The 55,259-nt window shown below is 66.1% G+C and carries 55 protein-coding genes and 1 pseudogene (1 of these 56 running past the window's edge); 32 read left to right on the top strand and 24 right to left on the bottom strand.

Features of this window, described 5'->3' with window-relative positions; translation table 11 throughout:
* The 10 genes and pseudogenes from VLK31_RS05455 to bfr form a co-directional block, all read right to left on the bottom strand.
* Window positions 1-234 (bottom strand): annotated as a pseudogene (locus VLK31_RS05455) (energy transducer TonB); the annotation flags it as partial.
* Between the two features lie 122 nt (window positions 235-356).
* Window positions 357-629, bottom strand: a complete 273-nt coding sequence (locus VLK31_RS05460) for a bacterioferritin-associated ferredoxin (protein ID WP_126025895.1) — start codon at window positions 627-629, stop codon at window positions 357-359.
* Window positions 630-754: 125 nt separating this feature from the next.
* Window positions 755-1,435, bottom strand: coding sequence for a Fe2+-dependent dioxygenase (locus tag VLK31_RS05465; RefSeq protein ID WP_409167375.1), 681 nt, complete (start codon window positions 1,433-1,435; stop codon window positions 755-757).
* Window positions 1,436-1,535: 100 nt separating this feature from the next.
* On the bottom strand, window positions 1,536-3,923 hold the full coding sequence (locus VLK31_RS05470) for a catecholate siderophore receptor Fiu (RefSeq protein WP_409167376.1): 2,388 nt from the start codon (window positions 3,921-3,923) through the stop codon (window positions 1,536-1,538).
* Window positions 3,924-4,151: 228 nt separating this feature from the next.
* Entirely contained in the window at window positions 4,152-5,513 is a 1,362-nt protein-coding gene (locus VLK31_RS05475) for a sulfite reductase subunit alpha (RefSeq protein ID WP_409167377.1), read from the bottom strand.
* Window positions 5,510-6,514, bottom strand: a complete 1,005-nt coding sequence (locus VLK31_RS05480) for an FAD:protein FMN transferase (protein WP_409167378.1) — start codon at window positions 6,512-6,514, stop codon at window positions 5,510-5,512. The genes VLK31_RS05475 and VLK31_RS05480 overlap by 4 nt, the downstream gene beginning before the upstream one ends.
* Window positions 6,515-6,528: 14 nt before the next feature.
* Entirely contained in the window at window positions 6,529-7,338 is an 810-nt protein-coding gene (locus tag VLK31_RS05485; RefSeq protein WP_409167379.1) for a DUF4198 domain-containing protein, read from the bottom strand.
* A 55-nt stretch (window positions 7,339-7,393) separates the two neighbouring features.
* Window positions 7,394-7,939, bottom strand: coding sequence for a DUF2271 domain-containing protein (locus VLK31_RS05490; RefSeq protein ID WP_409167380.1), 546 nt, complete (start codon window positions 7,937-7,939; stop codon window positions 7,394-7,396).
* 19 nt (window positions 7,940-7,958) lie between these two features.
* Window positions 7,959-8,606 carry a PepSY-associated TM helix domain-containing protein gene (locus VLK31_RS05495; protein WP_409167381.1) on the bottom strand — a complete coding sequence of 216 codons (648 nt, stop codon included), beginning with the start codon at window positions 8,604-8,606 and terminating at the stop codon, window positions 7,959-7,961.
* A 119-nt stretch (window positions 8,607-8,725) separates the two neighbouring features.
* Window positions 8,726-9,202: a bacterioferritin gene (gene bfr, locus VLK31_RS05500; protein ID WP_409167382.1), complete on the bottom strand. Its 477-nt coding sequence runs from the start codon at window positions 9,200-9,202 to the stop codon at window positions 8,726-8,728.
* Between the two features lie 273 nt (window positions 9,203-9,475).
* Between bfr and ahpC the strand changes: the two genes are divergently transcribed.
* The 7 genes from ahpC to VLK31_RS05535 all read left to right on the top strand — a co-directional run bounded on the left by ahpC (window position 9,476) and on the right by VLK31_RS05535 (window position 17,964).
* Complete coding sequence (gene ahpC, locus VLK31_RS05505) at window positions 9,476-10,039, top strand: alkyl hydroperoxide reductase subunit C (RefSeq protein WP_056520682.1); 564 nt, start codon at window positions 9,476-9,478, stop codon at window positions 10,037-10,039.
* A gap of 90 nt (window positions 10,040-10,129) precedes the next feature.
* Window positions 10,130-11,698, top strand: a complete 1,569-nt coding sequence (gene ahpF, locus VLK31_RS05510; RefSeq protein WP_409167383.1) for an alkyl hydroperoxide reductase subunit F — start codon at window positions 10,130-10,132, stop codon at window positions 11,696-11,698.
* A 159-nt stretch (window positions 11,699-11,857) separates the two neighbouring features.
* Window positions 11,858-14,083, top strand: a complete 2,226-nt coding sequence (locus VLK31_RS05515) for a TonB-dependent hemoglobin/transferrin/lactoferrin family receptor (RefSeq protein WP_409167384.1) — start codon at window positions 11,858-11,860, stop codon at window positions 14,081-14,083.
* Between the two features lie 35 nt (window positions 14,084-14,118).
* The gene (locus tag VLK31_RS05520; protein WP_409167385.1) at window positions 14,119-15,228 is read left to right on the top strand and encodes a hemin-degrading factor; all 1,110 of its coding nucleotides are present in this window, start codon (window positions 14,119-14,121) and stop codon (window positions 15,226-15,228) included.
* Window positions 15,225-16,130, top strand: a complete 906-nt coding sequence (locus VLK31_RS05525) for a hemin ABC transporter substrate-binding protein (RefSeq protein ID WP_409167386.1) — start codon at window positions 15,225-15,227, stop codon at window positions 16,128-16,130. Before VLK31_RS05520 ends, VLK31_RS05525 begins: the two co-directional genes overlap by 4 nt.
* The gene (locus VLK31_RS05530; protein WP_409167387.1) at window positions 16,127-17,161 is read left to right on the top strand and encodes a FecCD family ABC transporter permease; all 1,035 of its coding nucleotides are present in this window, start codon (window positions 16,127-16,129) and stop codon (window positions 17,159-17,161) included. The genes VLK31_RS05525 and VLK31_RS05530 overlap by 4 nt, the downstream gene beginning before the upstream one ends.
* The gene (locus VLK31_RS05535) at window positions 17,158-17,964 is read left to right on the top strand and encodes a heme ABC transporter ATP-binding protein (RefSeq protein ID WP_409167388.1); all 807 of its coding nucleotides are present in this window, start codon (window positions 17,158-17,160) and stop codon (window positions 17,962-17,964) included. Before VLK31_RS05530 ends, VLK31_RS05535 begins: the two co-directional genes overlap by 4 nt.
* A gap of 57 nt (window positions 17,965-18,021) precedes the next feature.
* Here VLK31_RS05535 and VLK31_RS05540 read toward each other — a convergent pair whose 3' ends face one another.
* Window positions 18,022-18,843 (bottom strand): pyruvate, water dikinase regulatory protein, encoded by an 822-nt coding sequence (locus tag VLK31_RS05540; RefSeq protein WP_409167389.1) that lies wholly within the window; start codon window positions 18,841-18,843, stop codon window positions 18,022-18,024.
* A 186-nt stretch (window positions 18,844-19,029) separates the two neighbouring features.
* Here VLK31_RS05540 and ppsA point away from each other — a divergent pair, with 186 nt between their 5' ends.
* The 7 genes from ppsA to dnaB all read left to right on the top strand — a co-directional run bounded on the left by ppsA (window position 19,030) and on the right by dnaB (window position 25,213).
* Window positions 19,030-21,423, top strand: coding sequence for a phosphoenolpyruvate synthase (gene ppsA / locus VLK31_RS05545; RefSeq protein ID WP_409167390.1), 2,394 nt, complete (start codon window positions 19,030-19,032; stop codon window positions 21,421-21,423).
* A 160-nt stretch (window positions 21,424-21,583) separates the two neighbouring features.
* Window positions 21,584-22,060, top strand: a complete 477-nt coding sequence (locus VLK31_RS05550; protein WP_409167391.1) for a hypothetical protein — start codon at window positions 21,584-21,586, stop codon at window positions 22,058-22,060.
* Between the two features lie 116 nt (window positions 22,061-22,176).
* The gene (rpsF, locus tag VLK31_RS05555) at window positions 22,177-22,551 is read left to right on the top strand and encodes a 30S ribosomal protein S6 (protein ID WP_124458694.1); all 375 of its coding nucleotides are present in this window, start codon (window positions 22,177-22,179) and stop codon (window positions 22,549-22,551) included.
* A 4-nt stretch (window positions 22,552-22,555) separates the two neighbouring features.
* On the top strand, window positions 22,556-22,870 hold the full coding sequence (gene priB / locus VLK31_RS05560; RefSeq protein ID WP_409167392.1) for a primosomal replication protein N: 315 nt from the start codon (window positions 22,556-22,558) through the stop codon (window positions 22,868-22,870).
* Window positions 22,871-22,888: 18 nt separating this feature from the next.
* Window positions 22,889-23,170, top strand: a complete 282-nt coding sequence (gene rpsR / locus VLK31_RS05565) for a 30S ribosomal protein S18 (protein WP_007830781.1) — start codon at window positions 22,889-22,891, stop codon at window positions 23,168-23,170.
* Window positions 23,171-23,182: 12 nt separating this feature from the next.
* Entirely contained in the window at window positions 23,183-23,635 is a 453-nt protein-coding gene (rplI, locus tag VLK31_RS05570) for a 50S ribosomal protein L9 (RefSeq protein WP_409167393.1), read from the top strand.
* A 171-nt stretch (window positions 23,636-23,806) separates the two neighbouring features.
* Window positions 23,807-25,213, top strand: a complete 1,407-nt coding sequence (gene dnaB, locus VLK31_RS05575; RefSeq protein ID WP_409167394.1) for a replicative DNA helicase — start codon at window positions 23,807-23,809, stop codon at window positions 25,211-25,213.
* A gap of 15 nt (window positions 25,214-25,228) precedes the next feature.
* Here dnaB and VLK31_RS05580 read toward each other — a convergent pair whose 3' ends face one another.
* From VLK31_RS05580 to VLK31_RS05610, 7 genes are all read right to left on the bottom strand, one after another.
* Window positions 25,229-25,984, bottom strand: coding sequence for a helix-turn-helix transcriptional regulator (locus VLK31_RS05580; protein WP_409167395.1), 756 nt, complete (start codon window positions 25,982-25,984; stop codon window positions 25,229-25,231).
* A 73-nt stretch (window positions 25,985-26,057) separates the two neighbouring features.
* Window positions 26,058-26,507: a GyrI-like domain-containing protein gene (locus tag VLK31_RS05585; protein ID WP_409167396.1), complete on the bottom strand. Its 450-nt coding sequence runs from the start codon at window positions 26,505-26,507 to the stop codon at window positions 26,058-26,060.
* 14 nt (window positions 26,508-26,521) lie between these two features.
* Window positions 26,522-26,971, bottom strand: a complete 450-nt coding sequence (locus VLK31_RS05590; protein ID WP_409167397.1) for an EVE domain-containing protein — start codon at window positions 26,969-26,971, stop codon at window positions 26,522-26,524.
* Between the two features lie 6 nt (window positions 26,972-26,977).
* A complete protein-coding gene (locus VLK31_RS05595) occupies window positions 26,978-27,364 on the bottom strand; it encodes a VOC family protein (RefSeq protein ID WP_409167398.1) in 387 nt (128 codons plus the stop codon).
* 152 nt (window positions 27,365-27,516) lie between these two features.
* Window positions 27,517-29,364, bottom strand: coding sequence for a PhoH family protein (locus tag VLK31_RS05600; protein ID WP_409167399.1), 1,848 nt, complete (start codon window positions 29,362-29,364; stop codon window positions 27,517-27,519).
* A gap of 210 nt (window positions 29,365-29,574) precedes the next feature.
* Window positions 29,575-30,051, bottom strand: a complete 477-nt coding sequence (locus tag VLK31_RS05605) for a peroxiredoxin (RefSeq protein ID WP_007830801.1) — start codon at window positions 30,049-30,051, stop codon at window positions 29,575-29,577.
* Between the two features lie 153 nt (window positions 30,052-30,204).
* Window positions 30,205-30,588 carry an Mth938-like domain-containing protein gene (locus VLK31_RS05610; protein ID WP_409167400.1) on the bottom strand — a complete coding sequence of 128 codons (384 nt, stop codon included), beginning with the start codon at window positions 30,586-30,588 and terminating at the stop codon, window positions 30,205-30,207.
* A 158-nt stretch (window positions 30,589-30,746) separates the two neighbouring features.
* On the opposite strand from VLK31_RS05610, the gene VLK31_RS05615 reads away from it, so the two are divergent.
* The 7 genes from VLK31_RS05615 to moaD all read left to right on the top strand — a co-directional run bounded on the left by VLK31_RS05615 (window position 30,747) and on the right by moaD (window position 38,004).
* Entirely contained in the window at window positions 30,747-31,979 is a 1,233-nt protein-coding gene (locus VLK31_RS05615) for a pyridoxal phosphate-dependent aminotransferase (protein ID WP_409167401.1), read from the top strand.
* Window positions 31,976-33,007 carry a DUF1176 domain-containing protein gene (locus VLK31_RS05620; RefSeq protein WP_409167402.1) on the top strand — a complete coding sequence of 344 codons (1,032 nt, stop codon included), beginning with the start codon at window positions 31,976-31,978 and terminating at the stop codon, window positions 33,005-33,007. Before VLK31_RS05615 ends, VLK31_RS05620 begins: the two co-directional genes overlap by 4 nt.
* Window positions 33,008-33,118: 111 nt before the next feature.
* Window positions 33,119-34,468 carry a homoserine dehydrogenase gene (locus VLK31_RS05625; protein WP_409167403.1) on the top strand — a complete coding sequence of 450 codons (1,350 nt, stop codon included), beginning with the start codon at window positions 33,119-33,121 and terminating at the stop codon, window positions 34,466-34,468.
* Window positions 34,465-35,880, top strand: a complete 1,416-nt coding sequence (gene thrC, locus VLK31_RS05630; protein WP_409167404.1) for a threonine synthase — start codon at window positions 34,465-34,467, stop codon at window positions 35,878-35,880. The genes VLK31_RS05625 and thrC overlap by 4 nt, the downstream gene beginning before the upstream one ends.
* A gap of 18 nt (window positions 35,881-35,898) precedes the next feature.
* Entirely contained in the window at window positions 35,899-36,444 is a 546-nt protein-coding gene (gene mobB / locus VLK31_RS05635; protein WP_409167405.1) for a molybdopterin-guanine dinucleotide biosynthesis protein B, read from the top strand.
* Window positions 36,437-37,747, top strand: a complete 1,311-nt coding sequence (glp, locus tag VLK31_RS05640; RefSeq protein WP_409167406.1) for a gephyrin-like molybdotransferase Glp — start codon at window positions 36,437-36,439, stop codon at window positions 37,745-37,747. The genes mobB and glp overlap by 8 nt, the downstream gene beginning before the upstream one ends.
* Window positions 37,748-37,752: 5 nt before the next feature.
* Window positions 37,753-38,004, top strand: a complete 252-nt coding sequence (moaD, locus tag VLK31_RS05645; protein WP_409167407.1) for a molybdopterin converting factor subunit 1 — start codon at window positions 37,753-37,755, stop codon at window positions 38,002-38,004.
* On the opposite strand, the gene VLK31_RS05650 is transcribed toward moaD, so the two are convergent.
* Complete coding sequence (locus tag VLK31_RS05650) at window positions 37,991-38,887, bottom strand: 4-hydroxy-tetrahydrodipicolinate synthase family protein (RefSeq protein WP_409167408.1); 897 nt, start codon at window positions 38,885-38,887, stop codon at window positions 37,991-37,993. The genes moaD and VLK31_RS05650 overlap by 14 nt on opposite strands.
* Before the next feature lie 384 nt (window positions 38,888-39,271).
* Here VLK31_RS05650 and VLK31_RS05655 point away from each other — a divergent pair, with 384 nt between their 5' ends.
* The 4 genes from VLK31_RS05655 to VLK31_RS05670 all read left to right on the top strand — a co-directional run bounded on the left by VLK31_RS05655 (window position 39,272) and on the right by VLK31_RS05670 (window position 43,338).
* Entirely contained in the window at window positions 39,272-40,711 is a 1,440-nt protein-coding gene (locus VLK31_RS05655) for an APC family permease (RefSeq protein WP_409167409.1), read from the top strand.
* 52 nt (window positions 40,712-40,763) lie between these two features.
* Entirely contained in the window at window positions 40,764-41,909 is a 1,146-nt protein-coding gene (locus VLK31_RS05660) for a P1 family peptidase (protein ID WP_409167410.1), read from the top strand.
* Between the two features lie 114 nt (window positions 41,910-42,023).
* Window positions 42,024-42,710 (top strand): response regulator transcription factor, encoded by a 687-nt coding sequence (locus tag VLK31_RS05665; RefSeq protein ID WP_409167411.1) that lies wholly within the window; start codon window positions 42,024-42,026, stop codon window positions 42,708-42,710.
* 157 nt (window positions 42,711-42,867) lie between these two features.
* A complete protein-coding gene (locus VLK31_RS05670; protein WP_409167412.1) occupies window positions 42,868-43,338 on the top strand; it encodes a molybdenum cofactor biosynthesis protein MoaE in 471 nt (156 codons plus the stop codon).
* Between the two features lie 38 nt (window positions 43,339-43,376).
* Here the strand turns inward: VLK31_RS05670 and VLK31_RS05675 are convergent, their stop codons facing one another.
* Window positions 43,377-44,372, bottom strand: coding sequence for a Bug family tripartite tricarboxylate transporter substrate binding protein (locus VLK31_RS05675; RefSeq protein WP_409167413.1), 996 nt, complete (start codon window positions 44,370-44,372; stop codon window positions 43,377-43,379).
* Between the two features lie 140 nt (window positions 44,373-44,512).
* Between VLK31_RS05675 and clpB the strand changes: the two genes are divergently transcribed.
* From clpB to VLK31_RS05710, 7 genes are all read left to right on the top strand, one after another.
* Window positions 44,513-47,134 carry an ATP-dependent chaperone ClpB gene (gene clpB / locus VLK31_RS05680; RefSeq protein WP_409167414.1) on the top strand — a complete coding sequence of 874 codons (2,622 nt, stop codon included), beginning with the start codon at window positions 44,513-44,515 and terminating at the stop codon, window positions 47,132-47,134.
* Window positions 47,135-47,143: 9 nt separating this feature from the next.
* Entirely contained in the window at window positions 47,144-47,482 is a 339-nt protein-coding gene (locus VLK31_RS05685; protein WP_409167415.1) for a hypothetical protein, read from the top strand.
* Between the two features lie 168 nt (window positions 47,483-47,650).
* Window positions 47,651-48,418, top strand: coding sequence for a TetR/AcrR family transcriptional regulator (locus VLK31_RS05690; protein ID WP_409167416.1), 768 nt, complete (start codon window positions 47,651-47,653; stop codon window positions 48,416-48,418).
* Complete coding sequence (locus VLK31_RS05695) at window positions 48,415-49,197, top strand: enoyl-CoA hydratase/isomerase family protein (protein WP_409167417.1); 783 nt, start codon at window positions 48,415-48,417, stop codon at window positions 49,195-49,197. Before VLK31_RS05690 ends, VLK31_RS05695 begins: the two co-directional genes overlap by 4 nt.
* A gap of 33 nt (window positions 49,198-49,230) precedes the next feature.
* The gene (locus VLK31_RS05700) at window positions 49,231-50,415 is read left to right on the top strand and encodes an acetyl-CoA C-acyltransferase family protein (protein WP_409167418.1); all 1,185 of its coding nucleotides are present in this window, start codon (window positions 49,231-49,233) and stop codon (window positions 50,413-50,415) included.
* A gap of 45 nt (window positions 50,416-50,460) precedes the next feature.
* Entirely contained in the window at window positions 50,461-50,868 is a 408-nt protein-coding gene (gene arfB / locus VLK31_RS05705; protein ID WP_409167419.1) for an alternative ribosome rescue aminoacyl-tRNA hydrolase ArfB, read from the top strand.
* 106 nt (window positions 50,869-50,974) lie between these two features.
* Window positions 50,975-51,559 (top strand): DUF3299 domain-containing protein, encoded by a 585-nt coding sequence (locus tag VLK31_RS05710; protein WP_409167420.1) that lies wholly within the window; start codon window positions 50,975-50,977, stop codon window positions 51,557-51,559.
* Between the two features lie 31 nt (window positions 51,560-51,590).
* Here VLK31_RS05710 and VLK31_RS05715 read toward each other — a convergent pair whose 3' ends face one another.
* The 4 genes from VLK31_RS05715 to VLK31_RS05730 form a co-directional block, all read right to left on the bottom strand.
* Window positions 51,591-52,475: a LysR substrate-binding domain-containing protein gene (locus VLK31_RS05715; RefSeq protein WP_409167421.1), complete on the bottom strand. Its 885-nt coding sequence runs from the start codon at window positions 52,473-52,475 to the stop codon at window positions 51,591-51,593.
* Window positions 52,476-52,500: 25 nt separating this feature from the next.
* Complete coding sequence (locus VLK31_RS05720; RefSeq protein ID WP_409167422.1) at window positions 52,501-54,222, bottom strand: SulP family inorganic anion transporter; 1,722 nt, start codon at window positions 54,220-54,222, stop codon at window positions 52,501-52,503.
* Between the two features lie 106 nt (window positions 54,223-54,328).
* A complete protein-coding gene (locus VLK31_RS05725; protein ID WP_409167423.1) occupies window positions 54,329-54,778 on the bottom strand; it encodes a DUF2501 domain-containing protein in 450 nt (149 codons plus the stop codon).
* A 96-nt stretch (window positions 54,779-54,874) separates the two neighbouring features.
* Window positions 54,875-55,259, bottom strand: partial view of a M20/M25/M40 family metallo-hydrolase gene (locus VLK31_RS05730; RefSeq protein ID WP_409167424.1) — the 3' end only. The gene runs 968 nt beyond the window's last position; only the last 385 of its 1,353 coding nucleotides appear in the window; its start codon lies off the right edge, out of view; the stop codon is at window positions 54,875-54,877.

Here is a 55,259-nt window from a genome sequence, read left to right on the forward strand (position 1 = left end):
GGGGGGGTGGGGGGGGGGTGGGGGCGGCGGGGGTGGGTCTGCCTTGGGTTTGGGCGGCTCGACGAACTGACTCAGTATTTCGACCGGAATCACCACTTCGGCGGCGCGGCGAAGCAAACCGCTTTGCAGCGCCCAAAGCGCGGCCCCGTGAAACAGGATGACGCTGCCCGCAATGACGACATTGCGCGACAGGCCGAGAAAGGAGGGGGGAGGGGCAAAGCGGTCAGACACGATCAACCATTCGAATGCGGGCACCGTGAAAGGTGCCCCGATTGCAGCAAAACCGCTACGAGGACGTGTTGTACGTCGCTTGCGTTACTTGCGAAAGATCCACCAGACTGAACCTGCAACCAGGATCAGGCTGCCGCCGAGTGCCGAGAAGAGTTCCATGCCTTGCTTTCCTTGATGGAGTTGGCAAGCTGGATCGCCCTCGGACCGGATTCGCAATTCAAGGCGGCGACCGGATGAGAAGCGCTGCATTGCGCGACGATATCGCGCGCACAACCTTCACACTGGCCACACTGCGTGGCCACGCCCAGTTCGAACTGGACTTCGTCGAAAGTCATGCCCGCACGCACGTGACGTGCGATTTCGCGGTCAGAGACTCGGCGGCAGACGCAAACGATCATGGCGGTGAAAGCGGCAGTTGGCTGGCTGTTGGAAGTGATTGATTATAAATAAGAATCCATCGCATTTGCAATAACCATCTGGTTACAGATTCGTGCGATGCCGAACACGATGACGACTTCCCCCGTCAGACTTCGGACCAGAGCCTCAGAAGATTGTGGTAATGCCCGGTCAAGGCCACGGTTTCTTCGCATTCGCCCAGCCGAGCGCGCAGCTTTTGGATGTTCTGGTCGAGTTCGAACAGCATCCCGCGCTGCTGGTCGTTGCGCACCATGCTTTGCAGCCAGAAGAACGAGCAGACTCGCGCGCCGCGCGTCACGGGATGCACGCGGTGCAGGCTGCTCGCGGGGTAAAGAATCAGGTCGCCGGCCGGCAGCTTGACTTCGTGGGAGCCGTAGGTGTCGATCACCTCCAGCTCGCCGCCTTCGTAATCGTCAGGGTCGCACAGGAAGAGGGTGCACGACAGGTCGGTGCGCAACGGCTGCGCGCTGCCGGGCAGGGCGCGCACGGCGCCGTCGACATGCACGCCATAGTGTTCGCCGCCTTCATAGCGGTTGAAGAGCGGCGGCACGAAGCGCAGCGGCAAGGCCGCTGAGAAGAACAGCGCATGCCGGGCCAGCGCCGCGAGCACTGCGGCGCCAAGTTCGAGGCCCACCGCCGATTGCTCGGGCAACTGTCGGTTGCGCTTGACCTGCGCGCCCTGGTCGCCAACCGTTTCCCGGCCGTCGATCCAGCTCGTTGCTTCCAGCGCCGCGCGCATCTCGCGCACCTGGTCGGGGCTCAGCACATCGGGCACGTGCAGCATCATTTGTCAGGACTCCACAAAGAGAAAAGCCCCGGCGTCGACCGGGGCCCGAGTGTCGCACCGTGCACCCCCGAACTGGGGTGCGGCGCGGTGCCAGCAATGCTCAGAACGCGAAGTTGGCGGTGACCTTGTACGAGCGCGGCACGCCCGGCGTGTAGCGGTAGCCGCTCTTGTTGATGGACGCCACGTAGTCCTTGTCGAACAGGTTGTACACGTTGAACTGGATGTCGATGTTCTTGTTGATGCGGTACGACGCCATGGCGTCGACCACCCAGTACGAATCGACATACGCCGGCGTGCCCACGGCACCGTCGCTGCCGCGCGACAGCTTGCCGTTGTAGCGCGCGCCGCCACCCAGCGTCACGCCGAACGGCAGCTGGTAGGTGGTCCAGAGCGTGAACGCTTTCTTTGGTGTGTAGGCCAGGGCCGTGGAGCCGTCGGCCAATACCGAGGGGCCGCTCAGCACGCGGGTGTTCATGGTGGTGAAGCCCGAAGTCACGCCCCAGTTGTCGGTGATGGCGCCCGACACGCCCAGCTCGACGCCCTGCACGCGCTTCTTGCCGGTCTGGTAGTACAGCTGCGAAACCGAGTCCTGCACCACTTCGTTGCTCACGTCGGTGCGGTACAACGCGGCCGTCAGTGCCACGCGCTTGTTCAGCACGTCCCACTTGGTGCCCACTTCGTAGGTCTTGGCCTTTTGCGGCAGGAAGTCGGTGCGCCCGGCGCTGTTGCCGGTGCCGCCTGCGGCCAGTGCGAAGTTGGCGCCGCCCGGGGGCTGCGCGGCGGTGCCGTAGGCCGCGTACACGCTGCTGTTTTCCGTCGGCTTGTAGACCAGGCCGATCTTGCCGGACAGCAGGTTGTCGGAGAGCTTCAGGTTGGTCGGGGTGATCGTCGTGGTCTGCGGGCCGTTGCCGGCGCGTGCCAGCGTCAGCGCGGTGGCGTCGTACGTGGTGGAGTAGTGGTCGTAGCGCAGGCCGGCGGTCAGCTGCCATTGCTCGTTGAACTTGAGCGTGTCGAACGCGTACAGGCCGATGGTGTCGGTGCTGCCGTCCGAGCCCGTGCCGTTGGCGATGCGGTTGTAGCCGCTCACGTACGGGTTCGGGTTGTACAGGTTGGCCGCGGGCCACGAACCGGCCGCGGCCAGCGTGGTGCCCACGCTGGCGAAGCCCGGCGCGTAGAAGTTGTTGGCGCGCTGCGTCTCGCGAATGAACTCCACGCCGCCGTTGAACGAGTGGGCGATGCTGCCGGTGTTGAACTTGGCCGACACGCTCGTCTGGTTGGTGAAGATCGTGTTTTCCTGGTCCTTGTTGGTGGGCAGGTTGCGCGTCACAGTCCAGCTGGCCGGCAGCGCCGGAATCACGGTGTTCAGGAAGCCCGCGTTGGCGGCTGGCAGCTGCCCCACGCCGCTGGTCGAGGCCGTCAGCCCGCCGCCCATGAACGACGTCAGCATGTAGTCCTGCGAGGTCTTGCCGTAGCGCGTGGTGTTGCGCACCGTGATGTCGGGCGTGAGGTCGTGCTCGATGCGCGCGGTGAACATGTCTGCCGTCACGTTGTCGAAGTCCGAGCTGGTGCCGTAGAAATTGCTCGAATCCACGCGCTGCGCGGCGTTCAGGTAGGTGCGGCGGGCCAGGCCGCTGCGGATCGCGGTGGCGTCGGGCGTGGTGTAGCCCGGCAGGCCGATGGTGGGCACGCCGCCGTCGGGCACGTTGTTCTGCTTGACGTGCAGGTAGTCCAGAAAGATGCGCGTCGGGCTGTTCAGGCCGAGCGCGAGCGAGGGTGCGATCGCTTCGCGCTTGTTCTTGATGAAGTCGCGGCCGGCCACGCCGGCATCTTCCACCACCGCATTGAGGCGGAACGCCGCGCCAATGCCGTTGGCGCTGCTGAGCGACTTGTTCCAGTCGACGCTGCCGCGCTTGAAGTCGGCACTGCCGAAGCCGATGGAGCCGGTGAAGCTGTCTTCCAGCTTGGGCTTCTTGGTCACCAGGTTGATGTAGCCGGTGGGCGAGGTGCGGCCCACGTCGGTGCCCGACGGGCCCTTCACCACCTCGACCTGCTCGATGTTGAACACGTCGCGCGACACCGAACCCAGGTCGCGGATGCCGTCGACAAAGATCGCGCTGGAGCTGTCGAAGCCGCGCATGAACACGGCGTCGCCCGTGTTGGTGTTGCCGTTTTCCCCAAGGAAGAACGTGCCCACGCCGGGCGTGTTGCGCAGCGCCTCGGTCAGCGTGGTCGCGCCCTGGTCGCGAATGATCTGTTCCTTGATGACCTGGATGGTCTGCGGCGTGTTGACCAGCGGCGCGGTGAACTTGGGGTTGGCCGAGGTGTCGGTCTTGTAGTCGGTGACGGCGGCGGAGCCCTGCACCCGGACTTCCGGCAGCGCGTTGGAAGACTGCGCGAAGGCACCCGGTGCCGCAATGGCGATCAGCGTGGCGGCGGCGGCGCCCGACAGTTTTGGAACGGCGTGCTTGCGGCTCTTGATGTAGGCCATGGAGTTTTCTCTGAAAAGGACGGCGAGGAGGACTCGACTGGCGATGTCTCGGCGCGGCGTGCTCTGCGGAGAAGCGGGCGGACTGGCTGGGTGAGTCGATCTACAGAATTTTGCAAATCGACGCGAATGATATTGGTTATCAATACCAAAATGTAGGACAGAGCTGAACTAACCTAAAAGTTATGCGTCGTTTGTTGCTGACGAGCAACTGAACGAATGCTGAAAACCTCAGTACACGTCCCGGCGATAGCGCCCGCTGGCCAGCATCTGGCTCATGAGCGCCTCGCCTGCAATCTGGCGCAACGCAGCGTCGACGCCCGATGCCATGCCCTGCAAACTGCCGCACACGTACACCGCTGCGCCGCCATGCAGCCACTGCAGCAGGGTGTCGCCCGACTGCAACAACCGGTGTTGCACGTACAGGCGTTGCTCCTGATCGCGCGAGAACACCATGTCGAGCCTTTGCAACACGCCACGGGCCTGCCAGGCCTCAATTTCCTCGCGGTACAGAAAGTCGTGGGCCGCTTGGCGCTCGCCGAACACCAGCCAGTTGTCGTGCCGGCCCGCGACAGCCCGGGCTCGCAGGTGCGCGCGCAGCCCGGCCAGGCCGGTGCCGTTGCCGATCAGGATCAACGGCCGCGTCTCGTTGCCGTGCAGGCGAAAGCCGCGATGGGGCCGCACACGCAAGCCCACCGTGTCGCCGATGGCGATCGTGGACGTCAGCAGGCCCGACGCCGCGCCCAGCGTGCCGTCGGGATGCTGCTCTTGCCGCACCAGCAATTGCAGCTCGCCATCGGCGTGCAGCGACGCAATCGAGTAGTCGCGTGGCCGCGCAGGGTCGCTGGCCACGCTGACCTGCACCAGATCGCCGGCCTCCCAGTGCGGCATGGCACCGCCCTGCGGCACCAGCCCCAGGTGGAACGCAGGCGCGCCGGTGCTGCCGGGGTTGAGCAACTCGCGCGTGGCCAGTCGCCACTGCGCGAAGGCGGCGGGCGTGTCTTCGGTGCCGTCTGGCGGCGTGTCGCCCCAGTGCGCTTGCCATGCGGCCAACGCGTCGGGGTCGCTGTTGTCGACCTCGATGCGATCGAACTCGCGGGTTGCACCGGCCGCAAGCAACCATTCGTCGAGCGCGCGGCCGAAGCCGCAGAAGTGCGCGTACTTGCGGTCGCCCAGCGCCAGCACGGCATAGCGAAGCAAGGGCAGGGCAGCGGGGGCGTGCATCACGCGCTCGGTGAACACGCTGGCACCGTCCGGTGCGTCGCCTTCGCCGTAGGTGCTTGCGATGAAGAGCGCGCGCGTTGCCGAGGCCAGCGTTGCGGCACCGAGCGCGTTCAGCGCCATGACGCGCGCGGGCGTTCCCGCCGCGCTCAGTTGCAGGGCGGTCTGCCAGGCGATGGTTTCGGCCTGGCCCGTCTGGCTGGCGAACAGCACCAGCACAGGGGCTGAGGTGCTGCTGGCCGAGAGTGCGGCGGCGTCGCGCTGGCTCGCCGTTCGCCGCTTTCGCTCACGCAGGTAGACGGACGCGCAAAGCGCCCCGTAGGCCACCACGGTCGAGCTGGCGCCCAGCGCGCGCCACGCGATGTCGTTCATGCCCCTGCTGGTGCGGGCCAGGCGCGCGTGGTCTGCACCGCCGGCGACGTGGCGTCATGGCTCACGAACAGCGCGGCTATGTCGTGGCGCTGCGCAAAGTCGAAGCCCTCTTCGGCGCCCAGCACCGTCAGCACGGTGGCCAGCGCGTCGGCCTGCATGCATTCGGCGTGCATCACGCTCACGCTGGCCAGCGCGTGCGCGGTGGGTTCGCCGGTGCGCGGATCGATGGTGTGCGACCAGTCGCGCCCGTCGTGCGAGCGCCGGTGCCACCGGTCTCCCGAGGTGGCGATCGCCATGTCGGCCAGGGCCACGCGGCGCACCGACGCCGGATCGCCGTCGACGAGCACCTGCCAGGGCTGGCCCCCGGGGCGCCGTCCGGCGCCTCGCAGCTCGCCGCCAATTTCGAAGAGCAGGTCGCACAGTCCGAGCGCGCGAAGCGCCGCCACGCCATGGTCGACCGCAAAGCCCTTGGCGATGCCTGACAGATCGAGCGCGAAGCCGCCCGGCTGCAGGAGCGAGCCTTCGGCTGCATCGAACGCCAGGCGTTGCCAGCCCACATGCGCGCGCGCTTCGGCCAGGGCTTGTGCATTGGGCAGCCCGTCGGCTTGCGCTTCAGGGCCAAAGCCCCAGCATGCGACCAGCGGGCCGACGGTCGGGTCGATGGCGCCGCCGCTCGCTGCCACCCAGTGGGCCGCGCAACGCATCACGTCGGCAAACTCCGCAGGCAGCACGTGGCGCGAACCGCTCGGCGCGCGGTTGAAGCGGCCGATGTCCGACTCCGGCTCCCAATGGCTCATTTGCGCGACCACGCGCGCCAGTGCCAATTCGACGCTGCCGCGCACCGCCGCCAGCGGCAGCATGCGCGGGTTGTCGAAGCGCAGCGACCAGGTCGTGCCCATGGTCTGGCCGCCCAGTTGCTGCAAGGTGGCGGGGTCGGCGGGGCGCGGTACGGCCGCGTTGGCGTAGCCGCCCGCGCGCCAGGTGCTGAACGAAAGGCCCAAGGTGCTTGGCTGCCTCAGGGCATCACTTCGAGGGTGGCCGCGTAGCTCAGGCGGCGTTCCTTGGCTTGCGGCACCGTGGTCTTGGTGTCCTTGGTGTTGGCGTCGAGCCAGTACATGCCGGCTGCGGGCCAGGTCACGCTGAACTGGCCCTTGTCGTCGGTCTTCACCTTGAACTCTTCGAGCTTGTCGCGGTACTGCGTGTTGCCGGCCGTCACGCTCACTTCGAGGTCCTTGGCGGGCTGGCCGTCCAGGTGCAGCGTGAAGGTGGCCTTCTCACCCTTGGCCAGGTCGGTCGGGCTGCCGGCGGCGATCAGTTCAAGGCCCTGGCCGATCGGCTTGAGCGCGGAGGGCTTGCCGACCGTCACGAAGGTTTCGATGCGGCCCGACGACTGCGTGATGGTCACGTCCTGCGCATCGGCCGGCACTTCCTTGGCGATGGTTTCCGGCGTGCCGCGCGCGCGCTTGTTCTGGCCGGTGGCCTTGTCTTTCCAGCTCGCGAAGGCACCCGTGTTGATCACGGCAATGCGGTAGGTGCCCGGCTGTGCAACGCTCACGTCGAACACGCTGCGCAGCTTGAGCTTGGTCTCGTTCTCGGCCTTGACGGTGCTGCCGTCGGGCGCGGTGATCTGCAGGCCGTCCAGGCGCAGTGGCGCATGGTTGGCAACGAACAGGTCGTTCGACACCGCGGCGTCGACGCTCACGGTGTCGGCCTTGGAGAACACGGTGGACGACGGCAGCAGCCAGGCGTTGTGCGCCTGGGCCAGCGAGGCTATGGCCGTGAGGGCCACGGCAAGGGTGGCGGTGCGCAGAGAGAAGTGGGTCATGAAAGGTCTTTCAGGGGCGTGTGCGTTGGCGAGCGGTGGATCGGGGCGGGCGCGATCAGGGCTTGAGTTCGAGCTTGATCTCGCCGAGCTCTTCCTTGCCGGTGGCGGTCGACTGCGCGGCGGCTGTGGCGGCGGCGGTGGGCGGCCACTGGAACGGAATGCTCACGACCTCGCGGCCGCCGACTTCGCGCGCGGCTTCCACCACCAGCTTGTAGGCGCCCGGTGCGAGCTTGGGCATGGCCGCGGTGCCTTCGGTGAAATTCAACTGGTGCTTGCCGGCGGGCTTGGTGGCCCCCGTCACGCCGTCGACCGGCACCGCGAGTTCGCGGCCGCCCCGGCGCCACCACTGGCGCAGGTCCTTCAGCCATTTGGTGCCTTCGCCCTCGGGGTTGTTGGTCTTGGTGCGCACGTCGTACCAGACGGCCAGCGTGCCGGCGACCGTGTTGTCGGCGCGCTCGATCCACGTGGCCACATAGGGACGGTGGTACTCCGATGCGTTCAGCCGCGGGATCTCGATGTTGACGGCCAGGCCGGCCGCGAAGGCCGGCGCTGCAAACAGCGCCGACATGGCCAGCGGCGCGAGGGAATAGCGAACGTGCACGGAAAACCTCTTTCCAGAATCAATGAATGAACAACAGCGCGAGCAGCACCGGAATGACCAGCCCCATGCCGACCATCGGCCAGGTGAAGGGGCGGTTGCCCGCGTGCATCTTGAGAATGAACAGCCCGGTGATCGAGAAGACCAGCGCGGCGCCCGCAAAGATGTCGATGAACCAGCTCCACGCGGTGCCGGTGTTGCGGCCCTTGTGCAGGTCGTTGAGGTAGGAGAGCCAGCCGCGGTCGGTGCGCTCGTATTCGATCTCGCCGTCCGACAGGCTCAGCCGCAGCCATGCGTCGCCGCCGGGCCGGGGGAGCGAAAGGTAGATTTCGTCGTCGGACCATTCGGCCTGGCGCCCGGCGGTGCCGATGTCCCAGTGCTTTTGCACCCAGCTCTGCAGTTCGGCGGGCAGAGGCGCCTTGCCTTTCAGGGCCTTGGCGGCGGGCAGTTGCTGTTCGAGCTGTGCGCGCAAGGCTTCGTCGATTGCACCGCTGAGCTTGGTGATGGCCGGCTTGGCCTCGATCTGTGCGGCGTGGTTGAGCGTGAAGCCGGTCACGCTGAACAGGATCATGCCGATCAGGCAGATCGCCGAGCTGACCCAATGCCATTCGTGCAGGGTCTTGAGCCAGTAGGCTCTGCGGCGGTTGTCGGGGCGGGCGGCGGCAGTCATCAGAGGCGCGGATTTTATCCGGGCAAATGAGAATGACTGTTATTCGTGGAGAGTTAAGTTACGTAAAGCAATAAAAAACGGGACCGAAGTCCCGTTGGATGGCAAGCGCGTGGCCTTGCTTATTCGAGTTCGCCCATTTGCGATTGCAGATAGTTCTGCAGGCCGACGCGGCCGATCAGGTCGATCTGGGTTTCCAGGAAGTCGATGTGCTCTTCCGTGTCGTCCAGAATCTTTTGCAGCAGGTCGCGCGACACATAGTCACGCACCGATTCGCAATGCGCGATGCCGGCCTTTATGGTCGCTTGCGCGCCGGTTTCGGCGCCAAGGTCGCAGCTCAGCAGCTCAGGCACGTCTTCACCGATGTTCAGCTTGCCCAGGTCCTGCAGGTTCGGCAGGCCGTCGAGCATGAAGATGCGGTCCATCAGCCAGTCGGCGTGCTTCATTTCGCCGATCGATTCCTGGTATTCCTTCTTTGCCAGCTTGTCCAGGCCCCAATGCTTGAGCATGCGGTAGTGGAGGAAGTACTGGTTGATGGCAGTCAGCTCGTTCTTGAGCTGCGCCTGCAGATGTTCGATGACCTTGGGGTCGCCCTTCATGATCGTTTTCCTTATTCTGAAAGAGGGGATTGTCCGGGGCCTCGCAGGGCCCGCGCAAGCATTCCCCTGCGCAGTCGGTCTGCATGCGTACGAGGCTGATAGGCGTTCGTATTCGGGCGGCAAGCAAAGGCGCAAGGAATGCGAAAACGGCTTTGTCTTTGATAGGGCGCACCCATGCTATCGATAGTGCATTGCTATGAATTTGACTTAATTGGTAGTTATACTCATGGCTCGCAGTTATTTTTGTCCACCCGCAGCATCCAAGGAATCACCATGTCCCTGATCAACACCCAAGTCCAGCCCTTCAAGACCCAGGCCTACCTCAACGGCAAGTTCATCGATGTGTCCGACGAGACGCTCAAGGGCAAGTGGTCCGTGCTGATCTTCATGCCCGCAGCCTTCACCTTCAACTGCCCGACCGAAGTCGAAGACGCGGCCGACAACTATCCCGAGTTCCAGAAGCTGGGCGCCGAGGTCTACATCGTGACCACCGACACGCACTTCTCGCACAAGGTGTGGCACGACACCTCGCCGGCCGTCGGCAAGGCCAAGTTCCCGCTGGTGGGCGACCCGACCCACACGCTGACCAACGCTTTCGGCGTGCACATCCCCGAAGAAGGCCTGGCACTGCGCGGTACCTTCGTGATCAACCCGGACGGCATCATCAAGACCGCCGAAGTGCACTCCAACGAAATTGCCCGCGACGTCAAGGAAACCCTGCGCAAGCTCAAGGCAGCCGTCTACACCGCTGCCCACCCGAACGAAGTCTGCCCGGCCAAGTGGAATGACGGCGACAAGACCATCGCTCCGTCGTTCGACCTCGTCGGCAAGATCTAAGCGTCCCGCGCGAAAGCCCGGGCGCTCACAAGGCCCCCGGGCTTTTTTGGCCCCAGTTGATAGTTTCCAGTTATCGAAAGAGAGTTCCTCATGCTCGACGCAAGCACCAAAGCCCAATTGAAGAGTTACCTCGATCGCGCCACGCAGCCGATCGAGATCGTCGTCTCCCTCGACGACAGCAAGGCCTCGGGCGAAGTGCTGTCGCTGCTGAAGGACGTGGCCGAATCGTCCCCGCTGGTCAAGCTGACCGAAAGCCGCGACGACAACCACCGCAAGCCCTCGTTCTCGGTCAACCGCCCGAGCGAAAACCACGGCCCGCGTTTTGCCGGCCTGCCCATGGGCCATGAATTCACGTCGCTGATCCTTGCGCTGCTGCAGGTCGGCGGCTACCCGCCAAAGGTCGAGCAGGCCGTGCTCGACCAGATCAAGGCGCTCGACGGCGACTTCGAATTCGAGATCTACGTCTCGCTCACCTGCCACAACTGCCCTGACGTGGTTCAGGCACTGAACCTGATGGCGGTGCAGAACCCGCGCATTCGCACCACCATGATCGAAGGCGGCACCTTCCAGGAGGAGGTGAAGGAGCGCCAGATCATGGCCGTGCCCACCGTCTTCCTGAACGGCACCGAGTTCGGCCAGGGCCGCATGAGCCTGGAAGAAATCCTGGCCAAGCTCGACACCAGCGGCGTCGAACGCGAAGCCGAGAAGATTGCCGCCAAAGAAGCATTCGACGTGCTCATCGTCGGTGGCGGCCCCGCCGGCGCGGCTGCGGCCGTGTACGCCGCGCGCAAGGGCATTCGCACCGGTGTGGCGTCGGAGCGTTTTGGCGGCCAGGTGCTGGACACCCTTGGCATCGAGAACTTCATCTCGATCAAGGAGACCGAAGGGCCGAAGTTCGCCCATGCGCTCGAAGAGCATGTGCGCGACTACGACGTCGACATCATGAATCTGCAGCGCGCCAAGGCCCTCATTCCGAACGGTGGTCCGGGCAAGGACCTGATCGAGGTGCAGCTCGAAAGCGGCGCTTCGCTCAAGAGCAAGACCGTCATCATTTCGACCGGTGCGCGCTGGCGCAACATCAACGTGCCCGGTGAGCACGAGTTCAAGAACAAGGGTGTGGCCTATTGCCCGCACTGCGACGGCCCGTTGTTCAAGGGCAAGCGCGTGGCAGTGGTGGGTGGCGGCAACTCGGGCGTGGAAGCGGCCATCGACCTGGCCGGCATCGTGGGCCATGTCACGCTGATCGAGTTCGACACGCAACTCCGTGCCGACGCGGTGTTGCAGCGCAAGCTCAAGAGCCTGAAGAACGTCGACATCTTCACCAACGCGCAGACCACCGAGATCACCGGCGACCAGAAGGTCAACGGCCTGGTCTACAAGGACCGCGCCACGGGCGAACTGAAGACGGTGGCGCTGGAGGGCGTGTTCATTCAGATCGGCCTGGTGCCCAACACCGACTGGCTCAAGGGCACGGTGGAGCTTTCCAAGCACGGCGAGATCATCGTGGATGCGCGCGGCCAGACCTCGGTGCCCGGCGTGTTTGCGGCGGGCGACGCCACCACGGTGCCGTTCAAGCAGATCATCATTGCGGCGGGCGACGGCGCTAAGGCTGCGCTGGGCGCGTTCGATCACCTGATCCGCACATCGGCCCCAGCATAAGTAAGCCTTAAGTTGTTTAGATGAGAATTATTCTCATACAATAAAAGGCTTGGGCCGAACCCGTTTTCGGCCCCTCATTGCCAGCCAGGTCGGCCCGCGCAGCAGCCTGCGCTCGAAGGTCCAGCAAGCAGTTTTTCAACTGTTTTCTGGACCTTTTTCGTGGCCGCCCAAAACAACCTTCGTCCTGCTTTCCGCCCAAAGTTCCGCCTGGCCCTGCTGCCGTGCCTGATCGCCTCCGGCCTCGGCCTCGCGGCCCCCGCGTGGGCCCAGCGCGTCGCCGCGCTCAATGAAGTGGTGGTGAGCGGATCGCGCTCGGAGCAGGCCAGGGACGACCTGCCCGTGAGCACCGAAGTCATTGGCCGCGACGACATCGAATCCAGGCAGATCACCGACATCCGCGACGCGGTGCGCGACCTGCCCAACGTGTCGGTCAAGCGCGCACCCGCGCGCTTCGGCCTGGCGCAGGGCAGCACCGGGCGCGACGCCAATGCGGGCTTCAACATCCGCGGCCTCGACGGCAACCGCGTGCTCATGCTGACCGACGGCATCCGCACGCCGCGCAGCTATGTGTTCAGCGCCAATGCGTTCGGGCGCGACTACTTCGACTTGAGCCTGGTCGAGCGCATCGAGATCATCAAGGGCCCGGCCTCCGCGCTCTACGGCTCCGACGGCCTCGCGGGCCTGGTGAACTTCATCACGCGCGATCCGTCGTCGTACCTGCGCGACGGCAAGACCTTTGGCGGCAGCGCCACCATCGGCTACAGCGGCGACGACAACGGCACGCACGGCGGCGTCACGCTCGCGGGCAAGGCGAACGACACGCTGCAGTGGCTCATCTCGGCCAACATGGGCCGCTCCAGCGCGCTGGAAAACATGGGCACGAACAACGCGGCCAACGTCGATCGCACCACACCCAACCCCGAGCGCGACCGCAACAAGGCGCTGCTGGCCAAGGTCATCCTCACGCCCAACGCCGACCAGCGCCACGGCTTCACCTTCGAGCACGTCGACAAGACCGCCCGCTACGACCTGCTGTCGGGCCTTGCCAAGCCGCCTTACGCCTCCACCTCGGTCGTCGGCCTGAACGCGAAGACCGACCTGCAGCGCGACCGCTTCACCTACGACGGCCGCCTGCGGCTTGATTCCGCCATGGCCGACAGCCTGCTGGCCGTGGTGAGCTACCAGAAGGCGAAGTCGCGCGAGTTCATCTACGAAGACCGCTACACCGCCGCCGACCGCACGCGCGACGTCACCTACGACGAGAGCACCTGGCAGCTCGGCCTGCAGGCCGACAAGATGGTGCGCATGGGCGACTGGGCGCAAAAGATCACCTACGGCGTCGACTACACGCGCACCAACGTCGAGAACCTGCAGACCGGCCTGGTGCCGCCCGCCGGCGAGAGCTATCCGCTCAAGCGCTTTCCCGACACGCGCGAAACCTCGTCCGCGTTCTACGTTCAGGACGAGTTCATTCACGACCGCTGGAGCATCACGCCGGGCATTCGCTTCGACCGCTTCTCGCTCGACGCCAAGCAGGCCGGCTTTGGCGCGCAGGCCGTCTCGTTGTCGGGCTCGGCCGTGTCGCCCAAGCTGGGCGTGCTGTTTCGCGCCACGCCGCAATGGAGCATCGACGGCAACTACGCCTCGGGCTTCAAGGCGCCCAACGCGTTCCAGGTGAACAACTTTTTCGAGAACGTGATCTCGGGCTACAAGACCATTCCCAACCCGAACCTCAAACCCGAGAAGAGCCAGAACATCGAAATAGGCACGCGCGGGCGCACCGGTGTGCTGCGCTACGACGTGGCCGTGTTCACGGGCGACTACAAGGACCTGATCGAGAACGACCGGCAGGTGGGCGGCGTGTTCGGCTCGCGCACCAATCCGGCGACTTTTCAGTCGGTGAACATCGGGCGCGCGCGCATCAGCGGCTTCGAGTTCAAGGGCGAACTCGACTTCACTCGAGACGGCAACGGCTTCTCGGTGCCCTTTGCCTACGGCCAGACGCGCGGGCGCGACCGCACCAACAACCGGCCGCTGAATTCGATCGACCCGAGCAAGGCCAGCGTGGGCATCAAGTACCAGGCGCCGGCATGGAGCGTGCGCCTGGACGCGGTGAACCACGCGCGCAAGAAGTGGTCCGACATCGACGCGACCGAGGTCACGACGGGCACGCAGTTCCAGACGCCCGCGGCAACCACCTTCGACATCAGCGCCCAGTGGCGCATCACGAAAGACCTGCGCCTGAACGCGTCGCTCACCAACCTCACCAACAAGCGCTACTGGATGTGGAGCGACGTGCGCGGCCTGACCGCGACCTCCCCGATTCGCGACGCTTATACCCAGCCGGGCCGCAGCTTCAACGTGTCGCTCGTGGCGGACTTCTGATGGACCGCTTGCCGCTCTCACCCCAAGGAAACCCGATGAATGCCGAAGACATCCGAGACCGATTCACCGCGCTGCGTGCCAAGGGCATGCGCCACAAGGACGCTGCCGCGGCCATGGGCCTGCCGGAAGGCGCGGCCGTGGCTGCGCACACCGGCACGCACGAGCGGGGCTTGCGCGCCACGCGGCTGCGCGGGCCCTGGGTCGAGGTGCTGCAGGCGCTGGAACTGTGCGGCCCCGTGCTCGCGCTCACGCGCAACGAGACCACGGTGCACGAGAAGACCGGCGTCTACGAGAAGGTCTCTGGCAGCGGCGCGATGGGCATTGCGCTGGGCGAGGCCATCGACCTGCGCCTGTTCTTCAGCCGCTGGCATGCAGGCTTCGCAGTGAGCGAGGCGGCGGCCAACGCGGGCGTGCTGCCGTCGCTGAGCCTGCAGTTCTTCGATGCGCATGGCGTGGCGGTGCACAAGGTCTTCGTGCGCGATGCGACCGATCGCGATGCGTTCCAGTCGGTCATTGACGCCTTCACCGCGACGGACGAGGCCGATGAGCCCGTGACCTTCGTCGCGGCGCAGGACAAGCCCGCGCCGCGCGAAGACAGCGCCATCGACACCGCGGGCCTCGCCCAGGCATGGCGCGGCATGAAAGACACGCACGACTTCTTCGGCCTGCTGAACAAGTTCGGCGTGGAGCGCCAGCAGAGCTTTCGCCTGACCGAGGGCGAGTTCACGCAGCGCGCACAGCCGGGCGCCATTGGCGCGCTGCTGCAGGAGGCCTCGTTCGACGGCACGCCGATCATGGTGTTCGTCGCCAGCCCGGGCTGCATCCAGATTCACTCCGGCCCGGTGATGCGCATCGAGCCGATGGAAATGAAGGGCCAGGGCGACAACGCCACACCGATGCGCTGGCTCAACGTGCTCGACCCCGGCTTCAACCTGCACCTGCGCGAAGACCGCATCGCCAGCGTGTGGATCGTCGAGAAACCGACCAGCGACGGCGTGGTCACTTCGGTCGAGGCCTTCGACCAGGCCGGCGAGCTGATGGCGATGTTCTTCGGCGCGCGCAAGCCCGGCATGCCCGAGCTGGCGCCATGGCGCGACATCGTGCGAGGGCTGCCGCGTCTCCAAACCACTGCGCCAACACCATGACCGCTTCGTACGACATGCTCGGCTGCCTGCCGAGCTTTCCCCGCCGCCGCGACCTGTTGCGCCTGCTCGGCGCCTCGTCGCTCGGTGCCGCCGCGCTGCCGCTGTTCGCGCAGGACGCGAAGCTGCCGAGGCTCGTGACCGTCAGCGGCGCGATCACCGAGGTGGTGTACCTGCTGGGCGCCGAAGGCCAACTGGTCGGCACCGACACCACCAGCCTCTACCCGGCCGCCGCGCGCGCCACGCCCAAGGTGGGCTACATGCGTCAGCTGTCGGCCGAAGGCCTGCTGTCGCTCAAGCCGGACGCGATCATCGCCACCAACGAATCAGGCCCGGGCGTGGTGCTGGACCAAGTTCGCAGCGCGGGCGTGAAGGTCGAGATCATCGAGGCCGACCACAGCTGGGGCGAGGTGCAGCGCAAGGTGCAGGCCGTGGGCCGCGCCGCCGCGCGCGAGGCGCAGGCGCGCGACCTGCAGGCCAGGCTGGACGCCGAATGGCGCCAGGTGCAGCAGCGCGTGGCCGCGTCCAAAGCGCGCAAGCCACGCGTGCTGTTCGTGCTGTCGCACAGCGCCAGCCCGCAGGTGTCGGGCGAGAAGACCGCCGCGCACGCGGTGATCGGTTTTGCGGGCGGCGTGAACGCGCTCGGCGGCTTCCAGGGCTACCGGCCGATGACGGCCGAGGCCATGGCCAGCGCCGCACCCGACCTCATCCTCACGAGCACGCAAAGCATCGAGGCGCACGGCAGCGTCGACAAGTTCTGGCAGCGGCCCGAGCTCGCGCTCACGCCGGCCTTCAAGAAGCGCAGCCTGGTCATGCAGGACGCCTTGCTGCTGCTGGGCTTCGGCCCGCGCACGCCCGCGGCCATTGCCGAGCTGCACGAGAAATTTTTGGCTGCGGTGGCATGAGCCCACGGTTTTCGCCGCGCGCCGTGCTGGGCGGCAGCGCGTTGCTGCTTGCCGCGGCGCTGGTGCTGGGCGCGGTGTCGGGTGCCTATGCCATCAGCCTGCCGCAACTGTGGAACGTGCTGACCACGCTGGGGCACGGCGCCGACAAATCGCCCGAGCACCTGGTGTTCCTCAACATCCGCCTGCCGCGCCTTGTGCTGGGCGTGGCGGCGGGCGCGGGGCTGGGCATGACGGGCACGCTGATGCAGGGGCTGTTTCGCAATCCGCTGGCCGACCCCGGCCTGGTGGGCATCAGCAGCGGCGCTGCGCTGGCCGCGGGCGTCACGATCGTGCTGGGCGCCTTGCTCTGGCCCTCGCTGCCGCGCACGCTCGGCAGTTGGACGCTGGTGCTCATGGCCTTCGGCGGCGGGCTCTCGGTGACCTTGCTGATCTACAGCCTGTCGCGCAGCGACGGCGGCACGCGCATGGCGCTGATGTTGCTGGCGGGCATTGCTGTCAATGCACTGGCGGGCGCGGGGCTCGGATTTCTCAGCGTGATGGCGACCGACGAGCAACTGCGCAGCCTGCAGTTCTGGTTGCTGGGCAGCCTGGGCGGGGCGCGCTGGAGCGCCGTGCTGCTGGTGGGCGCGGCGGTGCTGCTGGCATGCCTGGCGGCGCGTTCGCTGGCCGCGCCGCTGAACGCCATTGCGCTGGGCGAGGCGCAGGCGGCGCTGCTGGGCGTGGACGTTGAGCGCATCAAGCGCCGTGCCATCCTGGTCACGGCCGTGGCCGTGGGGGCGGTGACGGCCACGACCGGCATCATCGGTTTCATCGGCCTGATCGCGCCGCATTGGGTGCGCATGGTGGCCGGGCCCGATCACCGCGTGGTGCTGCCGGCCTCTGCGCTGCTGGGCGCGGCGCTGGTGCTGGCAGCCGACACGGTGGCGCGCACCGCCATGGCGCCGGCGGAGCTGCCGTTGGGCGTGCTCACGGCGTTCATCGGCGTGCCGGTGTTTCTTTGGATGCTGCGGCGGTTCAAGGGGCGCATATGAGAAACACACCACGCGACCCGATGGCGCTGTCGTGCGCCGATGTCGAGGTTCGCATCGGCGAGAAGACGCTGCTGGCCAACGCCTCGGTGGCACTGGCCGCGGGCAAGGTGACGGCCATCCTTGGGCCGAACGGCGCCGGCAAGTCGACGCTGCTGTCGGTGCTGGCCGGCCAGCGCGTGCCCACGCAGGGCAGGGTGACGCTGGACGCCCGCCCGCTCGAAGCGCATGGCATGCCGGCGCTGGCGTTGCGCCGGGCGCTGATGCCGCAGGAAAGCGCGGTTGCGTTCGACTTCAGTGCGCAGGAGATCGTGGCGCTGGGCCGCTACCCGCACCGGCGTGCGCCGGGGCGCGACGAGGACGCGATCGTTGAAGAAGCGATGGCGCTGACCGATGTGTCGGCGCTGGCCGCGCGCATTCTGAACACGCTGTCGGGCGGGGAGAAGGCGAGGGCGCACATGGCGCGGACCCTGGCCCAGCTATGGCATCCGCGGCCCGACGGCGCAAGCCGTTGGCTGCTGCTCGACGAGCCGACCGCGGCCCTGGACCTTGCGCACCAGCATTCGGCCATGCGCCTGCTGCGCGCGTGGGCGGGGCAGGGCGTGGGCGTGGTGGCCGTGCTGCACGACCTGAACCTCGCGCGCCGCTATGCCGACGAGGTGGTGGTGCTTGGCGGCGATGCGGGCGGTCTGATCCAGGGGCCGACGGCAGAGGTTCTGCAACCGGCGCTGATCGAGGCGGTCTGGGGCACGCCCTGCCAGCAGGTGACCAGCGCGGACGGCACCGTGCAGTATCTTTTTGGATGATTTGCCGGCAATACGCACGCCAGTCGTGCGCGCCTTGCTGGCTGAAAGACAGCAACTTCAGTAGTTGAGCCGCTCGGGCCGCAGCTCCTGCAGGATGGTCGTTGCGATTTCCTCGATCGACTTGGTGGTCGTCGACAGCCAACGGATGCCTGCGCGCCGCATCATCGCCTCGGCCTCGCTCACCTCGTGGCGGCAGTTTTCCAGGCTGGCGTAGCGCGAATTCGGCCGGCGCTCATTGCGGATTTCGCTCAGCCGCTCGGGCTGGATGGTCAGGCCGAAGATCTTCTTGCGGTGCGGCGTCAGCGCGGGCGGCAACTGCTTGCGGTCGAAGTCTTCGGGAATCAACGGGTAGTTGGCCGCCTTCAGGCCGTGCTGCATGGCCAGGTAGAGCGAGGTCGGCGTCTTGCCGCTGCGGCTCACGCCCACCAAGATGACGTCGGCGCCCTGCAGGTCGCGGTTGCTCTGGCCGTCGTCGTGCTGCAGGCTGAAGTCGATTGCGGCAATGCGGTCGTTGTATTCCTTGCTCTTGCTGACGTCGCTGAAGCGGCCGATGCGGTGGTTGGACTTCATGGCCAGTTCGATCTCGAGCGGCCGCACGAAGGTGCCGAACATGTCCAGCAGCATGCCCTTGCAGCCGGTTTCGATCACTTCCAGCACGTCCATGTTGGCCAGCGTGGTGAACACGATGGGGCGCACGCCCTCGAGTTCGGCTGTGTGGTTGATGTGGCGCACCGCCTGGTGGGCCTTGTCGACCGTGTCGGTGAAGGGCAGGCGCACATGGCGCGGCTTCATCTCGAACTGGGCGAGAACGGCGTTGCCGAAGGTCTCGGCGGTGATGCCGGTGCCGTCGGAAATGAAGAAAACTGTGCGTGTATGCATGGTCTTGCGGCCTTGTCCTGCGGCGCGCGCGACTTTGCCACGCCTACAATCCGGGCCATTATCGGGAATCCGCTTTCCCGATCCCCCATTTCTTTCCATGCTCACCGCGCTCGCACCCAAAGCAACGACAACGATCGTGCAGCGCCCTTTGCATGCGGCACCGGTTTCAACTTCTGGAGCTTCCCCATGTCTGCACTTTTCGACGCGACCGCCTTGGTCGTACCGTTTGAAAATCTGAGAATGACCGACGTCGAGTCGGTCGGCGGCAAGAACGCCAGCCTCGGCGAGATGATTTCGCAGCTGCCGCAAGGCGTGCGGGTGCCCACCGGTTTCGCGACCACGGCCCATGCCTTCCGCCAGTTTCTGGCCCACGACGGCCTGGCGGACAAAATCAGCAAGCGCCTGGCCGCGCTCGACACCGAAGACGTGCGCGCGCTGGCCACCGCCGGCGCCGAGATCCGCGCCATGGTCGAAGCCCAGCCGTTCCCGGCCGACCTGCAAAAAGCCATTGGCGACGCCTTTGCCACGCTGAGCGCCGGCAACCCGGAAGCTTCGTTCGCCGTGCGCTCGTCCGCCACGGCGGAAGACCTGCCCGACGCTTCGTTCGCTGGCCAGCAGGAAACCTTCCTGAACGTGGTCGGCATCGACGACGTGCTGCACAAGATGAAGGAGGTGTTTGCCTCCCTCTACAACGACCGCGCCATCAGCTACCGCGTGCACAAGGGCTTCGAGCACGACGTGGTTGCGCTGTCGGCCGGCGTGCAGCGCATGGTGCGCTCCGATCTGGGCGCCGCGGGCGTGATGTTCACCATCGACACGGAATCGGGTTTCGACCAGGTGGTGTTCATCACCTCCAGCTACGGTCTGGGTGAAACCGTGGTGCAGGGCGCAGTGAACCCTGACGAGTTCTATGTGCACAAGCCCACGCTGCGCGCCGGCAAGCGCGCGGTGATCCGCCGCAACCTCGGCTCCAAGCTGATCCAGATGGAATTTGCCACGCCCGAGGAAAAGAAGGCGAGCGGCAAGCTGGTGAAAACCACCGACGTCAAGGCCGAGCAGCGCAACCGCTATTCGCTGAGCGACGCCGACGTCGAGCAGCTCGCCAAGTACGCGCTGGTCATCGAAGAACATTACGGCCGCCCGATGGACATCGAGTGGGGCAAGGACGGCACGGACGGCCTGCTGTACATCCTGCAGGCGCGTCCCGAGACGGTGAAGAGCCAGCAGCAGGGCAAGGCCGAGCAGCGCTACAAGCTGCTGGGCAAGGGCACCGTGCTGGCCGAGGGCCGTGCCATTGGTCAGAAGATCGGTACCGGCGCCGTGCGCATCGTGCACAACATCAGCGAAATGGACCAGGTGCAGGCCGGCGACGTGCTCGTCACCGACATGACCGACCCCAACTGGGAACCGGTGATGAAGCGCGCCGCCGCCATCGTCACCAACCGCGGCGGGCGCACCTGCCACGCGGCCATCATTGCGCGCGAACTCGGCATTCCGGCCGTGGTCGGCTGCGGCGACGCCACCGACCTGCTGAAGGACGGCACGCTGGTGACGGTGAGCTGCGCCGAGGGCGACACCGGCTTCATCTACGACGGCCTGCTCGAGACCGAAGTGACCGAAGTGCAGCGCGGCGTGATGCCCGAGATCGACCTGAAGATCATGATGAACGTGGGCAATCCCCAGCTCGCCTTCGACTTCGCGCAGCTGCCGAACCACGGCGTGGGCCTAGCCCGGCTCGAGTTCATCATCAACAACAACATCGGCGTGCATCCGAAGGCCATCCTGGACTATCCGAACGTCGACAACGACCTGAAGAAAGCCGTGGAGTCGGTGGCCCGCGGCCATGCGTCGCCGCGTGCGTTCTACGTCGACAAGGTGGCCGAAGGCATTGCGACCATTGCCGCCGCGTTCTGGCCCAAGCCGGTCATCGTGCGCCTGTCGGACTTCAAGTCGAACGAGTACCGCAAGCTGATTGGCGGCAGCCGCTATGAGCCGGAAGAAGAGAACCCGATGCTGGGCTTCCGCGGTGCCGCGCGCTACCTGAGCGCCGACTTCGGCGAAGCCTTTGCCATGGAGTGCGAGGCGCTCAAGCGCGTGCGCAACGACATGGGCCTGGTCAACGTGCAGATCATGGTGCCCTTCGTGCGCACCCTGGGCCAGGCCGAGCGCGTGACCAGCCTGCTGGGCGAGCACGGCCTGAAGCGCGGCGAGAACGAGCTCAAGCTGATCATGATGTGCGAGGTGCCGAGCAACGCCATCCTGGCCGACGAGTTCCTGCAGTTCTTCGACGGCTTCTCGATCGGTTCGAACGACCTGACCCAGCTCACGCTGGGGCTGGACCGCGACTCCGGCCTCGAGCTGCTGGCGGCCGACTTCGACGAGCGCGACCCGGCTGTGAAGGCATTGCTGAGCCGCGCCATCACGGCCTGCAAGGCACAAGGCAAGTACGTGGGCATCTGCGGGCAGGGCCCCAGCGACCATCCGGACTTTGCGCTGTGGCTGGCGGAGCAGGGCATCGAGTCGATCTCGTTGAACCCTGACAGCGTGATCGACACCTGGCAGCAGCTGGCCAATCGTTGAGTTGAAGGCGGGCACGCCGTGCCCGCCTTGCTGCAGCCTGCGGGAATCCCCATGGGGGGATTCCCGGTGTAGAGCGGTGTCAATGAAACAAAATGCGTTTCCGGTGTCAAACTTGTGACTTAACAAGGGCCGCATGTTGGCCCCTCACGGGGACACCACCATGATTCTTGTCAAGACCGACACCGGGCACCAAGTCCTCAAGGACCGTTCGGTGCCGCTCACGCCGCGACAGCGTTCGGCGTTCATCCTGTTCGACGGCAAGCGCTTGGTCGACGACGTGGTCGCCGCGGGCATGGGCATCACGGCGTCTGAGATTGATCAGATGGTCTCGCTGGGCCTCCTGGCGCCGTTGGGCGGCAAGCCGGCAGCGGCGCTGGTGCTGCCGGTGCAGGGGCCCGTGCTCGAAGTGCCGGCAAAGCCCGCACCGGTGGCCGGTCGCAGCAGGCAGCAGCGCTACAAGGACGCCTACCCCATCGCCACGCAGCTCACGGGCAGCCTGGGTTTGATGGGCTTCAGGCTCAACCTGCAGGTCGAGGGCACCAGCAGCTACGAAGACCTCGTCGCACTGGCGCCGAAGATCCGCGCAGCGGTCGGGCCGGAGAAGGCTGCGACGCTCGACAAGGCGCTCAACGACTGAGCCCCTTGCCGGATTGCAAAATCCAGGGCTATAATCGCCGGCTTTGCCTTGCCACACTGCGCCAGACGCTGCAGGTGGCTTTTTTCTCTTCTTCGGAAGAATCCACAAGGAGTGCCATGCGTCACTACGAAATCATTTTGCTGATCCACCCGGATCAGAGCGAACAAGTTCCGGCAATGCTGGAGCGTTACAAGGGCCTGATCACGGCCGGCGGCGGCAAGATCCACCGCGTTGAAGACTGGGGCCGTCGTCAGCTGGCATACCAGATCAACAAGCTCAACAAGGCCCACTACCTGTGCGTCAACATTGAAGCCGAGCAAACCGTGATGGGCGAGCTGGAACACGCGTTCAAGTTCAACGACGCCGTGCTGCGCCACCTGACCGTTCAGAAGAAGAAGGCCGACACCGGTCCTTCGTCGATGATGAAGACGGTCGAGCGCGAAGAAGCCCGCAAGGCTCAGCAGGCCGAATACGCCGCCAACAACAACTGATGGTGTGAGTGCCGCCGCTGCGGCAACAGGGGTCAATCAGCTGCTGCTGACCGCCTCGGTTGCCGAACTCGGAGCCCTGCGATACACGCCAGCCGGCTTGCCCGCCATCGACCTGAAGCTCGAACACGAGTCGACGCTCCAGGAGGCAGGCAAACCCCGGCAGGTGAAAACGGCCCTCAAGGCTGTTGCCTTCGGCGCCATCGCCGAGCGGCTCGCAAGGCAGTCGATGGGGAGTCTCTGGCGTTTCCAGGGGTTTCTCGCGACACCGGGCAACGACAAGCATCCGGTCCTGCATGTGCAGGACTTCCAGCAAAATTAATTTTTCGAGAGGTCCATCATGGCCACGTTCAAGAAATTCAACAAAGACAAGCGCCCGAAGCGCAACACCCAGTCGCTGCTGTTCAAGCGCAAGCGCTTCTGCCGCTTCACCGTCGCTGGCGTCGAAGAAATCGACTACAAAGACATCGACACGCTGCGTGACTTCATCAGCGAAAACGGCAAGATCATCCCCGCACGCCTCACCGGCACGCGCGCGATCTACCAACGTCAGCTGAACACCGCCATCAAGCGCGCGCGCTTCCTGGCCATGGTGCCGTACAGCGACCAGCACCGCGTCTAAGGAGCCGAGACCATGCAAATCATTCTTCTGGACAAAGTTGTCAACGTCGGTGGTCTGGGCGATATCGTCAAGGTCAAGGACGGCTACGCACGCAACTTCCTGATTCCGACGGGCCTGGCCCGTCGCGCCACCACTGCCAACAAGGCCGAATTCGAAGCCAAGCGCGCCGAACTCGAAAAGGCTGCGGCCGCCAAGCTGGCCGAATCGCAAGCGCAAGGCGAAAAGCTCGGTGGCTCGACCATCAAGCTGACGCAAAAGGCTGGCGTCGATGGCCGTCTGTTCGGTTCGGTCACCAACGGCGACATCGCCGAAGAGCTGAACAAGCAAGGCTACAAGATCGTCAAGGCGCAAGTTCGCCTGCCCAACGGCCCGATCAAGGTTGTTGGCGACAGCACCGTGAGTGTTGCTCTGCACACTGACGTGGTGGTCGAGATCAACGTGACGGTCTACGGCGAAACCGCCTGATCGTTCACAGCGCGCACGTCGCGCTGAAGCAAAGCCGCCTTCGGGCGGCTTTTCTTTTTCTGCGCCCGAGTTTTCCAGTTCATTGCACTGGAAGATCACCGTTTATTCACAACCTTGTCCACATGCGCATTGGCGTGTGCGGCTTAGCATGCAGGGTTGCAAGGGAAGTCCATGGCCGCCGTTTTTTCCTATGCCGACAACAACCCGTCGGCCGATCGTGAAGTCGCCAAGCTGCGCATTCCGCCTCATTCCATCGAGGCCGAATCGAGCGTGCTGGGAGGGCTTCTGCTCGACAACGGCGCCTGGGATCGCATGGGCGACCTGCTGGTCGACGGCGACTTCTACCGCCATGAGCACAAGCTGATCTACGCGGCCATTGGCGGGCTGATCAATGCCAGCAAGCCGGCCGACGTGATCACCGTGTACGAGCGGCTGCAGAACCTTGGCAAGTCGGACGACATTGGCGGGCTGGTGTACCTGAACTCGCTCGCGCAGTACGTGCCCAGCGCAAGCAACATCCGGCGCTACGCGGAGATCGTGCGCGAGCGCTCCATCCTGCGCAAGCTGGTGTCGGCCAGCGACGAAATTGCGACCAACGCCTTCAACCCACAGGGCAAGGCGGTCGACAAGATCCTGGACGAGGCCGAACAGAAGATCTTCAACATCGGCGAAGAAGGCACGCGGATGAAGCAGGGCTTCCAGAGCATGGACGCCCTCGTGGTCGAGCTGCTCGACCGCGTGACCGAAATGGCCGAGAACCCGAACGACATCACGGGCGTTCGCACCGGCTTTCACGACTTCGACAAGATGACCTCGGGCCTGCAGCCGGGCGACATGATCGTGCTGGCGGCGCGCCCGTCGATGGGGAAGACCTCGCTAGCAATCAACATCGCCGAGCACGTGGCGCTGGAAGAGGGACTGCCGGTGGCGGTGTTCTCCATGGAAATGGGCGCCGCCCAATTGGCGGTGCGTATCGTGGGCTCCATCGGTCGCATCGACCAGGGCCATCTGCGCACCGGCAAGCTCAGCGACGAAGAGTGGCCGCGGCTGACCGAAGCCATCGAGAAGCTGCGCACCGTGTCGCTGCACATCGACGAAACGCCGGGCCTGTCGACCAGCGAACTGCGCGCCAATGCGCGCCGGCTTGCGCGCCAGTACGGGCGCCTGGGCCTGATCGTGGTCGACTACCTGCAGCTCATGTCGACCAGCAGCTCCGGCGACGAGAACCGCGCCACGGCCGTGGGCGAAATCTCGCGCGGCCTGAAGATGCTGGCCAAGGAATTGAAGTGCCCGGTGATTGCGCTGTCGCAGCTCAGCCGCGGGGTGGAAAGCCGCACCGACAAGCGCCCCATGATGAGCGATTTGCGCGAGTCAGGCGCCATCGAGCAGGACGCGGACATCATCATGTTCATCTACCGCGACGACTACTACAACAAGGAGTCGAAGGAGCCGGGCGTGGCCGAGGTGATCATCAGCAAGCACCGCAACGGGCCCACCGGCACCATCAAGCTGGGCTTCCTGAAGCCGATCACCAAGTTCGAGAACCTGGTCGGCTACAGCCACAACGACCAGTACTGAGCGCGCTCGGCCTGCTCAGCCCGGCTTGCTTTTGCAGACGGACCACGGCGGCTCGCCGCCAGGCTTTTGCGGCGCGACCTTGCCTTGCACAGGCTCGGCCTTCAATTGGCGCAGCATGTCGGCCAGCGTCTTGCCGGGCTCGTCGCGAAAGCGCTCTGGCAGCACGTCGATGGTGTCCATGCGGTCCAGCCTGAAGCCGCGGAAGTCGTTGCGCAGTTCGCACCACGTCGACAGCGTCCACACCTTGCCCCAATAGAAGCAGCCCAGCGGCCGCACGGTGCGCTCGCTGGCATCGCCCGACACGTCGTGGTAGCCCAGCCGCAGCTTGTGGTGCGACTGCACGGCTTCGCGCAGCGTCTGCAGCCGGGCGCGCAGCGCATCGTCCAGGCCCATGGCGGGCGCATACAGGGCCAGGGCCTCCGCGGAGACCCGGGCAGCGGGCGGCAGCACCGACAGGATCTTGCCCAGCCCGGCCTCGATGTCGCGCGCCAGCGCCGGGTCGACCCAACTCTGGGCCATTCGTGCCGCGGCCACGAGCGCGGAGGCCTCATCCTGCGTGAACATCAGCGGCGGCAGTTCGAAGCCCGCGCCCAGCCTGTAGCCCACGCCTGCCTCGCCCTCGATGGGCACGCCCTGGTGCTGCAGGTCGGCCACGTCGCGGTACACCGTGCGCTCCGACACCTCCAGGCGCTGCGCCAGAAAGGCAGCCGTGGTGAGCCGCCGCCCGCGGATGAGCTGCACCAGCTGGAAGAGGCGGTCGGCGCGGCGCATCAGGGTGTTCCGACGCGTTTCATCAAAGAGGCAATGTGGCCTGGCGAACAGTCGCGCCGGTTCTTCTGGATGCTCATGAAACTCCGATGTGGACCGACACCTTGTCGGGCCCGTCGTAGGCCTCGAAATCGGTGCGGTAGCGCCGCGCGATGTGCGGGTGCGCCTCGAAATACTGCCAGATGCGCTGCCAGGTGGCGATCACCATCTGCGGCATTTCTCCCTGGCCGGTGAACACGAGGTAGTCACCCGCCTCGATGGCGACGCTGCCGTCTCCTTGCGTGACGGCCACGCCCGCCGTGAGGTCGAACGCGCCATGGGCGTCCGATTCATAGGCCGAGTAAACGCCGTAGACGCGCGTGTCGCCGTTGCGATGCGGTGTCGATGCGTACAGGTGCTCGCCGAAGAAGCGGCCCCACAGGCCGGCGATGCGGGCGGTTGCGGGGTCGCGCTCTTCACTGTTGGTGGTGCGCGCGGTGAGGCCCGCGATGCGAAAGGCGTCCTGGTGTTGACGGAGGGGGTCCATGTATCTCGTTTTCTTCAAAGTGCCAGTGTTGTCAGGTCGGCCTTCATGGCCTGGGCAATCAGCGCCATGTCGGCATCCTCGATGTCGAACATGCCGAAGCGGAACTTGTAGCCCCATTGCTTCGGCTTTTCGATGAACGCGAGGTGCTCGATCAGCGGGGCGATCGGTGCCTCGTGCGCGTCGGTGTACACCACGTCACGGCGCCACGGCACGAAGCCGTTGCCCATGTCGAATTCATAAGGGCCGCCGGGCTGCACGATGCCGATCGACACAAAGCTCTGCAGCTTGTCCGTGCCGCTGAACACCGTGGCCGGTGCGTAGTAGGCCACGCGGTCACCCGTGGCCAGGCGCTTGAGCGGCGCGTGCTTGCCGTGGCCGACCTGCATGAAGCCGAGCGGGCGGTGGTCGCGCCCGCGCCGTGCATGCTCGGCGCTTGCCACGGCGATCCAGTTGCGTGGGGCCATGGCGTCTCAGTCCTGCGCGTGCAGGCCGACTTCGTTGCCTTCGGTGTCGCGCATGTGGGCGATGAAACCCATGCCGGGCGGCAACGCGGACTTGGGCGCAACGATCTGCCCGCCGGCCGCCTCGACACGCGCGAGCACGGCATCGATGCTGGGCTTGCAGTCCAGGTAGATGCGGATGCCGCGGCCCGCGGGTGCGTTGCCGCTGGCGCCGTTGGTGCCGACCTGCAGGGCACCGCCTGTGGCTGGCTCGTCGTACGGGAACACGGCCAGCGTTTGCCCGCCGAAGTTCTCGCGGCGCAGCTTGCGCGCCAGCACGGTTTCGTAGAAGGCCTGGGCGCGGTCCATGTCGACGACGGGAATCTCGAACCAAGTGATGGCGTTTTGCTTTTGCATTGGAGGGCTCTCTTTCGTTTCTGTTGAAGGAGCCTCGATGGTGCGACCCGCCTCCTGACAACGTGTTGTCAGGAGCCTGTCACCACGGGCGAAAAAAAGCCCGCGATGCTCCGGGGAGCATGCGCGGGCTTTGTTGGCCGGGGGCCGTGCGGCTAGAGCACGTCGCTCGCGAAATCGGCCAGGCGCGAACGCTCGCCGCGTGCCAGGGTGATGTGCCCGCCGTGCGGCCAGCCCTTGAACTTGTCCACCGCGAAGGTCAGGCCGGAGGAGCCTTCCGTGAGGTACGGCGTGTCGATCTGCGCAAGGTTGCCCATGCAGATGATCTTGGTGCCGGGGCCTGCGCGCGTGATCAGCGTCTTCATCTGCTTGGGCGTCAGGTTCTGTGCCTCGTCGATGATCACGTACTTGTTCAGGAAGGTGCGCCCGCGCATGAAGTTCATGCTCTTGACCTTGATGCGGCTGCGGATCAGCTCGTTGGTGGCCGCGCGGCCCCATTCGCCGGCACCACCGCCGTCGCCCTTGGCCAGGAACTCGAGGTTGTCGTCCAGCGCGCCCATCCAGGGGCCCATCTTTTCTTCTTCGGTGCCGGGCAGAAAGCCGATGTCCTCGCCCACGCTCACGGTGGCGCGGGTCATGATGATTTCGGTGTAGCGGCGGTCGTCGAGCACCTGCGTGAGCCCGGAGGCCAAGGCCATCAGCGTCTTGCCGGTGCCGGCGGTGCCGGTCAGCGTGACGAAGTCGATCTCCGGGTCCATCAGCAGGTTCATCGCGAAGTTCTGCTCGCGGTTGCGCGTGTTCACGCCCCACACCGCGTTCTTGCCGGAGCTGTAGTCCTTGAGCGTCTTGAGCACCGCGGTCTTGTCGCGGATCTCGGTGACGCGCGCGTACATGCTGGGCTCGCCCGGCGCCTCGAAGTACACGAACTGGTTGATGTACAGGTTGGGCACGATCGGGCCGCTGATGCGGTAGAAGGTGGTGCTGCCGCTCTGCCAGCTTTCGACGGTCTTGCTCTGGCGGGTCCAGAAATCGGCCGGGAGTGCCAGCGAACCTGCGTAGAGCAGGTCGCCGTCTTCCAGCGTCTTGTCGTTCTGGTAGTCGTCGGCGGCCAGGCCCAGCGCGCGCGCCTTGACGCGCATGTTGATGTCCTTGGACACCAGCACCACTTCCTGCTTCGGCTTGCCGGGCTTGTCGGTGGCGTACTCGTTGCGCAGGGCTTGCACAACGCCAAGGATCTGGTTGTCGGCCTTGCCCTGGGGCAGGCTGACCGGCAGCGAGTAGTCGAGCGGGGCGGTCTGAAAGAACAGCCGGCCGCCGGCTTCGCGATGGCCGGTGGTGTCGAGCTTCAGGCCCTTGTCGATGTCGGCGTCCTGCGCGCCGGCCAGCGCGTCCAGCGTGCGGCTGGTCTGGCGGCCGTTGCGGGCGACTTCGGTGGTGCCTTTCTTGTGGCCGTCGAGCTCTTCCAGCACGATCATCGGCAGGAAGATGTCGTGCTCCTCGAAGCGGAACAGGCACATCGGGTCGTGCAGCAGCACGTTGGTGTCGAGCACGAACAGCTTGGCCGGACCGGCCGATTTGCTTCGCTTGTTGCGCGCCGGGGCTTGTGGGGCGGCAACCGGTGCCGGGGCCGGCGTTGGCGTGGGAACGCGTGTCTCGACCTGTATGGCGGCGGGTTGCTGGGGTGCGCTCACCAATGCGCTGACTGCGGCAGGCGTGGGAGCGGGGCTGAGCTTGGGGGTTGGGTTGGAGGTGGGGGCGGGCGCCACTTTCGACTTGGCGCGACGGGCCGGGCGTGTGTTGGCCGCGGTGTTTTCGGTACCGCCGCCGCCCTCGGTGCCGAGGTTGTCGAACAGTTCCAATGGCTGCGGTCCGCTTTTCGCGGAGGCGTCATCGCGCGAATCGCCGGAGCGGCGCGAACCTCTGTGCGACGGCCGGGCGGGCGCGTCGAGTGCGTCCGGCGAGAGCAATGCAGCGCGTTTCGTGGGGGCGGGAGGCAATGGCATGTGTCAGATCGCTCGCAGAAAGTGGAAACCAGAAAACGAAAAAGCCGCCTGAAGACCTAGGCGGCTTTGTTCGGGGGATGCGGTCGTGGAGCTCAACGGCATGAAGCCATTATGCACACCCCGCACGACGCGCCAACGGCTCTTTACGCACAACCTGGGGCATTCCCCATGTGGCGGTGCAAAAGGGCCGCTGGGCGCCCGGTGCAAGGCTCAGGCGGCCTTCTTGAGCGCCTTGACGGCCTTGAGTACGTCGTCGACGTGGCCAGGAACCTTGAGCCCGCGCCATTCAGCCTTCAGGATGCCGTCGGCACCAATCAGGAAGGTGCTGCGCTCGATGCCCTTGACCTTCTTGCCGTACATGATCTTGTTCTTGACCACGCCGAACATGTGGCACATCTTTTCTTCGGTGTCGGCGATGAGCTCGAACGGGAGCTCCAGCTTTGCCTTGAATTCGTCGTGCGACTTCATGTTGTCGCGCGACACGCCGAAGACCGTGGCGCCTGCCTTTTCGAAGTCCTTGTAGCGGTCGCGGAATTGCATCGCTTCGGTGGTGCAGCCCGGAGTGTTATCTTTCGGGTAAAAGTACATGACCAGCACGTGGCCGAGATGCGAGGTATTCGAGACCTTCAGGCCGCCCGTGGCGTTGGCGTCGAATTCAGGAATGGGTTTGTTGACAACGATCGCCATGAAACTTGTTTTCTCCGTTAGATTCAGTTCTCCGAGCCCTCTCGCACCGTTTTCAGACGGGCTTGCTCAAAAGAATGAAGGATTGGTCGTTGCTAACTTTGGGGGGTAGCGGGCCGGTTCGCAACCCAGTATTTTACCCCGAAAACGCTGGCCTCAGCCGTCCGTTGGACTCTCGACGATCAGAGCGGCAACTACATGCCTGCCTTCACCTGCCAGGATGTTGTAGGTTCTGCAGGCTGCGGCGGTGTCCATGGTCTCCACGCCGGTGCGTTGCGCCATCAAGGGCTGGAGCCAGGCGGGCTGTGGAAAACGGATGCGGTTTCCGCTGCCGAAGATGATCAGCTCGGCGCCCAGCGACACCAGCTGAGCGAAATGCGCGGGGCCGATGTCGTCGAAGCTCGAGCAATGCCATTCGAAGCGCTCGCCACGCGAGCCAACGACAACGCTGCCTTCGACCTTTTCATTGTTGATTGCCACCCAGCCAGGGCCGTGGGCGGTAAGGGATTGGGCGTCGGATTTGTCGGGCTGGAGCTTCATCTGTGCACTGTGAACTGTGGTCAAATTATAGGTTTTCCCTGGTGCCGAGGGGCTCGCAAGGGTTTTCTGGGGCCTGCCAGCAGGGGCTGCAACCCCGGGTAAGCAACCCCCCGTCTCAACCCGTTTCAACCAGTTAATTACGCGCCCGGGAGGGCCCTTTGAAGCAGCTCAAGAAATCGGCCAAGCTGGCCAACGTGCTCTACGACATCCGCGGCCCCATCATGGACGCCGCCAAGCAGATGGAAGAGGACGGCCAGAAGATCATCAAGCTCAACATCGGCAACCTCGCCGTGTTCGGCTTCGATGCCCCCGAGGAAATTCAGCAGGACATGATCCGCAACCTGCCCAACTCGGCCGGTTACTCCGACAGCAAGGGCGTCTTTGCCGCGCGCAAGGCGGTGATGCACGAGACGCAGAAGCAGGGCATTGCGGGCGTCACGCTGGACGACATCTATCTGGGCAACGGTGCCAGCGAGCTGATCGCCATGTCCACCAACGCGTTGCTCGACGACGGCGACGAGCTGCTGCTGCCGGCCCCTGACTATCCGCTGTGGACCGCCTCCACCAGCCTGTCCGGCGGCACTCCCGTGCATTACCTGTGCGACGAGGCCAACGGCTGGATGCCCAACCTGGACGACATCCGCGCCAAGATCACGCCGCGCACCAAGGGCATCGTGGTCATCAACCCGAACAACCCGACCGGCGCGCTGTATTCCGACGCGCTGCTCAAGAGCATCGTGGCCATCGCGCGCGAGCACGGCCTGGTGATCTTTGCCGACGAGGTCTACGACAAGGTGCTGTACGACGGCGTCAAGCACACCGCCATTGCCAGCCTGTCGAGCGACGTGCTCACGCTGACCTTCAATTCGCTTTCCAAGAGCTACCGCTCGTGCGGCTACCGCGCCGGTTGGCTCGTGGTGTCGGGTGACAAGCGCGGCGCGCAGGACTACATCGAGGGCCTGAACATGCTCTCGAACATGCGCCTGTGCGCCAACGTGCCCGGCCAGTGGGCCATTCAGACCGCGCTGGGCGGGTACCAGAGCATCAACGACCTGGTGTGCGACGGCGGTCGACTGCGGCGCCAGCGCGACCTGGCCTACGAGCTGATCACCGCCATTCCGGGCGTGAGCTGCGTCAAGCCCAGTGCCGCGCTGTACATGTTCCCCAGGCTCGACCCCGCCGTCTACCCGATCGAGGACGACCGCCAGTTCTTCCTCGAGCTGCTCAAGGAAACCCGCGTGATGCTGGTGCAGGGCACCGGCTTCAACTGGGCCACACCGGACCACTTCCGCATCGTGTTTCTGCCCCACGAAGACGACCTGCGCGAGGCCATCAACCGCATCGCCAAGTTCCTGGAGCAGTACCGCCTGCGCCGCAAGACAGTCTCATGAAATTCGCCTGCGTCGCTGCTGCCCTTTCTCTCTCCGCCCTGTCCCTCGCCGCCTTGCCGGCGGCAGCCGCTGACAAGACGCCCACCGGTTCTGTTTCCTTCCAGCACAACGACTGGGAACTGGCCTGCGACAACACGCGCACCTGCCGCGCCGCCGGCTACCAGCCGGAGAGTGGGGAAGGGGCGCCGGTGTCGATGCTCATCACCCGCAAGGCCGGGCCTGGCACCAGCGTCGACATCGAGCTGCTCATCGACCGTGAAGACGATATCAAGGGCGCCGTGCGCCTGAAGGTCGGCAAGGCCACCGTGCCCGGCCTCGACGGTGGCGCCCCCAGCCTAGACGCCGGCCAGGTTCGCACCGTGCTGCCCGAGTTGCTCAAGGCCGACAACGCCACGCTCACCGCCGCTGGCAACAAACAGTGGACGATCTCGCTCGCCGGCCTCAACGCGGTGCTGCTGAAGATGGACGAGGCCCAGGGCCGCATCGGCACGCCGGGCGCGCTGGTGCGCCGCGGCGGCAAGCCGGAGTCGTCGGCGCTGCCGCCGCTGCCGGCGCCGGTGGTGAATGCCGTCCGGCCGCCCAAGGCGCGCCCCGGTGACGCCGCGCTGGCCGCGCGCATCTTCCCGTCGCTGAAGCTCGCCGACATCAAGGAACAGTGCAACAACGGCGACGGCGTGAGCGCCAAGTCTCTGGAAGTGCACCGCCTGACCGACAAGCGGGTGCTGTTGTCGCTGGACTGCAGCATGGGTGCCTACAACTCGTCGAGCTTGCTCTGGATCGCCAACGACACGCCGCCCTATGCGCCGGTGTCCCTAGAGGCGAACGGCGACTTCGATCCCAAGGACGCCAGCGTCAGCTCCGCCATGAAGGGCCGAGGCGTCGGCGACTGCTGGTCGAACGAAACCTGGCACTTCAACGGCAAGGACTTCGTGCGCTCCGGCGAAACGGGCGACGGCATGTGCCGTGGCTTTGCCGGTGGCGCCTGGAGCTTGCCGCGCTACGTCAGCCGCGTCGTGACTGCGCCGTGAATCCGCTTTCAATACGCCGTGATTGCGCCGTAATTGCGCCGTGATTTGCGCCGTGACCGCTCCGTCCGCCACCCCATTCAAACCCTGAACGCCATGAGTGCGACCTTTCCAATGAAATCCATCCAAGTAGGCCTGCTCGGCGCAGGCACGGTCGGCAGCGGCACCTTCAAGGTACTCCAGCGCAACCAGCAAGAAATCAAGCGCCGCGCCGGCCGCGGCATCGAGATCACCATGGTGGCCGACCTCGACATCGCCCGTGCCCGCGAAGTGGCCGGCGAAGGCGTCAAGGTGGTTGCCGATGCACGCGAAGTCATTGCCAACCCCGACATCGACATCGTCATCGAGCTCATCGGCGGCTACGGCATTGCAAAGCAGCTGGTGCTCGAAGCCATTGCGGCCGGCAAGCACGTGGTCACCGCCAACAAGGCGCTGCTGGCGGTGCACGGCACCGAGATCTTCGCGGCCGCGCATGCCAAGGGCGTGATGGTGGCCTTCGAGGCCGCGGTGGCCGGTGGCATTCCGATCATCAAGGCGCTGCGCGAAGGCCTCACGGCCAACAGCATCCAGTGGCTGGCCGGCATCATCAACGGCACCACCAACTTCATCCTGTCGGAGATGCGCGACAAGGGCCTGGACTTTGCGACCGTGCTCAAGGAAGCGCAACGCCTGGGCTACGCCGAAGCCGACCCGACCTTCGACATCGAAGGCGTCGACGCCGGCCACAAGGTCACGCTGATGAGCGCCATTGCGTTCGGCATTCCGGTGCAGTTCGACAAGGCCCACATCGAAGGCATCACCAAGCTCGCCGCGCAGGACATCAAGTACGCCGAACAGCTGGGCTACCGCATCAAGCTGCTGGGCATCACCAAGCGCACCACGGTCCAGAGTGCGAGCGGCAAGCCGGTCGAGGGCATCGAGCTGCGCGTGCACCCGTCGCTGGTGCCGTCCAAGCGCCTGCTGGCCAACGTCGAAGGCGCGATGAACGCGGTGGTGGTGCATGGCGACGCCGTGGGCACCACGCTGTACTACGGCAAGGGCGCCGGCAGCGAGCCGACCGCCAGCGCGGTGATCGCCGATCTGGTCGACATCACCCGCCTGCACACCGCCGACGCCGCGCACCGCGTGCCGCACCTGGCCTTCCACCCGGACGCCATGAGCGACCTGCAGGTGCTGCCGATGGCCGAGGTCGTCACCAGCTACTACCTGCGCCTGCGCGTGGCCGACCAGGCCGGCGTGCTCGCCAAGGTGACGGGCCTGCTGGCCACCGCCGGCATCAGCATCGACGCCGTGCTGCAGCGCGAAGCCGACGAGGTGGGCGGCGAAGGCTCCACCCAGACCGACCTGATCATCCTCACGCACGATGCGCGCGAAGGCACCGTCAACGACGTGCTGGCCGAGCTGCAGGCGCTGCCGACCGTGCTCGAACCCATCGTGCGCATCCGCAAGGAAGAGCTGAAGTGAATTACCTGAGCACCCGCGGCCACCCCGACCGCAAGCGTTTCTGCGAGATCCTGCTGGAGGGCCTGGCGCCCGATGGCGGCCTGTATCTGCCCGACACCTACCCGCAGGTCGACACCGCCACGCTCGCCAAGTGGCGCGCGCTGCCGTATGCGGAGCTGGCGTTCGAGATCCTCTCGCTCTACATCGACGACATTGCGCCGGCCGACCTGAAAGCCATCTGCGCCAAGACCTACACCGCCGAAGTGTTCGGCACCGAAGAGATCGTGCCGCTGCGCGAGCTCGAAGACGGCGTGTACCTCGAGGCCCTGTCCAACGGCCCCACGCTGGCCTTCAAGGACATGGCGATGCAGCTGCTGGGCAACCTGTTCGAGTACGAGCTGACCCGCCGCGGCGCCGAGCTCAACATTCTGGGCGCCACCAGTGGCGACACCGGCAGCGCGGCCGAATACGCCATGCGCGGCAAGAAGGGCGTGCGCGTGTTCATGACCTCGCCGGACGGCCGCATGAGCCCGTTCCAGCAGGCGCAGATGTTCAGCCTGCAGGACGAGAACATCCACAACATCGCCATCACCGGCGTGTTCGACGACTGCCAGGACATCGTGAAGGCGGTGTCGAACGACCTGGGCTTCAAGCGCAAATACCGCATCGGCACGGTCAATTCGATCAACTGGGCGCGCCTGCTCGCGCAGGTCGTCTACTACTTCGCGGGCTATTTCCAGGCCACGGCCAGCGACGACAAGCCGGTGAGCTTCGCCGTGCCGTCGGGCAACTTCGGCAACGTCTGCGCCGGCCATGTGGCGCGCATGATGGGCCTGCCCATTCAGACGCTGGTGGTCGCCACCAACGAGAACGATGTGCTCGACGAGTTCTTCCGCACCGGCATCTACCGCGTGCGCGGCGCGGTCGACACGCACGAAACCTCCAGTCCGTCGATGGACATCAGCAAGGCCAGCAACTTCGAGCGCTTCGTGTTCGACCTGGTGGGCCGCGACGCCGCCCGGCTGCGCCAGCTGTTCGTTGAAGACCTGGGCCTGAACGGCTGCTTCGACCTGAGCGCCGACCCGCTGTTCAAGCAGGCCGCCGAGCGCTTCGGCTTCAAGAGCGGCCGCAGCACGCACGCCGACCGCCTGGCCACCATCCGCGACACCGAAAAGCGCTTTGCCACGCTGATCGATCCGCACACTGCCGACGGCCTGAAGGCCGCTCGCGAGCAGCTCGCCCCGGGCGTGCCGATGGTGGTGCTCGAAACCGCGCTGCCCATCAAGTTTGCCGCCACGTTGGTCGAGGCGCTGGGCGAGGAGCCGCCGCGGCCGAAGAAGTTCGACGGCATCGAGGCGCTGCCCAAGCGCGTCGTCAAGCTGCCGGCCGACGCGGAAGCCGTGAAGGCCTACATCGCCGAGAACTGTGACTGACCGCGGCCGGGCTCCCGCATGAAGGTCGTCGGCTTTGCCGGCTATTCGGGCGCGGGCAAGACCACGCTGCTGGAGCGCCTCATTCCGGCGCTCAAGCGGCTCGGCCAGCGCGTGTCGGTGGTCAAGCATGCGCACCACAAGTTCGACATCGACCACCCCGGCAAAGACACCTACCGCCACCGCGAGGCCGGTGCCTTCGAGGTGGTGGTGGCGTCCGACAAGCGGCTCGCGGTCATGCGCGAGTTCGAAGTGCCGGTGGAACTCAGCGTGCACCAGCTGCTGGCCGAGGTGCATCCGGCGGCCGATTGGGTGCTGGTCGAGGGCTTCCGGCACAGCGACGTGTTGAAGATCGAGATCTGGCGCGCGCCCGTGGGCGACGAGCCGTTGCGCCCGGTGCTCTACATCGAAGACCCTTTCGTCACCGCCGTGGCCACGGACGATCCGGCCAGCCTGCCCGAGCCCACCGCACGGCCGCTCTTCGACCTCAACGACGCCGAGGCCATTGCGCAGTGGTTGATCGACAGCGGCGAGCGCTTCGAATACAACCCCGAACACCATGGCTGACACACCCGTTCCCTTTTCCGCCTCTTCCCTGCGCCCGCCGCTGATGCCGCTCGACGAGGCCATTGCCGTCCTGCTGGCAAAGGCGCAGCCGACGCTGCCCAGCGAAAGCGTCGCCACCTTCGACGCCGACGGCCGCGTGCTGGCGCAAGACCTCGTCTCCGGCCTGACCGTGCCACCGCGCGACAACAGCGCGATGGACGGCTATGCCGTGCGCGTGGCCGACTGCGCCACGCCGGGCGCGTCGCTGGTCGTGGCGCAGCGCATTCCCGCGGGCACTGTCGGCACGCCGCTGGCGGCCGGCACCGCGGCGCGCATCTTCACGGGCGCGCAGATTCCCGAGGGTGCCGACGCGGTCGTGATGCAGGAAGACACCACCGCCACGCCGCATGAAGGCGGCATGGGCCAACCGCATGAAGGCAGCCTGGGCACGGTGCGCATCGCCATCGTGCCGGTCGCCGGCCAGTGGGTGCGCCGCGCGGGCGAAGACGTGGCCTCGGGCGACGTGGTGCTGAAGCAGGGCGAGCGCCTCACGCCCGCCGCGCTCGGCCTTGCGGCAAGCGTCGGCTTTCACAAGCTGCAGGTCGCACGCAAGCCGCGCGTGGCCATGCTCTCCACTGGCGACGAGCTGGTGATGCCCGGTGAGGTCGCGCCCGACGCCATGAAGCCCGGCGCCATCTACAACTCCAACCGCTTCTTCATGCGCGCCTTGCTGCACCGCCTGGGCTGCGAGGTGAACGACCTGGGCATCGTGCCCGACAACCGCGACGCCACCATTGCGGCGCTGCGCGAAGCCGCCGAGACCAGCGACCTGATCATCACCACCGGCGGTGTCTCGGTCGGCGAGGAAGACCACATTCGCGCGGCCCTGCAGGCGCTCGGCGAGCTGCAGCTGTGGTCGCTGTCGATGAAGCCCGGCAAGCCCTTTGCCCACGGCTCCATTGCGCGCAGCAACGGGCAGGGCGCCTGCCATGTGACGGGGTTGCCCGGCAACCCGGTGTCGAGCTTCCTGACCTTCCTGATGCTCGTGCGCCCCTTCCTGCTGACGCTGCAGGGCGTCGAGCGCACGGCGCCCGAGCCGGTGGCGCTGCGCGCAGATTTCAATTGGCCCCGCGCCGACAAGCGCCGGGAGTTCCTGCGCGTGCGGCGCAATGCAGCCGGCGGACTCGACCTGTTCGCCAACCAGAGTTCGGGCGTGCTGACCTCGATGGTGTGGGGCGACGGCCTCGTCGACAACCCCGCGGGCCAGACCATCCAGGCGGGCGACGTGGTGCAGTTCATTCCCTTCGCCTCGCTGCTGGGCTGACGCACATGAAAGTGCAGATCCGTTATTTCGCCTCGGTGCGCGAAGCGCTCGGGCGCAGCAACGAGAACGTCGACACGCAGGCTGACACGCTGGCCGCGCTGCGCGACGAGCTCATCGCCCGTGGCGGCGCCTACGTCACCGCGCTCGCGCGCGGCAAGGCAGTGCGCATGGCACTCGACCAGCTCATGAGCGACGAAGCCGCAGCCTTGCACGAAGGCTGCGAGGTCGCTTTCTTTCCGCCGGTTACGGGCGGCTGAGCTGCGCGTTCAGCGCCACGAGGCGCTCGCACAAGGCCTCCGACGCACGCGTCATTGGCGCGCGCAGTTCGCCGCGCACCAATCCGTCGTGTGCCAGCAAGGCCTTGAGCGGGCCGGGGTTGGGTTCGGCGAACAGCAGTTCGATCAGCGGCTGCAGCGGCTGCCACTCGGCACGCGCTTCGCAGAGCCGGCCTTCCTTGAGCAGCTGAAGCACTCGCACGAAGCGCTCGGTCTGCACGTGCGTGCTCGCGGCAATCGCGCCCACGCCGCCTTCGGCCACCGTGCTGAAGATCTGCCCGTCTTCCCCGGCCAACACCTGGAGCCGGCCATCGGCGATCACGGCGCGCGTCTTGGCCATGTCGCCGCCGCAGTCCTTGATGCCGCGAATGCGCGGATGGGCCGCCAGCGCCAGCAGCGTCTCGCGCGCAATCGTGATGCCGGTGCGGTAGGGAATGTCGTAGACCAGCACCGGCACGGCGCTGGCATCGGCAATGGCGCGAAACCATTCGAGCAGGCCGGCTTGCGACGGCCAGATGTAGTGCGGTGCCGGCACAAGCAGGGCCGCCAGCGGATGTTCCGAGAGCCGGCGCACCCAGGCGACAGTCTTGCCCAGGTGATAGCCCGACAGGCCCATGACGATCGGCAGGCCGTTGCCGGCCGCCTGCACGGTCTGCAGCGCAGCAAGCTGCTCCGCGTCGTCGAGCGCGGCGGCTTCGCCGGTCGAGCCGCAGACCACGAAGCCGGCGATGCCGGTGGCTGCCAGGCGGCGGGTCAGCGCCGCGAGCGCGGCATGGTCGAGCGCGCCATCGCGAAATGGGGTGATGAGCGGAATCCAGAGGCCCGAAAAATCGGGGACGGGGGCGGTTTGTGGGTGTTGAGGCACGCAGGCTTCCTTTCAGGAATCGACCGATGAATGGAACCATCGTCCGATGCGCGCGCAACCCGTTCGGGGCCAAAGCCTTGGCTGGTTCCGTCGCTCATCCGACGACGGAACCGCAGCTCCGGTCAGACGAGCTTTGGTTTTTTGGCTTTGCTGCCCTGGCACGCACGGCGGCCTTCGGGGTGCGAAAGCACCGGGAAGATCGTGGCGAGACAAGGCATGGCCGCAGTCTAACTGGCCGCGCTGCGCGAGGGCGTCGAAGTCGGCACCAAGATTTTTGTCCATTGCTTCATCACCCAAAGCGGTTACGTGCAAACCGCGATGGTGCGGCCGCAGCGGGCAACCTACATTGCTGAGCAAGGCGATTTGCCCACTTGGAGCCGGCTCATGAGCATCAACATTCCTGCGCAAAAAACTGTGCGCGTCGAGCCCGCGGAGCCACCCCGCGGGCTGCACGGCAACCTCGGCGTCGGCGGCGTTGTGTTCATGGTCCTTGCGGCAGCCGCACCCCTGACGGTCATTGGCGGCAACATCCCGTTGGGCGTCGGCTTGGGCAACGGGAGTGGGGCGCCGATGGGGTTTGTCATTGCCTCGGCCGTTCTGCTTTTGTTTTCGATCGGCTTCGTCGCGATGACGCCGTACGTCAAGGAGGCGGGCGCTTTCTTTTCGTACGTGACGGAGGGCTTGGGGTCACGCAGCGGAATGGGCATTGCGCTGGTGGCGCTGGTGGCATACACCGCCATTCAGGTGGGCATCTACGGCTACATGGGCTGGGCCGTCAATGACATCGTGAAGAGCTATGGCGGGCCTGACATCCCTTGGCCCGTCTATGCATTCGCCACGCTCTTGTTTGTCGCCTGGTTGGGCTACCGGCACATCGAACTCAGCGCCAAGGTCTTGGGAGTCGCGCTCACCCTCGAAGTGGTGGTTGTGCTGGCGATGGACCTGATGATCTTCGTCAAGGGCGGCGCAGCGGGTGTCAACGTCGATTCTTTTCGGCCTTCGGTGTTCATGCAGGGCTCTCCGAGCGTGGCCGTCCTCTTTGCCCTGACCGGCTTCATCGGCTTCGAGGCCACTGCAGTGTTTCGGGACGAGGCGCGGAATCCGGCGCGCACCATTCCGCGCGCCACCTACGTGGCCGTGCTTTTGTTGGGCACGTTCTATGCCGTCTCCTGCTGGGCGTTGATGATTGCGGTGGGGACCGAGCACGCCAGGATCGTGGCCAACGCCACGTTGGCCGGAAAGGGCAATCTGCTGCTGGACAACGCCCAGGCTTACCTCGGTCCCATCGGCCGCGACATTGTCAATGTGCTGCTGATTTCCAGTCTGTTTGCGTGCGTGCTGTCGTTTCACAACGTACTGGCGCGCTACCAGCACATCATGTCGCGCAAGGCCCTGCTGCCAGCTGCACTGGGGCGGGTCCACGAGCGCCACCGGTCGCCCCACATCTCTTCCCTGGTGCAGAGCCTGACCGCCGCTCTCATCGTGGGGGTTTTCGCTCTGCTGCAGCTCGATCCGCTGGTGGCGGTGTTCGGCTCGATGGCCGGCGTGGCAACGGTCGGGATGATGCTGCTGCTGCTGTTCACCTCGGCGGCCGTGTACGTGTTCTTCTCACGTCACCCCGACCGGCGGGCGGCGGCGCCTTTGTCCACCAGCGTCGCGCCTGTGGCGGCCTTTCTCAGTCTCCTTGGTTGCACAGTGCTCGTGCTGAGCAACTTCACGCTGGTCACCGGCGGCAGCACCGTGCTCAGTGTGATCCTTGCAGCCGTGCCGTTTTGCGCCTTCGCAGTCGGTTTCATGCGTCGCGTGGAGCAAACAGGCCGTTGAGTCCGTCGTTGTGCTTGCGGCCCAGAATTTTTATCAAGAGGAGTGCATCAACATGCTTTCACCAGTCGAGCCCACTGTGGGTTCGCAAGACACGCTGCGCGCGCGCGATCTGGGCATTCGATTTTCGGGTGTTCCCGGTTCGTTGAACGCCATCACCGACGTCCCCGGGGTGGAGGTGGGCTGCATCACTTTGCTGGGCGACAGCGACGAGGGCAACGCCATTCGTACCGGCGTCACGGCGATCCTGCCGCGCGGCCGCAATGCCGTGGGCCGCAGTTGCGCCGCCGGTGTTCACGCGTTCAACGGCAATGGCGAACTCACGGGCGGCGCCTGGATCGAAGAGAGCGGCGCATTGGCGATGCCCATCCTTCTCACCAACACGCATTCGGTGGGCGCCTGCCATCATGGTTCGGTGCAGTGGGTGCTGAAGAATCGTCCCGAACTCGGCCGGCAATGGCTGCTGCCGGTTGTCGGGGAGACCTGGGACGGCTATCTCAATGACATCAATGGCCAGCACGTCACATCACAGCATGCTGTTGCGGCACTGGAGCGTGCGACCTCCGGTCCGGTACCCGAAGGCTCGGTCGGTGGCGGTACAGGTATGAATTGCTACGCCTTCAAGGGTGGCAACGGCACCTCCTCGCGCCGCGTCCAGATCGGTTCGCGTTGCTACACGGTCGGGGTCTTTCTGCAAGCGAACTTCGGCGCCCGGCGCGAGTTGCGTATCGGCGGTGCAGACATCGGCGAGGCGCTCGCAGCCGACAACCCCATCGAGGCGTACTTTGGCGCCGCACCTGCCGGCGCGGGCTCGTGCATTGGCATCGTCGCCACCGATGCGCCGCTGCTGCCGGGGCAGTGCAAGGCATTGGCGCGCAGAGTGATATTGGGCCTGGCGCGCACGGGAACTGCCGGATCGCATTTCTCGGGCGATCTTTTCCTTGCCTTCTCGACTGCCAACGAGGGTGCTCTGGACAGCCGATTCCCGACGGCCGAACCGGACGACGGCAATCCGCGTTCCCTTTCCTTCTTGCCCTGGGGGCACGTCGATGCGCTGTATGCGGCCGTGGTCGATGCGGCCGAGGAGTCTGTGGTCAACGCATTGGTGGCCGGCCGCACGATGACCGGCTTCGGGGGGCGCAGCAGTCCGGGGCTCCCGATCGAAGACCTGCTCGGCTTGTTGAAACGGCGAGGCGAATAGGCGCTTGTGGTGATACGACCAGCCCCATCGCTTTTCGAGGTGGCCGCAGAGGCGACACACCTTCTGGGAAGCGACACGTTCTGGCCGGCGTTTGTGCGACTGCTGCATCGTTTGGTGCCCTTCGACAACGCGCTTGTCGCGTGGTACTTTCCCGCGCGCCCGCCACAGGTGGAATTGGAGTTCGACTGTCTGACGCCCACGGTGGAGTCGCCGTTGGGGCGCTACATCGACGGAATGTACCGACTCGATCCCTTCCTGCATGCGTTCGACAGGGGGCTTGCACCCGGGTTCTATCGCTTGGCCGATGTGGCGCCGGATCGTTTTCGAAAGTCCGACTACTACGAGCACTACTTCCGCGAAGCCGTCGGTCAAGACGAGTGCCAACTGGTGTGCCATGTCGACAACGCGGTGCTCTCGGTTTCGATGGGTGCCGATCGTCGCTACAGCAGCGCAGTGCCACGCACGCTGGCGCCTTGGTTGCCGCTGCTGTTGGCGCTTGTGAGTCAGCAAACCCGACTGAACGACACAGCGGCGCGCCGGAGTTCCGTGTCCGGCGTGCCGCTCGCGCGACCGATCCGTGACGCGCTCGGGCGCTTCGGGGCGGGGGTGTTGTCAGCGCGCGAAGCGCAAGTTGCCAGGCTCATCTTGCAAGGCCACTCGCCGCGCTCGGTCGCTCAGGAACTTCGAATTTCTGCGGAGACGGTCAAGACTCACAGGCGCCATGCCTATGTCAAGCTTGGCGTGCAAACGTCCTCGGCGCTGTTCGCCTTGTTCGCATCGGGCATTCCGCCAAGCAGTTGACGTTCGACCGTGGGGCACCGCTGACCGGGCGGTGCGACAGCCGATAGACGTGGAAACGCCGCAGGGATCGACAGGCGAAATCGGCCGCTCGCAGAAGAGCCAGAAGCGGCGCTCCACTCAATGCCACAATTTGCCCATGCTCGCAGCGCCCGCCCCCATGCCACGCGTTTCCATTCAAGCCGCTGACTTCGACGTCGGCGCCGAACTGGCCCAATTGCGTGCCGCTGACGCGCGTGTGGGCGCGGTATGCAGCTTCATCGGCACGGTGCGCGACCGCAACGACGGCAGCAGCGTGTCGTCGATGGAACTGGAGCACTACCCCGGCATGACCGAGAAGGCCATCGAGGCCATGATCGACGAGGCCCACAAGCGCTTCGACATTCTGGGCGCGCGCGTGGTCCACCGCGTGGGCCTGCTGCAGCCGCTGGACCAGATCATGATGGTGGCGGTGGTGTCGGCGCACCGCGGGCAGAGCTTCGAGGCCTGCGAGTTTCTGATGGACTACCTGAAGACCCAGGCGCCGTTCTGGAAGAAAGAGCAGACGCCCGAAGGCGCCCGTTGGGTCGATGCGCGCGTGGCCGACGACGCGGCGCTGGCGCGCTGGGGCATCAGCGCCCCTAACGCCTGAATCGCCCCGTCTCCCCAAGGAGAGAGGGGAGCAAGACCTTACAGAGGCTTGAACCCGCTGCCCTGAATGATCTTTTCCCAGGCCTGCGTGTAGGTGCGCACCCGACCCGCGAACTGCCCCTGCGACTCGTAGCCCACCGTCAGCCCCATGGTCGTGAGCTTCTGCTTCACGTCGGGCATGGCCAGCACCTTCTGCAGCGCGTCGCCGTACTTGTCGATGATCGGCTGTGGCGTGCCCACCGGCGCGAAGATGCCGTAGTAGGGCAGGTCGTCCAGGTTCGCGAAGCCCAGTTCGGTGAACGTGGGCACGTTGGGCAGCACGGCCTGGCGCTTGGCGCCAAGGGTGGCCACGATGCGCACCTTGCCGGCCTTGTGGTTCTCGATGAAGTCGGGCACCGAGGCAATGCCCGCGGTGATCTGGTTGCCCAGCATGTCGGCCGTCATGGGCGCGCTGCCGCGGTAGGGCGCGGGCTGCACGTCGATCTTGTACTTGTCCGAAATCATCTTCACCATGAACTCTGGGATCGAGGCCGGTGCCGGGATGCCGATGGTTTCCTTGCCGCCCTTTTGCGTGCGGACCCACTTCACATACTCGTCCATGGTCTTGGCCGGCGTGCCGCCGGACACGGCCAGCACGTTGGCGAAGGTGGCAAAACCGGCCACGGGCACGAAGTCGGTGGCGGGGTTGAAGCCCGGGTTCTTGATGACCTGCGGCAGGATCGAGATGGTGTGGTCGTGCGACAGCAGCAGCGTGTGGCCGTCTGCCGGCGACGACTTCAGCACGGTGGCGGCAATCTGCCCGCCAGCGCCCGCTCGGTTTTCCACCACCACGGGCACGCCCAGCACGTCCTTGAGTTTTTCACCCAAAGTGCGTGCAATGGCGTCGGTGCCCGCGCCGGCCGGAAAGCCCACCAGCAACCGGATGGGCGTGCCGCTTTGCGCCTGCGCAAGGCCGCACAGGCCCGCTGCGGCTAGAAAGAGGCCGACGCTGATCGCCCGGCGCACCGGTTGAACGCGCTGCATTGAAAAAACCATGATCGACTCCATTGAGAGAAAGAGAAATGCCTGCGGGCAATGAAAGGGGTCTTGTGCAATACCCGTGCCCGGGCTGACAGCCACCCCGACAGCCTTGAATCGTGCCCGAACGGCCCTATTTTGGATGCAGGAATACCACCATGCGACAAGACAAACTCACCACCAAATTTCAGGAAGCACTGGGCGACGCCCAGTCGCTCGCGCTGGGCAACGACAACGCCTACATCGAACCGGCCCACCTGCTGGTCGCGATGCTGCGCCAGGACGACGGACCGCGCGCCCTGCTGGAGCGTGCCGGCGTCAACGTGCCGGGGCTGCTGCAGGCCGCGGATGGCGCCATCAAGAAGCTGCCCCAGGTGCAGGGCCACGACATCGTGCAGGTCGGCCCCGAGCTGAGCAAGCTGCTGCAGGCCACCGAGAAAGAGTCGATCAAGCGCAATGACCAGTTCATTGCCGGCGAGCTCTTTCTGCTCGCGCTGGCCGACAGCAAGGCCGACATCGGCAGGCTCGCCAAGGAAAACGGCCTGAGCCGCAAATCGCTCGAGTCGGCCATCGACGCGGTGCGTGGCGGCCAGGGCGTGAACAGCGCGGATGCAGAAGGTCAGCGCGAATCCCTCAAGAAATACTGCATGGACCTGACCGAGCGCGCCCGCCAGGGCAAGCTCGACCCGGTCATTGGCCGCGACGAGGAAATTCGCCGCGCCATCCAGGTGCTGCAGCGCCGCACCAAGAACAACCCCGTGCTCATCGGCGAACCTGGCGTGGGCAAGACCGCCATCGTCGAAGGCCTGGCGCAGCGCATCGTCTCTGGCGAAGTGCCGGAGTCGCTCAAGGGCAAGCGCGTGCTGTCGCTGGACATGGCGGCGCTGCTGGCCGGTGCCAAGTTCCGCGGCGAGTTCGAAGAGCGCCTGAAGACCGTGCTGAACGAACTCGCCAAGGACGAAGGCCAGACCATCGTCTTCATTGACGAGCTGCACACCATGGTGGGCGCCGGCAAGGCCGAAGGCGCCATGGACGCGGGCAACATGCTCAAGCCCGCGCTCGCACGCGGCGAGCTGCACTGCGTGGGCGCCACCACGCTGGACGAGTACCGCAAGTACATCGAGAAAGATGCCGCGCTGGAGCGCCGCTTTCAAAAGATCATCGTGGGCGAGCCCAGCGTGGAGGCCACCGTGGCCATCCTGCGCGGCCTGAAGGAAAAGTACGAGGTGCACCACGGCGTGGACATCACCGACCCGGCCATCGTGGCCGCCGCCGAGTTGAGCGACCGCTACATCACCGACCGGTTTCTGCCCGACAAGGCCATCGACCTGATCGACGAGGCCGCGGCCAAGATCAAGATCGAGATGGACTCCAAGCCCGAGGTCATGGACCGGCTCGACCGCCGCCTGATTCAGCTGCAGATCGAGCTGGAAGCGGTGCGCCGCGAGAAGGACGAAGCCTCGCAGAAGCGCTTTGGCCTGATCGAGGTCGAAATTGCCAAGCTGCAGAAGGAAATTGCCGACTACGACGAGATCTGGCAGGCCGAAAAGGCGCAGGCGCAGGGCAGCGCCAAGGTGCGCGAGGAAATCGACAAGATCAAGTTCCAGATTGCCGAGTTCACCACCAAGGGCGACTTCAACAAGGTGGCCGAGCTGCAGTACGGCCAGCTGCCGGCGCTCGAAAAGCGCCTGAAGGAAGCGCAGGACGCCGAGGCCTCCAAGGGCAAGTCGAGCGCGCCCACGCTGCTGCGCACGCAAGTGGGCGCAGAGGAAATTGCCGAGGTCGTGGCGCGTGCCACCGGCATTCCGGTGGCCAAGCTGATGCAGGGCGAGCGCGACAAGCTGCTGGTGATGGAAGACAAGCTGCACGAGCGCGTGGTCGGCCAGAACGAGGCCATTGGCGCGGTCGCCAACGCCATTCGCCGCTCGCGCTCCGGCCTGTCGGACCCCGGCCGCCCGACTGGTTCGTTCCTGTTCCTGGGCCCCACGGGCGTGGGCAAGACCGAGCTGTGCAAGGCGCTCGCGGGCTTTTTGTTCGACAGCGAAGACCACCTGATTCGCATCGACATGAGCGAGTTCATGGAGAAGCATTCGGTCGCCCGCCTGATCGGCGCGCCGCCGGGCTATGTAGGCTACGAAGAGGGCGGCTACCTCACCGAAGCCGTGCGCCGCAAGCCCTACAGCGTGGTGCTGCTCGACGAGGTCGAAAAAGCCCACCCCGACGTGTTCAACGTGCTGCTGCAGGTGCTCGACGACGGGCGCCTCACCGACGGCCAGGGCCGCACCGTGGACTTCAAGAACACCGTGATCGTGATGACGAGCAACATCGGCTCGCCCATCATCCAGGCCATGGTGGGCAAGCCTTCGGAAGAGATCAAGGAGGCGGTGTGGGACGAGCTGAAGAACTACTTCCGCCCCGAGTTCCTCAACCGCATCGACGAGACCGTCGTTTTCCACGCGCTGGACGCCAAGAACATCGAATCGATTGCCGCAATCCAGCTGAAGGTGCTGACCGCGCGCCTCGCCAAGATGGACCTGGGCCTGCAGGTGTCGCCCGCGGCGCTGGCCGAGATTGCCAAGGTCGGCTTCGACCCGGTGTTCGGTGCGCGTCCGTTGAAGCGCGCGATTCAGCAGCGCATCGAGAACCCGCTGTCGAAGTTGTTGCTGGACGGCAGCTTCGGGCCGAAGGACACGATCGAGGTCACGACCGACCCGATCCAGTCGCCGGGCCAGTTCACGTTCACCAAGAGCGGGGAACCAACCGCGCCTGCATCGGCCTAAGCTCGGATGATGAACTTCATTTTTCGCGTCATTCTTCTGCTTTTGGGGCTGGTTTTTGCGGCCAGCCTGGCCGTGGCGGTGATGCTGCTGGCAACGGTGTGGGGTGTGCGCTATGCGTGGGGCCGCCTCACGGGCAAGCCCGTGATGCCCTGGATGGCGTCGATGGGCGGGCGCTTCAACCCGCGTTCGGGCTTCGACAGGTTTCGCCATGCGGTAAAGCCTGACGAGCCCACCGCGGCCGATGTGGTCAGCGCACGGGCACGCGGCGACTCGGTGCGCAGCCCCATCGCCATCGGCCCCGCCGATGACGTGACCGACGTGCGGGCCCGCCCCGTGCGCGGCGACTGAGGCACACGGCTACTCGCCGCCGGTCAGCGCAACATGCGCGCGGCGCTGGTCTCAGGGTTTGTGTCCAGAAGCAGCAAAGCTACTGGTCCGTAAAATTTCTACTGGCGGGTAATGTCTGCGTTTGCTGCATCGCGCAGCATTCGTGCTTTGCGCGCCCGTACGAACCCAATGCCCCGCACTGCCACTGTCCTCAAGGCCAAACCCAAGGCCGAACCCGCGCCTGAGTCCGCCCCCGCGTCCCCGTGGGAGCCGGCCGGCAAGCGCGCCCAGCAGCGTGAGTTGAAGCGACAGGCCGTGCTGCAGACTGCTGCGCGGCTGTTCAACGAGCGCGGCTTTCACGCCACCTCGCTCGACGACATTGCCGAGCGGCTGAACGTCAGCAAGCCCACGCTGTACTACTACATCGAGAACAAGGACCAGATCCTTTTGGAGTGCGTGAAGATCGCGCTCGCGCTGATGCAGGACGGCATCGGCGAGGTGCGCGCGGCCGGTGGCAGCGCCATCGACCAGCTCAAGGCCTGCATGCGCATCTACGCGAGCGTGGTCATGCAGGACTTCGGCATGTGCGTGATTCGCATCGGCGAAGACCCGCTGCCCGCGCCGTTGAAGAAGGAGCTGTGCCGGCTCAAGGCCGGCATCGACGGCCAGTTCCGCGGGCTCATCGAAGACGGCGTGGCCGACGGATCGCTTGCGCCGTGCGACCCGAAGATGGCCGCCTTCATGCTTGCCGGCGCGCTGAGCTGGATCGGCCGCTGGTACCGCCCCGACGGCAAGCTCACGCCTGACCAGATTGCCGACCAGGCCATCGCACTGCTGCTCAACGGCGTGATGCAACGCCAGGCCCAGGCCCAGGCCCACGCCGAGCCCACACCCGTCCCCACACCCATCGTTCCTGCCCGGCGCAAGCCCGCCCCCCGAAAAGGAAAGACCGCATGACGACCGATGCCCCCCTGCTGCTGGCCCGCGATGGCGCAGTGGCCACGATTCGCTTCAACCGCCCGGCCGCCCTGAACGCCATCGACGTACCGATGGCCAACGCTTTCCTGGCCGCCGTGCGCGAACTGCAGGCCGACAAAAGCGTGCGCGCGGTGCTGATGAGCGGCGCTGGCAAGGGCTTCATGGCCGGCGGCGACCTTGGCGTGCTGAGCGCCGACCCCAAGCAGGGCGCAGCCGACCTGATCGGCCCGCTGCACGAAGCGCTGACCGTGCTCGACGCCATGGACGCGCCGCTGGTGGCGCAGGTGCACGGCGTGGCCGCCGGCGCCGGCCTGAGCTTGATGCTGCAGGCCGACTTTGTGCTCGCCGCCGAAGGCACGCGTTTCAACCTGGCCTACGTGAACATCGGCACCAGCTGCGACGTTGGCGCGTCGTGGGCGCTGCCGCGGCTGGTCGGCATGCGCCGCGCGCTGGAGATTGCGATGCTCGGCGACACCTACGACGCCGCTGCCGCCGAGCGCATGGGCCTCATCAACCGCGTGCTGCCCGCCGCCGAACTCGAAGCCGAGGCGCTGGCCCTTGCGCACCGCCTGGCCAAGGGGCCGACCGTGGCGCTGGGCAACCTGCGCCGGCTGATGCGCGGCTCGCTCGGGCGCGACCTGGCCGGCCAGCTCGACGCCGAGTCGGCCGCGTTCCAGCACTGCGCCGCGACCAGTGACTTCAGGGTCGGCCTCGACGCGTTCTTTGCCAAGAAGCCAGCCGCCTTCACCGGCCGCTGAATCCGTTTTTCAATACAAGGAGATCGACACACCATGACCCCACGCGACATCTTCGTGGTCGGCACCGCCCGCACCGCCATCGGCACCTTCGGCGGCGCGCTGAAGGACGTGCCCAACACGCAACTGGCCACCACCGCCGTCAAGGCCGCCATCGAACGCAGCGGCCTGCCCGCCGACGCCATCGGCCACGTGGTGATGGGCAACGTGATTCCCACCGACGTGAAAGACGCCTACCTGAGCCGCGTGGCGGCCATCGACGCGGGCTGCCCGGTCGAAACGCCGGCCTTCAACGTGAACCGCCTGTGCGGCTCGGGGCTGCAGGCCATCGTGTCGGCGGCGCAGGCCATTGCGCTGGGCGACTGCGACATCGCCATTGGCGGCGGTTCGGAGTCGATGAGCCGCGGCCCGTACTTCGACACCTCGGCCCGCTACGGCGCGCGCATGGGCGACGCGGTGCTGGTCGACTACATGCTGGGCATCCTGCACGACCCGTGGGAGAAGATTCACATGGGCATTACCGCCGAGAACGTGGCCGCGCGCTACGGCATCACGCGCGAGCAGATGGACGCGCTGGCCGTCAGCAGCCAGCAGCGCGCCGCGGCCGCCATTGCGGCGGGCCGCTTCAAGGATCAGATCGTGGCGGTCGAGGTGAAGACGCGCAAGGGCGTCGTGCTGTTCGACACCGACGAGCATGTGCGCGCCGACACCACCGTCGACACGCTGGCCAAGATGAAGCCCGCCTTCAAGAAAGACGGCCTCGTGACCGCCGGCAACGCCTCGGGCATCAACGACGGTGCGGCGGCCGTGGTGCTGGCCAGCGCTGAGAGCGTGAAGGCCCGCGGCCTGAAGCCGCTCGCGCGCCTGGTGGGCTACGCGCACGCCGGTGTGGAGCCGGCGTACATGGGCATCGGCCCGGTGCCGGCCACGCGCAAGGTGCTGGAGCGCACCGGCCTGAAGGTGAGCGACTTCGACGTCATCGAGTCGAACGAGGCCTTTGCGGCGCAGGCCTGCGCGGTCATCAAGGAGCTGGGGTTCGACCCGGCCAAGGTGAACCCTAACGGCTCGGGCATCTCGCTGGGCCATCCGGTGGGCGCCACCGGCGCCATCATCACGACCAAGGCGATTGCCGAGCTGCGCCGCACCGGCGGGCGCTATGCGCTGGTGACGATGTGCATTGGCGGCGGGCAGGGCATTGCGGCCGTGTTCGAGCGCGTCTGAGCGTGCTTGAGGGCGTCTGAGTTCGTTCAAGGCACACTTGCGGCCATGCCGAGCCCACCCCTCCTGATCGATCCCGACGAAGTCGAGATCAGCGCCATCCGGGCGCAGGGCGCGGGCGGGCAGAACGTCAACAAGGTCTCCAGCGCGGTGCACCTGCGCTACGACATTCCCGCCTGCTCGCTGCCGGACGACGTGAAGGAGCGGCTGCTCGCGCTGCGCGACAGCCGCATCACACAGGAAGGCGTGTTCGTGCTCAAGGCGCAGCAGCACCGCACCCAGGAAATGAACCGCGCCGACGCGTTCGCGCGGCTGCAGGCGGTGATCGACAGCGTGGCCACGCCACCGCGCGTGCGGCGCGCCACCAAGCCGACCTACGGCTCCAAGCAGCGCCGGCTTGAAGGCAAGAGCCAGCGCTCGCAGATCAAGAGCTCGCGCGGACGGGTTCAGGACTGAGGGGAGCGCCGCCGCCGCCCCGGTGAATTGCGGCAATCTGGGAGGAAATGAGTGCCAAAGACCCTGCTTTACGGCTTTGACACCTCACCCAAGCACAATCGCGGTCATGAGAAGGTTCTTTTCGCGTGTGCTGCTGTGCGCGCTTTTTGGGGTGCCGGTCGCGGCGCTTCTTGGCGGCTGCGGGCCGCAATCCGCGCACGGCGCGAACGCAGCGGTGGGCGAGGCAGTGCCCGAACTCCAGTGGGAAGCACTGGTCCCCACGAGCTGGGACCCGACGAAGCGTTACCGCAACATCAGCCTTGAAGCGCTGCGCGACAACGACCCGCGCGCCATCCAGATGCTCGACGAAATGCGTGCCGTCTGGGACAACGCGCCGGTGAACGTGGCGCTCGACGGCAAGCCGGCCAAGCTCGCGGGCTTCGTGGTGCCGCTGGACGCCTCGCCCGACGGCATTCGCGAATTTCTTCTGGTGCCGTACTTCGGCGCCTGCATCCACACCCCGCCGCCACCGGCCAACCAGATCGTTCACGTGATCGCGCCCGCGCCCGTCAAGGGGCTGCACGCGATGGACACGGTGTACGTCACCGGCACGCTGAAGGCCGCGCGCTACACGTCGGCGGACATGGGCGTGAGCGGCTACGAAATTGCTTCGGCCGCGGTCGAGCGCTTCACGCCCAAACAACCGCAATGAGCCGCAGCAAGCGCTGGCGCGTGCACACCGCTCAGGCCATGCGCTGCGAAAGAAAGTCCAGAAACGACGTGATGCGCGCCGACAGCTGCGTGTTGCGGTAGTACACCGCGTTGACCGGCTGGCGCACGTCCGCCGTGTCCTTGGCCAGCACCTGCACCAGCGCGCCGCTCGCGCGGTCGGCTTCGGTCATGAAGTCCGACAGGCAGGCGATGCCCACGCCGGCCAGCGCCAGCTGGCGCAGCGTTTCGCCGCTGGACGCGGCCACCGTGGGCGTGGTGTTCCATTCGTCGCCATGCACGCCGCGCAGCGGCCAGCGGTTGAGCGACTCGGGCTGGGTGAAGCCCAGCAGCACATGCTCGGCCAGCTCGCTCACCTTGCGCGGCTTGCCGTGCGCCTCCAGGTAGGCGGGGCTCGCCAGCACGCGCAGGCGGTGCGTGCCCAGCGGGCGCGCATGCAGCGTGGAGTCGCGCAGCGGGCCGATGCGAATGGCGATGTCGGTGCGCCGCTCCAGCAGGTCGATGGGCAGATCGTCGGTGTCCAGCTCCAGGCTGATCTGCGGGTACAGCTTTCGAAACGCCGGCACCAGCGGCACGATGGCATGCAGCATGAAAGGCGAGGCCGCGTTCACGCGCAGCCGGCCGGCCGGCTGTTGGCGGCGCGCGGCCATCTGCTCTTCGGCGTCGTCGATGGCGTCCAGAATGGCGCGCGTGCGCAGCAGAAAGGCGGCGCCTTCCTCGGTGAGCTCGAGCCGGCGCGTGGTGCGGCGCAGCAGCGTGGTGTCGAGCTTTTGCTCCAGCCGGCTCAGCGCGCGGCTGATGCCCGAGACGGTTTGCGCAAGCTGCTCCGACGCGGCGGTGATCGACCCCGCGTCCACCACCGTGCGAAAGGCGACCAGTTCTTCGATGGTGCTCTTCATGGCACGGGGATTTTCATCGGTGCCGTCAGTGCGCGGCTTCGGCTTGCGCCACCGGCACGTCGATGCGCGGCATCAGCGCCGAGAGCGCCTCGCCGTCGGTGCGGTAGTTGAACAGCAGCGGCCCCGGCGCCAGCAGGCCGGCGCGTTCCAGCACCTGCATGGCCGGCAGTTTCAGGCCGCTCAGGTGCAGCCGAATGCCCTTGGCTTCCATCATGCGGCGGATGGAGCCGAACACCTCGGCGCCGGTGATGTCGATGCGGTTGATGGGCTGCGCGAACAGGCACACGTCGGTGAGGCCGGGCCGCTCGGCCAGCGCCACGGTGAGCGCGCGTTCCAGCGTGGAGGCCGAAGCAAAGTCGAGCTCCGCGTCCATGCGCACCGCGTAGAGCTGCGGCGCCAGCGGCGGCAGCTTCCACAGGTGGCGGTCGCGCAGGCTGCCGTCGGGGTGCAGGCCCACCTCGATGATGCGCGGGTGCAGGTGGCGGTACATGTAGTGCGCCATGCTGGCCAGCAGGCCGCCCAGCACGCCCCAGTAGATGCTGGGCGCGGTGGCGATCGTCAGCACGAAGGTGCCGAAGGCAATGCCCGCCTCGATGCGCGACACGCGCCACAGCGCCTTGAAGCTCGCGGGCTTCACCAACCCCAGAATGGCCGTGACCACCACCGCCGCCAGCACCGCCTGCGGCACGTGGTACAGCAGCGGCATGAGCCACAGCAGCGCGCCGGCCACCACCACCACGCTGAAGAGCGTGGCCCAGCCGGTCTTCGCGCCCGCATACAGCGTGATGGCCGAGCGCGAGAACGACGAGCTGGTAGGGAACGCGCCGGTGAAGCCCGAGGCCAGCTTGGCCAGGCCCTGGCCGATGAGGTCCTGGTTTTCGTTCCACAGCGTGCCGGCGCGTGCGTTGTCGACCTTGGCGCTGGACGCGGTCTCCAGAAAGCTCACCAGCGTGATCATCAGCGCCGGCAGCACCAGCGCGCTGAAGGTGCCCAGCGGCAACAGGCCGGGCCAGTAGAACGACGGCAGGCCCGACGGCAGGCTGCCCACCACCGCGCCGCCGCGCAGCGCGTAGTCGGCCAGCCAGCTGATGGCGGCCGCGCCGGCCACCAGCGCCATGGTGGTCGGAAAGCGCGGCAGCAGGCGCTTGCCCAGCCACAGCACCGCAACGCTGCCCAGCCCGAAGGCAATGGCCACCAAATCAGGCAGCGGGCCGCCATGCAGCACCTGCGGAATGGTGCGGCCCGTGAAGCCCAGCAACGCGGGCAATTGCGAGATGGCAATCAGCACCGCCGCGCCCTGCGTAAAGCCGATGAGCACCGGCGAATTGACCAGCCGCAGCAGCCAGCCGAAGCGGCCCGCGCCCAGCACGATCTGCACCGTGCCCGACATCAGCGTGAGCCACACCGCCATGGCCACCCATTCGTCGCTGCCCGCCACCGCCAGCGGCGCGAGCGATGCGCCCACCAGCAGGCTGGTGAGGGCAGTGGGCCCGACCGACAAGCGCTGCGACGAGCTGAACATCACCGCGATGAGCGCCGGCAACAGCGCGGCGTACACGCCCGTGACCAGCGGCATGCCGGCCAGCGCGGCATATGCCACGCCCTGCGGAATGACCATCAGCGCCACGGTGATGCCGGCCATGGCCTCGTTGCGCAGCAGCGCGGCGGAGGGGCGCGGCCAGGCGAGACAGGGAACCCAGCGCGCGAGGCGCTGGCGAAGAGAGGGAGAGGGAGCAGCCGGGGTCATGGACGTTTGCGCGCGCACGGAAAGAAGCAGCAAGCACATGCGCGGTGCGCCGCGCGGGAAGGGTGCGAAGGAGGGGGCGAAAAGCAGGTCGAAAAGCGGTGCGAAATCAGATCAGCGAGGTGGCGTTCTTCAGCACGTAGTCGCAGGCCTTGGTCTTCACTTTGGAGGACAGCACCTTGAAGTTCAGCGTCTGCCCGTCGCCGCCTTTGAGCAGGCCCTTGGCGCCGCTGGCAAAGCCGGTTTCCTGCGGCTTCTGGCCGGTGATCTTGGCCAGCAGCTTGTCTTTGACCGAGGCCGCGTCGCCGCCCAGGTAGTTGTTCTTCACGCAGTACTGCAGCACGCCGGCCGCGTTGCCCATGGTGCTGGAGCCGATGGCGGGCATCTTGAAGCCGAGGTTGCCGAGCGCGGAGGCGGCACCGCTGCCTTGCGTGGCCTGCGAATTCGAGCCGGCGGCTTCGCCGGCCTTTTCCTTCAACTGATCGAGCAGGTTGTTGGCCTGCGCCGAGGAGCCCGCGGCCAGCAGGGCCAAGGCAATGAGGGTGGAGCGAGCATGCATGGAGGTCTCCTGTGGGAAGCGGCCACCAGCATAACGGACAGAGCAGGCGGCGAAGACCGCCCGCCCTGCCTCTTTGGCCGCCTTGCGCCCTTGTTCTTACCTGGTGCGGGCGGGTCGCTTTTCCAGCAAAGGCGTGCTCGTACCCTGCACGCCCACCAGACCCAGCACCGTCACCAGCGAGTTCTGCGCACCCTTCCAGCCGTCTGTCACGTCGATCCATTCGCTCAGCGCATGGAAGCCGCCGGTCTTGCCGCCGCCGCCGATGATGATGGCCGGAATGCCCAGCGACATCGGCACGTTGGCGTCGGTGCTGGCACCGGTCAGCAGCGTCTTGTGGCCGAAGGCCGTATTCGATCGCGTGGCGGCCTCCACGATCACCGTGTCCGACTGCGTGCGGCCACCCGGGCGGTCGCCGATGAGCTTGGTGCTCACGCTCAGCGTGGTCACGCCCCAGCGCTTGTTTTCCTCGACCACGGCTTCG

This window comes from Variovorax sp. H27-G14, assembly GCF_046156345.1.
Classification (GTDB): Bacteria; Pseudomonadota; Gammaproteobacteria; order Burkholderiales; family Burkholderiaceae_C; genus Variovorax.

Excerpts from the sequence above, each read along its gene's own strand:
- rpsR (WP_007830781.1), top strand. The coding sequence starts at position 22,889 with ATGGCCACGTTCAAGAAATTCAACAAAGACAAGCGCCCGAAGCGCAAC.
- VLK31_RS05720 (WP_409167422.1), bottom strand. The coding sequence starts at position 54,222 with ATGACCCCGGCTGCTCCCTCTCCCTCTCTTCGCCAGCGCCTCGCGCGC.
- VLK31_RS05485 (WP_409167379.1), bottom strand. The coding sequence starts at position 7,338 with ATGACCCACTTCTCTCTGCGCACCGCCACCCTTGCCGTGGCCCTCACG.
- VLK31_RS05610 (WP_409167400.1), bottom strand. The coding sequence starts at position 30,588 with ATGAAGCTCCAGCCCGACAAATCCGACGCCCAATCCCTTACCGCCCAC.
- VLK31_RS05590 (WP_409167397.1), bottom strand. The coding sequence starts at position 26,971 with ATGGCCCCACGCAACTGGATCGCCGTGGCAAGCGCCGAGCATGCACGG.
- VLK31_RS05580 (WP_409167395.1), bottom strand. The coding sequence starts at position 25,984 with ATGCGCCGCGCCGACCGCCTCTTCCAGCTGGTGCAGCTCATCCGCGGG.
- VLK31_RS05540 (WP_409167389.1), bottom strand. The coding sequence starts at position 18,843 with ATGCATACACGCACAGTTTTCTTCATTTCCGACGGCACCGGCATCACC.
- VLK31_RS05495 (WP_409167381.1), bottom strand. The coding sequence starts at position 8,606 with ATGACTGCCGCCGCCCGCCCCGACAACCGCCGCAGAGCCTACTGGCTC.
- VLK31_RS05550 (WP_409167391.1), top strand. The coding sequence starts at position 21,584 with ATGATTCTTGTCAAGACCGACACCGGGCACCAAGTCCTCAAGGACCGT.
- VLK31_RS05620 (WP_409167402.1), top strand. The coding sequence starts at position 31,976 with ATGAAATTCGCCTGCGTCGCTGCTGCCCTTTCTCTCTCCGCCCTGTCC.
- VLK31_RS05470 (WP_409167376.1), bottom strand. The coding sequence starts at position 3,923 with ATGGCCTACATCAAGAGCCGCAAGCACGCCGTTCCAAAACTGTCGGGC.
- moaD (WP_409167407.1), top strand. The coding sequence starts at position 37,753 with ATGAAAGTGCAGATCCGTTATTTCGCCTCGGTGCGCGAAGCGCTCGGG.
- arfB (WP_409167419.1), top strand. The coding sequence starts at position 50,461 with ATGCCGAGCCCACCCCTCCTGATCGATCCCGACGAAGTCGAGATCAGC.
- VLK31_RS05660 (WP_409167410.1), top strand. The coding sequence starts at position 40,764 with ATGCTTTCACCAGTCGAGCCCACTGTGGGTTCGCAAGACACGCTGCGC.
- bfr (WP_409167382.1), bottom strand. The coding sequence starts at position 9,202 with ATGAAGGGCGACCCCAAGGTCATCGAACATCTGCAGGCGCAGCTCAAG.
- clpB (WP_409167414.1), top strand. The coding sequence starts at position 44,513 with ATGCGACAAGACAAACTCACCACCAAATTTCAGGAAGCACTGGGCGAC.
- VLK31_RS05465 (WP_409167375.1), bottom strand. The coding sequence starts at position 1,435 with ATGATGCTGCACGTGCCCGATGTGCTGAGCCCCGACCAGGTGCGCGAG.
- VLK31_RS05475 (WP_409167377.1), bottom strand. The coding sequence starts at position 5,513 with ATGAACGACATCGCGTGGCGCGCGCTGGGCGCCAGCTCGACCGTGGTG.
- dnaB (WP_409167394.1), top strand. The coding sequence starts at position 23,807 with ATGGCCGCCGTTTTTTCCTATGCCGACAACAACCCGTCGGCCGATCGT.
- rplI (WP_409167393.1), top strand. The coding sequence starts at position 23,183 with ATGCAAATCATTCTTCTGGACAAAGTTGTCAACGTCGGTGGTCTGGGC.
- VLK31_RS05670 (WP_409167412.1), top strand. The coding sequence starts at position 42,868 with ATGCCACGCGTTTCCATTCAAGCCGCTGACTTCGACGTCGGCGCCGAA.
- VLK31_RS05530 (WP_409167387.1), top strand. The coding sequence starts at position 16,127 with ATGAGCCCACGGTTTTCGCCGCGCGCCGTGCTGGGCGGCAGCGCGTTG.
- VLK31_RS05690 (WP_409167416.1), top strand. The coding sequence starts at position 47,651 with ATGCCCCGCACTGCCACTGTCCTCAAGGCCAAACCCAAGGCCGAACCC.
- VLK31_RS05710 (WP_409167420.1), top strand. The coding sequence starts at position 50,975 with ATGAGAAGGTTCTTTTCGCGTGTGCTGCTGTGCGCGCTTTTTGGGGTG.
- mobB (WP_409167405.1), top strand. The coding sequence starts at position 35,899 with ATGAAGGTCGTCGGCTTTGCCGGCTATTCGGGCGCGGGCAAGACCACG.
- VLK31_RS05685 (WP_409167415.1), top strand. The coding sequence starts at position 47,144 with ATGAACTTCATTTTTCGCGTCATTCTTCTGCTTTTGGGGCTGGTTTTT.
- VLK31_RS05655 (WP_409167409.1), top strand. The coding sequence starts at position 39,272 with ATGAGCATCAACATTCCTGCGCAAAAAACTGTGCGCGTCGAGCCCGCG.
- ahpF (WP_409167383.1), top strand. The coding sequence starts at position 10,130 with ATGCTCGACGCAAGCACCAAAGCCCAATTGAAGAGTTACCTCGATCGC.
- VLK31_RS05460 (WP_126025895.1), bottom strand. The coding sequence starts at position 629 with ATGATCGTTTGCGTCTGCCGCCGAGTCTCTGACCGCGAAATCGCACGT.
- ppsA (WP_409167390.1), top strand. The coding sequence starts at position 19,030 with ATGTCTGCACTTTTCGACGCGACCGCCTTGGTCGTACCGTTTGAAAAT.
- VLK31_RS05535 (WP_409167388.1), top strand. The coding sequence starts at position 17,158 with ATGAGAAACACACCACGCGACCCGATGGCGCTGTCGTGCGCCGATGTC.
- VLK31_RS05695 (WP_409167417.1), top strand. The coding sequence starts at position 48,415 with ATGACGACCGATGCCCCCCTGCTGCTGGCCCGCGATGGCGCAGTGGCC.
- glp (WP_409167406.1), top strand. The coding sequence starts at position 36,437 with ATGGCTGACACACCCGTTCCCTTTTCCGCCTCTTCCCTGCGCCCGCCG.
- VLK31_RS05725 (WP_409167423.1), bottom strand. The coding sequence starts at position 54,778 with ATGCATGCTCGCTCCACCCTCATTGCCTTGGCCCTGCTGGCCGCGGGC.
- VLK31_RS05595 (WP_409167398.1), bottom strand. The coding sequence starts at position 27,364 with ATGCAAAAGCAAAACGCCATCACTTGGTTCGAGATTCCCGTCGTCGAC.
- ahpC (WP_056520682.1), top strand. The coding sequence starts at position 9,476 with ATGTCCCTGATCAACACCCAAGTCCAGCCCTTCAAGACCCAGGCCTAC.
- VLK31_RS05525 (WP_409167386.1), top strand. The coding sequence starts at position 15,225 with ATGACCGCTTCGTACGACATGCTCGGCTGCCTGCCGAGCTTTCCCCGC.
- VLK31_RS05600 (WP_409167399.1), bottom strand. The coding sequence starts at position 29,364 with ATGCCATTGCCTCCCGCCCCCACGAAACGCGCTGCATTGCTCTCGCCG.
- VLK31_RS05715 (WP_409167421.1), bottom strand. The coding sequence starts at position 52,475 with ATGAAGAGCACCATCGAAGAACTGGTCGCCTTTCGCACGGTGGTGGAC.
- VLK31_RS05520 (WP_409167385.1), top strand. The coding sequence starts at position 14,119 with ATGAATGCCGAAGACATCCGAGACCGATTCACCGCGCTGCGTGCCAAG.
- VLK31_RS05605 (WP_007830801.1), bottom strand. The coding sequence starts at position 30,051 with ATGGCGATCGTTGTCAACAAACCCATTCCTGAATTCGACGCCAACGCC.
- rpsF (WP_124458694.1), top strand. The coding sequence starts at position 22,177 with ATGCGTCACTACGAAATCATTTTGCTGATCCACCCGGATCAGAGCGAA.
- VLK31_RS05675 (WP_409167413.1), bottom strand. The coding sequence starts at position 44,372 with ATGGTTTTTTCAATGCAGCGCGTTCAACCGGTGCGCCGGGCGATCAGC.
- VLK31_RS05700 (WP_409167418.1), top strand. The coding sequence starts at position 49,231 with ATGACCCCACGCGACATCTTCGTGGTCGGCACCGCCCGCACCGCCATC.
- VLK31_RS05625 (WP_409167403.1), top strand. The coding sequence starts at position 33,119 with ATGAAATCCATCCAAGTAGGCCTGCTCGGCGCAGGCACGGTCGGCAGC.
- VLK31_RS05585 (WP_409167396.1), bottom strand. The coding sequence starts at position 26,507 with ATGGACCCCCTCCGTCAACACCAGGACGCCTTTCGCATCGCGGGCCTC.